Origin of the sequence: Streptomyces sp. NPDC005496, assembly GCF_042872045.1 — a bacterium.
Taxonomy (GTDB): Bacteria; Actinomycetota; Actinomycetes; order Streptomycetales; family Streptomycetaceae; genus Streptomyces.
This window is the reverse complement of the sequence record NZ_JBIAJQ010000005.1, coordinates 170,205-226,900: the sequence shown is the minus strand read 5'-3', so window position 1 is coordinate 226,900 and position 56,696 is coordinate 170,205. Positions and strand designations below refer to the sequence as shown.

The window sequence follows — 56,696 nt, the reverse complement described above, 5'->3', positions numbered from 1 at the left end:
AGAACGTCTTGCCCGCGCTGCTGATGCTGACCGTCCGCTCGCGCATCCCCGGGAACGACGCCAGCGGCAGATGCTCGGCCCCGTCGAAGACGAGGTGCTCGTACACCTCGTCCGTGACCACGAGCAGGTCCCGCTCCACGGCCAGCCGCGCGATCTCCGTGAGCTCCTCGCGGCTGAGCACCGTGCCGGTCGGATTGTGCGGTGTGTTGATCAGCAGCAGCCGGGTGCTGTCGGTGACCGCGTCCCGCAGTTCGTCGAGGTCGAGCCGGAACGCCCCCTCGTGCGGGCGCAGCGTCACCGGCACCCGGGTGCCGCCCGCCATCGCGATGCAGGCGGCGTACGAGTCGTAGTACGGCTCGAACGCGACCACCTCGTCGCCCGGCTCCAGCAGCGCCAGCAGGGTCGCGGCGATCGCCTCGGTCGCGCCGGCGGTGACCAGCACCTCGGTGTCCGGGTCGTACGACAGTCCGTAGCGGCGCCGCTGGTGCTCGGTGACCGCCGTCCGCAGCTCGGGCACGCCGGGACCCGGCGGGTACTGGTTCCCGCGCCCCTCGCGCAGCGCCCGCACGGCCGCCTCCCGGATCTCGCGCGGGCCGTCGGTGTCGGGGAAACCCTGGCCGAGGTTGATCGCGCCGGTGCTCAGGGCGAGGGCCGACATCTCCGCGAAGATCGTCGTACCGAACTCGGCGAGCCGGCGGTTCAGAAGAGGGCGTGCGCTGGAGGTCATGCCGGCCATCCTGCGCCGAAGCTCTGGAGTTCCTCAACTCTGCTTTGGCGGGCGTGGCGTGAGGGCATCCCCCTGCCACGCAGGAAGCAGCACCGGGAAGTACCACCGGAGAACGCCCCGGGAGAACACGGGGGCGCACGGTACGCATCAACGGACAAGGGGCCCACGGGGGGTCGCTTCGGGGGAAGTGGAAGGAGGGTGGCGCCATGTTCGCAGGCATCATCCTGGCTGTCGGTCTGGTCGCGCTGGTCGCGGTGTTCAAGGCCGCCGGACGGGGCCGGGGCAAGGCAGCGCGCCTGTCGAAGGGCCGCACCTCGCGCTCGCGCCGCACGAGTGGGAACGGGAGCTGGTGGGCGGGCGGTGGCGGCGCGGCCCAGTCGTGCGGATCGTCCGGCGGTGGCCACCACGGCCACTCCTGCGGCGGAGGCTCGTCGTGCAGCAGCGGCTCGTCCTGCGGAGGCGGGTCGTCGTGCGGCGGCGGAGGCGGATGCGGAGGAGGCAGCTGACACGGGGCAGCTGAGCTCCCTTCGGGGGAAGCGCGTCCGCGCACCGGAGTGCCCGTCGGGGGAGTGCCCCCGACGGGCACTCCGGCGTTCCGGCGGGCCCGTTCCCGTGACTTCGGCGGCGACGGCGGGTCCCGGTTCCGCGGCCGTGCGGAACGGCGGCGTCCGGGGGGCGCGCCCGCGCGCCGGGCGCACGCCGTGGTTGAACAGTTGAGCTGTGGAGCCCTCGGGGGGATGGAAACCCTACGAAGTTGGGTAAAAACGCAGTGGTGCCGCCACAGTTCATGATTCCCTCTAAATCACCAACGCGGCCCTCGGATTTGTCCCTCCTGACCGGACTGACCTGGCCGATCCCCCGGTACCGACGGGGTGCGCCGGGCCCCCCACCTCCCTTTGCGTAATAGCGGAGCCGACCCATGCTCACGACCCTGAACACCTCGTACACCGACACGCGTGCGGCCGACCTCGCCTGGACCCTGGGCCGCGAGCCGCTGCCGGCGCTCGCCACGCTCGACCTCGAACTGGCTGGCGCGAAGCTCCAGTTGCGGCTGCTCGGAGCCTCCCACCAGGTGATTCTGGAGGAGGACAGGGGCAGTTGTTCGGAGACCGTCGCGTGCATCGCCGGCAGCAGCACCCCGCTGCCGCTCGGCGTCGCCAAGCGCATCGGCGACTGGGAGTACGAGTTCGCGGCCCGCGTCGAGACGCTGTCGCACGGCTCCTTCGCCGGGCGCGCCCAGGAGTTGCTGGCCCTCGTGGCCGACCACCCCCACGGCCTCGCGGGCGTCTTCCCCGGCAGCCCGCACGCCTTCACCGCCATGCTCGCCCAGCGCCACGAGGGCCAGGTGCACTGGCGCACCTGGCACGCCTACCCGCAGGACGGTCAACTCGTCGCCACCCGGACGAGAGTGGGTGTACGAGTCCCGTCCCTCAGTCCGTCCGCCGTCTGACCGGCCGGACCCCCATTTCCCTCCGGCCCCGCGGGGCACGGCCGTCGCGGGCCCCGGCCCCGGCGGGCGGTCTCGCACAGACGGCCACGTTCCACACGTGTGGGTGACGAGGCGTGCCGCCGCCGTGACGTAGCGTTCGCAGCGTGATCGATCCGCACGCGCCCTCCCCCACACGCGGCTTCACGCGATCACGGGGAGCCCCGACGCCCGGCGCGCCGCCGCCGGGGGGCGAGCGGGGCCCGGCGCGGCTGCCCGTGCGGCCCGGCACCGGACGGTTCTTCGTCCTCGCCTGCGTCTTCGTCTGCGCCGCCTGCGGACTCGTGTACGAACTCGAACTCGTCGCCCTCGCCTCGTACCTGATCGGCGACTCCGTCACCCAGGCCTCCGTCGTGCTCTCCGTGATGGTCTTCGCGATGGGCATCGGCTCCCTCGCCGCCAAACGGCTCCGCTGCCGCGCCGCGGCAGGCTTCGGCGCCGTCGAGGCCGCCCTCGCCCTGGTCGGCGGATGCAGCGCGATGGCCCTGTACGCGATGTTCGCCTGGACCGGGGACTGGGGCGGCGCCTGGGCGAGCGGATCGCGCTGCCTCCTGGTGGCGTTCTCCCTGGCCATCGGCCTCCTCATCGGCGCCGAGGTCCCCCTCCTCATGGAGCTGATCCAGCGCATCCGGCGCCAGGACGCGGGCGGGGCCGTCGCGGACCTGTTCGCCGCGGACTACGTCGGCGCGCTCGTCGGCGGCCTGGCCTTCCCCTTCCTGCTGCTGCCGCTGCTCGGCCAGCTCACCGGCGCCCTGCTCACCGGCGCGGTCAACGTGGTCGCCGGCGGGACGCTCGTCCTCGGCCTGTTCCGGCAGGACCTCACCCGGCGCGCGCGATGGCTGCTGGTCACCGCCAACGTCGTCGTCCTCGGCCTGCTCGCCACGGCCGCCCTCCTCGTCGACGACTTCGAACGGGCCGCGCGCCAGGCCGTGTACGGCAGCGACGTGCGCGTCGCCCTGCAGACCGGCGTCCAGGAGGTCGTCCTCACCGGCGGCACCCACGGCCGGCCCCTCGACCTGTTCCTCGACGGACGCCTGCGGGTCAGCGGACGCGACGAGCACCTCTACCACGAGGCGCTCGTCCACCCCGCGCTGAACGGACCGCGGGCGCGCGTCCTCGTCCTCGGCGGCGGCGACGGGCTCGCCACCCGCGAGGTGCTGCGCCACTCCGGGGTGCGCCGCGTCGACGTGGTCGAACTCGACGCCGGAGTCGTGCGCCTGGCCCGCCACGACCCCGCCCTGTCCGCGCTCAACGGGCACGCCTTCGACGACCCGCGCGTCCACGTCACCGTCGGCGACGCCTTCGACTGGCTGCGCCGCGCCCGGGGCACGTACGACGTGGTGATCTCGGACCTCCCGGACCCGGGCATCACCCCGAGCACCAAGCTCTACTCGCAGGAGTTCTACGGCCTCGCCCGGCACGCCCTGGCCCCCGGCGGCCGGCTCGCCGTGCACGCGGGACCCGTCCTCTCCCGGCCCCGGATCTTCTGGACCGTCGACGCCACGGTGCGGTCCGCCGGGCTGCGCACCGCGCCGTACTGCGCCGGCGGGCGCGACTTTGGGTTCGCGGCCGGCCCCGACCGTACGACCGGCACCTCCCGCGCCCCGCGCGACTGGGGCTTCGTCCTCGCCGCCCGCAGCCGCCCGCCGCTGCGCGTTGACCCGCGCGAGGCCCCGCCGCACGACCTCACCGGCGCGGCGCTCGCCGCCGACGCGCGCGCCGCGGCCGCCACCCGCGTCACCGGCCTGCCGCCCTCCACGCTGATCCACCCGCGGTACGCCGACTGAGTCCCCGGGCGCACGGATACCGGGAGAATCCCGTGACGCAGGGGTGCGCTTCGAGCCATGCTGGGTAGGCTCGGCTGACATGGACCATGAGGTGTTCGTTCCCGTTCCGGCCGAGCGGCTGAGGGAGGCGCTCGCCGACCCCGCGCGGGTCGCCCGGGCGGTCCCGGGGCTCCATCAGGACGCGGGGACCGCGCCCGTCTCCGGGCGGCTGAAGGTACGCGTCGGGAGCCACAGCATCACGTACCGCGGAGCGCTGCGGGTCGCCGCCCGGGACGACGGTTCCTACGCCGTCGAGGGCGACGCGACCGAGTCCCGCGGCAGCGGCTCCGTCAAGCTCGCCCTCACCCTGCGGCTCACCGCCGCGGACGGCGGGACCACGGTCGCCTTCGGCGGCGGCGCCACGGCGGACGGGCGGGTCGAGGAACTCCCCGCCGACGCGGTGGCCTCGGTGGCCGCGCGGCTGCTGGACCGGTTCGCGGAGAACCTGGGAGCGGGAACCGCGCGGGCCACGGAGCCCGCCGAGGGCGCCGGTGAACCGGCGTCCGCGGGCGACGGCTCCTCCGCGACGGCGGACGGCGGGTCCGCCGGCACCGGGACCGGGACCGGGCCCGGAGCGGCACCCCGCGAGGACGCCTCGCCCGCCGCGCCGACGCCTGCCGCGCCCGCCGAGGACGACGGGACCGACGGGGCCGACGAAACCGGCGACTCGGCGGGGCCCGTCCCGCCGTCCGTCTTCGAGACCGACGTGCCGCCGCCCGCCCTCGACCCCCTCGCCGAGGAGGAACTCGACGCGGAGCAGGCGGAGCGGGAGTTCGTGGCCGAGGGCCTCGACGGACCGGACGCACCGCCCGCCGAGGCGGCGCACGCCCGCCGGACGATGATCGGGCGGAGCGCGGAGGAGGTCGACCACGCGCCGCCGCGCGGACGGTACGCGCCGGTGCCCGCGCCCGAGTCCGGGGCGGCCGGTGCCACCCTGCGCTGGGCGGCGCCCGCCGCGGCCTTCGCGCTGGCCTCGGCCATCGTCGTCAGCCGGGCCCTGCGCAGACGCCGCTGATCAGCCATCGTCGTCAGCCGGGCCCTATGCAGACACCGCTGAGGTGTCCCGGCGAGGCGGGCCCCCTCGGCGGCGTACGTGCTTCGCCTCCGGTGCCGGACGGGCTGATCGGCACGCCGCCGGGCCAGTAGGGTCATCACGTGAGTAACGAAGACATCACGCTGACCGCGGGCGACGCGGAGGTGACCGTACAGCCGGGAAACGGCGGACGGGTGGGCGGACTGCGGATCGGCGGCGTCGAACTGCTGCGGCAGGGACCCAAGTTCGGCTGCTTCCCGATGGTGCCCTGGTGCGGGCGCATCCGAGACGGACGCTTCCGCGACGGCGGCGTCCTGCGGCAGATGCCCCTCAACTCCCCGCCGCACGCCATCCACGGCACCGTCCGGGACGGCGCCTGGCGCACCGCGCGGGCCGGCGACGGCGAGGCCGTCATCACGTACGACCTCGTCGACCCCTGGCCGCACCCCGGCCGCGTCACCCAGATCGTGACCCTGACCGAGGACAGCCTCACGCTCGCCATGGCCGTGGAGGCGCACGAGTCCTCCTTCCCGGCGCAGATCGGCTGGCACCCCTGGTTCAACCGGAACCTCGGCACGGGTGAGGACGCACGGCTGGACTTCGCGCCCGCCTGGCAGGAGGAGCGCGGCGACGACCACCTGCCCACCGGGCGGCGCACCGAGCCGGGGCCCGGCCCCTGGGACGACTGCTTCGGGATGCCCGACGGCGTCGACGTCACGGTCACCTGGCCCGGGCACCTGGAGCTGAAGGTCACCAGCCCCGAGCAGTGGGTCGTCGTGTACGACGAGCAGGAGGCCGCCGTCTGCGTGGAGCCGCAGACCGGACCGCCCGACGGGCTCAACTCCCAGCCCAGGCTGGTCACCCCGATCGAACCCCTGGAAGCCGCCACCACCTGGACCTGGCGACGCCTCTGAGGCGGGCGCGGGCGGGGCCCGGCGGCGCCTCTAAGCTGGCTGGCATGAGTGACGTACGCGGCGCGCTGCTGCAGCAGATCAAGGACAAGGCCGTGGTGCACGGCAAGGTGACCCTCTCCTCGGGCCTGGAGGCCGACTACTACGTCGACCTGCGCCGCATCACCCTCGACGGGGAGGCCGCCCCGCTGGTCGGCCAGGTGCTCCTGGACCTCACCGCGGAGCTCGACTTCGACGCGGTGGGCGGCCTCACCATGGGCGCCGACCCCGTCGCCGCGTCCATGCTGCACGCCGCCGCCGCGCGCGGGCGTCGGCTCGACGCCTTCGTGGTGCGCAAGGCCGCCAAGGCGCACGGGCTGCAGCGCCGCGTCGAGGGCCCGGAGATCAAGGGCCGCCGGGTCCTCGTCGTCGAGGACACCTCCACCACCGGCGGCTCCCCGCTCACCGCCGTCGAGGCGGTCCGCGAGGCGGGCGCCGAGGTCGTCGGCGTCGCCACCATCGTCGACCGGGCGACGGGCGCCGCCGAGAAGATCCGGGAGGGTGCCGGGGTGCCGTACCTGTTCGCCTTCTCCAAGGACGAGCTGGGCCTCGACTGAGCCTCGTCCACCAGGTCGTGTCCGCAAAGTCCCGTCGTCCGCCCGGAGGGCGGGTTCCGGGACGTCTGGTGCGTGCTCTCGGGGTGCCGGGCGGAGTCCCTCGTACTGGGCGTACTCGGGGCTTCGCCCGGTGCGGCGAGAGTGCGTGCCAGGCGTCGCGGAACAGGCGGGACTTTGCGGACACGGCCCAGGGCCCGGCCCGGTTGTCCACAGGCCGGACGCCCTGGATGGACCATCGGGCCGAGTCTGGAAAGATGGGGCCGACGATGACGTCGCCCCCCTAGGTCAGGGCCGTAAGCACCACGCCACCCGCACATACAAGGAGCGGACAGATGCCCATCGCAACCCCCGAGGTCTACAACGAGATGCTCGACCGGGCGAAGGCAGGCAAGTTCGCCTACCCGGCCATCAACGTGACCTCGACCCAGACCCTGCACGCTGCGCTGCGCGGCTTCGCGGAGGCCGAGAGCGACGGCATCATCCAAATGTCCACCGGCGGCGCCGAGTTCCTGGGCGGCCAGTACAGCAAGGACATGGTCACCGGTGCCGTGGCCCTGGCCGAGTTCGCCCACATCGTCGCCGAGAAGTACCCGGTCACGGTCGCGCTGCACACGGACCACTGCCCCAAGGACAAGCTCGACGGGTACGTGCGCCCGCTGCTGGCGGTCTCCGAGGAGCGCGTCAAGGCCGGCCGCAACCCGCTGTTCCAGTCCCACATGTGGGACGGCTCGGCGGAGACCCTCGCCGACAACCTGGCCATCGGCCAGGAGCTGCTGGAGCGCGCCCGCGCCGCGAAGATCATCCTCGAGGTCGAGATCACCCCGACCGGCGGCGAGGAGGACGGCGTCACGCACGAGATCAACGACTCGCTGTACACGACGGTCGACGACGCCATCCGTACGGCCGAGGCCCTGGGTCTGGGCGAGAAGGGCCGCTACCTGCTGGCCGCCTCCTTCGGCAACGTGCACGGCGTCTACAAGCCGGGCAACGTCGTCCTGCGTCCGGAGCTCCTCAAGGAGCTGAACGAGGGCGTTGCCGCCAAGTACGGCAAGCCCTCCCCGTTCGACTTCGTCTTCCACGGCGGCTCGGGCTCCTCGGCCGAGGAGATCGCCACGGCCCTGGAGAACGGCGTCGTGAAGATGAACCTCGACACCGACACGCAGTACGCGTTCACCCGCCCCGTCGCGGACCACATGCTCCGCAACTACGACGGTGTCCTGAAGGTCGACGGCGAGGTCGGCAACAAGAAGACCTACGACCCCCGCACCTGGGGCAAGCTCGCCGAGGCCTCCATGGCCAAGCGGGTCACCGAGGCGTGCGCCAACCTCCGCTCCACCGGCACGAAGATCAAGTAGTCCCGGTCCTCTCCGGCGAAGGGCCCGCCCCCCGTGGGGCGGGCCCTTCGCCGTCACCAAGCCTGGCCGTACGGCGCCCGACGCGGGATGATCGGCTGCATGGCTGCCCCGCCGCAGGAGACCCCGGCCATCAGGATCGCCTCGCCCCAGGGCAGGTGGATCCTGCTGGCCACGGTGCTGGGGTCCGGCATGGCCCTGCTGGACTCGACCGTCGTCAACGTCGCCCTGCCCCGCGTCGGCCGCGACCTGGACGCCGATCTCGCCGCGCTCCAGTGGACGGTCAACGCGTACCTGCTCACCCTGGCGGGCCTGATCCTGCTCGGCGGTGCCCTGGGCGACCACTTCGGGCGGCGGAAGATCTTCGTGATCGGGGTGGTGTGGTTCGCGGCGGCCTCGCTGCTCTGCGGGCTGTCGCCGAGCGCGGGCGTCCTCGTCGCGGCGCGCGCCCTCCAGGGGGTCGGCGGGGCGCTGCTCACCCCCGGTTCGCTCGCGCTGATCCAGGCGTCCTTCCATCCGGACGACCGGGCGAAGGCGGTGGGGCTCTGGTCCGGCTTCGGCGGAGTCGGGGCGGCCGTGGGGCCGTTCCTGGGCGGCTGGCTGGTGGACGGGCCGGGCTGGCGCTGGGTCTTCCTCCTGAACGTCCCGCTGGCCCTGCTGTGCGTGCCCGTCGCGGTACGGCACGTCCCCGAGTCGGCCGACGGGCGAGCCCACGGGCACTTCGACGTGCTCGGCGCGGTGCTGGCCGCCGTGTCGCTGGCCCTGGTGACGTACGCGCTGACGGAGGCCCGCAACGGCACCGTCGTCGTGGTGGTCACGGCGGTCGCGGGGCTCGCGGCCGGGGTGGCGTTCGTGGTGGTGGAGCGGCGGCGGCCCGATCCGATGCTGCCGCTGGAGGTGTTCGCGTCCCGGCAGTTCACGGCGGTCAACCTCGTGACCCTCTGCGTGTACGCGGCCTTCGGCGGCTTCTTCTTCCTGACCGCGCTCCAGCTCCAGGTGGTGGCCGGCTACTCGGCCCTGGAAGCGGGTACGGCCCTGCTGCCGACGACCGTGCTGATGCTGCTGTTCTCGGCCCGTTCCGGTGACCTGGCCCAGCGGATCGGCCCGCGGCTGCCGCTGACGGTGGGGCCGCTGCTGTGCGCGGCCGGGATGCTGCTGATGCTGCGGGTGGGGCCGGACACCTCGTACGTGCCGGACGTCCTGCCGGCGGTGCTGGTCATGGGCGCGGGCATGGTGACCCTGGTCGCACCGCTCACGGCCACCGTGCTGGCCTCGCTGGACGCCGGCCGGGCGGGGCTGGCCAGCGGGATCAACAACGCGGCGGCCCGGGTGGCGGGCCTCGTCGCGGTGGCGACGCTGCCGTTGCTGGCGGGGATGGGGCCGGAGGCGTACCGGTCGGCGGAGCAGTTCGACGCCGCGTTCCGGCGGGCGATGCCGTGGTGTGCGGGGGTGCTCGTCGTGGGGGCGGTGGTGGCGTTCACGACCGTACGGCGGCCTCGGCCGGAGTGCCGGCGCCCGCAGTGCCGTACGCACGGCTGGCTTACGGCCCCTCCCCTGGAGTCGGCCCGCCCGTCCCCCGACCCTCCGGAACCCCCGCGCTGACCCCGGCCGACGGGGGTGGACCGGCGCCCACGGGTACCGCCCACGCAGGCCCAGTCACCCCACGCGGATCCGGCACCCGATGCCGCAGCTGGGTGGGGTGGGTCGGCGAGCCCGGCGCCTACGGGGTGCCGCTGCGCCCACCCGTGCCGCCCCTAGCGGCACGCATGCCCGCAGCTAGGGCCACCGGGCCCGCGCCCCCGCGCCACGGCCCCCACATACCGCAAGCCGCCATCGCACCGGAGGGGCCGTGCCGGTACATCAAATGGCCGTCGAGACGGGGACGTACCCGACCGAGGAACGCTGGTAACGGGGGCCAGCAACAACTACCGACGGCCGGATGTACCGGCACGGCCCCGACCCATCCACCGGCCCCACAGCGCGCGGCGCCCACCGCTCCCTCCGGCCCCGCCGCGCCCGGCGCCCACCGCCCCCTCCGCATGGCGCAGACTGGAGCCCATGAGCCTTCACGAGAACCTCCTCGGGGGACCGCCCCCGACCGAACTGCCCGACGACCCGGAGCCCCGCGAGCTCCTCGCGAACGGCACTCCCCCCGCCGACGTCGCCGCGAAGTACCCCACCTCCTCGCTCGCCTGGGCCCAGCTGGCCGACGACGCCTTCGAGCGCGCCAGCGTCGTCGAGTCGTACGCCTACGCCCGTACGGGCTACCACCGCGGCCTGGACTCCCTGCGCCGCAACGGCTGGAAGGGCCACGGCCCGGTCCCGTGGGAGCACGAGCCGAACCGCGGCTTCCTGCGCGCCCTGCACGCCCTCGCCCGCGCCGCGCAGGCGATCGGCGAGCAGGAGGAGTACGAGCGCTGCAGCCAGTTCCTGAAGGACTCCTCGCCCACGGCGGCCCAGACGCTGGGCTAGGCCCCGTCGCCCCGACCGCCGGCCGCGGTCGCCGGGCCCGCCTGGTGTGACCAGGCGGGCCTTGCGGTTTCGGGGGACCATTGCGGAGGATGCGCGGTGGGGACCGGGGCCCCCGTGCCGGTAACGGCAGGGGCGGACCGCTACCCGGAGTACGCAACAGGAGACAGCGATGTCCCAACAGGCTCATCAGACTCAGCCCGCAGAGGCTCAGGAGCCCGAGACCCCGCATCTCGACTTCCAGGGGACCACGCCTTACGAGGACTACGTGCAGGCGGACGTCCTGACCCACCTCCAGCACACCCTCTCGGACGACCCCGGCGAGATGGTCTTCCTGGTGACGACCCAGGTCATGGAGCTGTGGTTCACGGTCATCGTGCACGAGTGGGAGACCACGGCGCGCGCCCTGCGCGCGGACGACGTGAAGACGGCCGTCGCCGCGCTGAAGCGCTCGGTCCGCGAGCTGGAGGCGCTCAACGCGTCCTGGCGCCCGCTGGGCCAGCTGACCCCGGCGCAGTTCAACTCGTACCGCAGCGCCCTCGGCGAGGGATCCGGCTTCCAGTCCGCGATGTACCGCCGCATGGAGTTCCTGCTCGGCGACAAGTCCGCGTCGATGCTCGTCCCGCACCGCGGGGCACCGCGCGTGCACGCCGAGCTGGAGAAGGCGCTGCACGAGCCGAGCGTGTACGACGAGGTGCTGCGGCTGCTCGCGCGGCGCGGGTACGCGATCCCGGACGCGGTGCTGGAGCGCGACGTCGCGAAGAAGTACGAGCCGTCGCCGGAGGTGGAGGCCGTGTGGACGGAGCTCTACGCCGGGGACGAGAGCGGTGAACTCGCCCGCCTGGGCGAGGCGCTGACCGACGTGGCCGAGCTGGTGTGGCGCTGGCGCAACGACCACTTGGTGGCGACCCGCCGCGCGATGGGGGCCAAGACCGGCACCGGCGGCTCGGCGGGCGTGGCCTGGCTGGAGAAGCGGGCGCAGAAGAACGTGTTCCCCGAGCTGTGGACGGCGAGGTCCCATGTCTGAGGTGCGCACCAGGGCGAAGGAACTGGACGCGGCCGACCCGCTCGGCGCACTGCGCGAGCGCTTCGTGCTCGACGACACCGTGTACCTGGACGGCAACTCGCTGGGCGCGCTGCCCGTGGCGGTGCCGGGCCGGGTGGACGACGTGGTCCGCAGGCAGTGGGGCGAGCTGCGCATCCGGTCCTGGGAGGAGAGCGGCTGGTGGACCGCTCCGGAGCGGATCGGCGACCGCATCGCCCCGCTGGTGGGGGCCGCCGCCGGCCAGATCGTCGTCGGTGACTCGACCAGCGTCAACGTGTTCAAGGCGGTCGTCGGCGCGGTGCGCCTCGCGGGGGAGGGGCGCGACGAGATCCTGGTCGACGCCACGACGTTCCCGACGGACGGGTACATAGCGGCGTCGGCGGCGCGGATGACCGGGTGCACGCTGCGCGCGGTGGCCCCCGACGAGGTGACCGGGGCGCTGGGCCCGCGGACGGCGGCGGTGCTGCTGAACCACATCGACTACCGCACGGGCCGGCTGTACGACCTGCCCGGGCTGACGGCGGCGGTGCACGAGGCCGGGGCGTATGCGGTCTGGGACCTGTGCCACAGCGCGGGGGCTCTGCCGGTCGGACTGGACGAGCACGGGGTCGACCTGGCCGTCGGCTGCACGTACAAGTACCTGAACGGGGGCCCGGGTTCACCGGCGTACCTCTACGTGCGCGCGGAGCTCCAGGACCGTTTCGACTCGCCGCTGCCCGGCTGGAACTCGCATGCCGAACCCTTCGGCATGCGGGGGGAGTTCGAGCCCGCGCAGGGTGCGCTGCGCGGCCGGGTCGGCACGCCGGACATCCTCTCCATGCTCGCGCTGGAGGCGGCTCTGGAGGTGTGGGACGGCGTCGGAGTCGAGGCGGTGCGGGCCAAGTCGCTGGCGCTGACGGACTTCTTCCTGGAGTGCGTCGCGGCGTACGTGCCCGAGGGCCGCGTGGAGTCCCTGACCCCGGCGGCGCACGAGGAGCGGGGCAGCCAGGTGGCGCTGCGCTGCGCGGACGCCGGTGCGGTGATGAAGCGGCTCATCGAACGCGGAGTGGTGGGCGACTTCCGGCACCCGGACGTCCTCCGCTTCGGGTTCACCCCGCTGTACGTCGGCTTCGCGGACGTGGAACGGGCGGTACGGGTCCTGGCGGAGGTACTGGAGTAAGCCCCACGGCCCGTCGTGCGGGCGGAACCCACAGCCCGCCCGCACGACGCACCGGCCATCCACCGGGGCCCCACGCACCGGAACCCGCACCGCGCCGGACCCGGCACCACACACCGGACCGGGGCGCCACGCACCGGAACCCGCACCGCGCCGGACCCGGCACCACACACGGACCGAGGCGCCACGCACCGGAACCCGCACCGGAAAACGGCCCCTCCGCACGGAGCGGCGGCGGTCACCCGTCGGTCGTGTACACCCCGGCCGCCGCCGCAGCCACAGCGGCCCGTGCCGCCCGGTCCGCGGCGGCCGGGTCGGGAGCCGTGCCCGTGGTGAGCAGGGTGTAGTACAGCGGAGCGGACACGGCCCGCACGACCTGCGCCGGGTCGGTGCCGGCAGGCAACTCCCCGCGCTCGACGCCGCGTCGGACGCACGGCACCCACTCCGCGACGCGCACCTCGTAGAAACGGGCCAACGCCTCCGCCGTACGCGCGTCGCACGTGGCCGCCGCGATGACGGCGCGGAACAGCGCGCCCTGCCGGGGGTCGGCCAGCGTCCGCTGGACCAGCGCGGCGTTGGCGCGCAGGTCCTCCAGCACGGAGCCCAGGTCGGTACGGCTCAGGGACTGCTCGGCCATGTCGGCGAGGAGGTCCGCGACGAGGCCGGTGACGTTGCCCCAGCGGCGGTACACGGTCGTCTTGCCGACCTCGGCCCGCCGGGCCACATCCGCGAGGTCGAGGTGCGCGAAGCCCCGCTCGACCAGCATGTCCCCGGCCGCCCGCAGTACGGCGGCACGCACGCGCGCGGTGCGGCCCCCGGGTCGTACGGTGCCGGGCTCGGCGGACATGCGGCCTCCTGGGGATGCGGCGGAAGGGGTGGGGCGGACTGGAACATGCCGGACAGGGACAGGACAAGCCGGCCGAGAAGCACAGCGCACAGCGCACAGCGCACAGCGCATGTCGCACATCGCACGTCACGCGCCGCCCGGCCGGGATGCGGTGGTCCGAACCGGGGGAACCGGGGACTACCGCGCACCCACCACCAGCGTAACGAAACAGCAGAACCGTTTAACCCTCACCCAGCGTGACATCCACCTGTCCGCGCACGTCACCGGCCTGATACCGTCCCCGCCAACGGCCGAATCCCTCCTGGCCCCCTCCGAACCACCTCCGTCTTCCCGTCCAATTCCGTTTCGCCGCTGAGAGGTTGGAGCATGCCGGACGACGCCGTCCCCCGTGATGCCGAAGGCCGTGACGACATCGTCCGCGACGCCGCCGAAGAGGCGTCCGCCTTCTCGCATCCGGCCGTCGACCCGGACTCCACCGTGGCGTACGGCGACCACCCCGACCAGGTGATCGACTTCTACGCCCCGCGCGGCCCCGAGACGGCCGTGCCCGCGCCGGTCGTGGTGGTCCTGCACGGCGGGGCGTGGCGGGCGCCGTTCGACCGCCGGCACGTGACCCCGTTCGCCGACTTCCTGGCCCGGCGGGGCTTCGCCGTGGCCAATGTCGAGTACCGGCGCGGCAGCGCCATCCCCGCGCAGGGCGGCACCGGCCCCGTCGCGGGCCGCTGGCCGGACACCTTCGACGACGTCGCGGCGGCGCTCGACGCCCTGCCCGGCCTCGTCCGGGAGGCGCTGCCCCAGGCCGATCCGCGCCGTGTCGTCGTCACCGGTCACTCGGCGGGCGGGCACCTGGCGCTGTGGGCGTCCGCCCGCCACCTCCTGCCGGCCGACGCCCCCTGGTTCCTCGACCGTCCGGCCCCGCTGCGCGGCGTCGTGGCGCTCGCCCCGGTCGCCGACCTCGGTGTCGCCGAGAAGCTGGACGTCTGCTCGGGCGCGACGGTCCAACTCCTCGGCGGCGGCGCCAAGTTCGCCGAGCGCAGGGCGTACGCGGACCCGGCCCTGCTGTTGCCGACCGGCATCGCGACCACGCTCGTGCAGGGCCGCGGCGACATCGTGGTGCCGCAGGCCGTCGCGGAGTCGTACGCGGACGCGGCGGCCAAGGCCGGCGAGGTGGTCGGCCTGACCCTCCTGGAGGGCGTGGGCCACTTCCCTCTCATCGACCCCGCGGCGGACGCGTGCGCCGTGGTCGCCGAGGAGATCGCCCAACTGGCCTGGTGACGACGGGAGCGCCGCCCGGCACGGCTCCGTACCGGCGACCAGGCACCCGCACCCTCCGCCGCCTGGTCCTCCCCGTAGTACCTGAGAAGGATCCGGGAGGACCCCTCTCACTGGGGACGACCGGGGCCCGCGCTCGCCCTACGGTTCTGTATGTGACCGAGACGACCCGGACGAAGACGATGCCGATACCGGTGGGCGGTGCCGACGACGGGCGCAGCCCCGAGTTCAGGCTGGCCATGGGTGCCCTGCGGAGGCTGCGCGAGGACCTCTTCCACGACGCCTTCGCCTACCGGCCCCTGCCGCCGCTGCGCGGGGACGGTCCGCTGTCCCGCCGGCTCCCCGAGCGGGCCCGGCGGTACGCGGCCTGGACCCCGCACGCGCTGGTGACGGCGGCCGCGCTGCTGGTGCTGCTCATCTCCGCCACGTCCAGCGAGGGCGGCGGCGGTCTCACGGACCTGCTGACGGTGATCCTCTCGGTGACGCCGGTCCTGCTGACGCTGGTGAGGCCGGTCGGCGCCTTCTGGTTCTCCATGACGGCCTCGCCGGTCGTCGCCATGCTCGGCACCGCGTGGTCGGACTGGCCCTGGGCGCCCGCCACCTTCGCCACCCACCTGGTCGTCCTCACGGTCGTCGCCGCCCGGACCCGTCCGCGCACGGCGGCCTGGATGTGGGCGCTGACGGCGGCGTACGGCTTCCTGATCGAGACGCTCCTGGGCGGCGGGCACTACGCGAGCAACAGCGTGCCGTTCCTGTTCGTGTCGGCGCTCGCCCTGCTGGTCGTCACGGTGGGGCAGGTGCGCCGGCAGGCGGAGCGGGAGGTGACCGCCCAGCAGACGGTCACCGCCCACGAACGGTCCCGGCGCACGCTCCTCGAGGAGCGCACCAACATCGCCCGCGAGCTGCACGACGTGGTCGCGCACCACATGTCGGTGGTCGCCATCCAGGCCGAGGCCGCCCCGTACCGCGTCGAGAACCCGCCCCCGGAGCTGGAGAAGGCCTTCGCCACGATCCGGGAGAACGCGGTCGCGGCGCTGACCGAGCTGCGCCGCGTCCTCGGCGTCGTACGGGCCGAGGACTACGAGGCGCCGGACGCCCCGCAGCCGACGCTCGCCGACCTCGACGCGCTCCTGGCGAACGTGCGCGAGGCGGGCCTGCCCGTCGACAAGGCGGTCACCGGCGCGGTGCGCGAACTGCCGCAGGGCGTCGAGCTGTCGGCGTACCGGATCGTGCAGGAGGCGCTCAGCAACACCCTGCGGCACGCGCCGGGCGCGACGGCCCGTGTCGAGATCGGCTACGTGCTCGGCGGACTCGGTCTGCGCGTCGTGAACGGCCCGGCCCCCGGGCCGTCCTTCGAGAAGTCCACGCACGGCGCGGGCCACGGCATCACCGGGATGCGCGAGCGCGTCTCGATGCTGAACGGCGAGATGACGGCGGGCGGCACGGCCGACGGCGGCTACGAGATCTCGGTCTTCCTCCCGGTGGCCCTCGCCGAGGAGTCCGCATGACGGGCGACACGGCCGGCAGGGACGGCGACACGTTGAACGGCACCCACGGCACCCACGGCACCCAAGCCCCCGGCGCCCAAGGCACCCCCGGCACCATCCGCGTACTGATCGCCGACGACCAGGTGATGGTGCGTGAGGGGTTCTCCGTGCTGCTCGGCGCCATGCCGGACATCGAGGTGGTCGGCGAGGCGGTCAACGGACGCGACGCCGTGCGGCGGGTGCGCGAACTCTCCCCGGACGTCGTCCTGATGGACATCCGCATGCCGGAACTGAACGGCATCGAGGCGACGCGGGAGATCGTCGCCGCGGACGGGGCGGCGAAGGTGCTGGTGCTGACCACCTTCGACCTGGACGAGTACGTGTACCAGGCGCTGCGGGCGGGAGCCTCCGGGTTCCTGCTGAAGGACGCCTCGGCCCGCCAACTGGCCGACGGGGTAAGGGTGGTGGCCTCGGGTGAGGCGTTGCTCGCCCCCTCGGTGACCAGGCGCCTGATCACGGAGTTCTCCAAGCTCTCGGAGGCGCCCCGCTTCCCCGCCGGGGCCCAGGCGGCGTACGGGGAGCTGACCGAGCGGGAGACGGAGGTCCTGGTCCTGATCGCGCAGGGCCTCTCCAACGCGGAGATCGCGAGCCGCCTGGTCGTCGCCGAGTCCACCATCAAGACCCACGTCAGCCGGATCCTCGTCAAGCTGGGGTTGCGCGACCGCACGCAGGCGGCCGTGTTCGCGTACGAGGCACGGCTGGTGCGACCGGCCTGAGGCGCCGGACGGGTCCCCGGGCCGGGTCCGGAGGCGGACGCGGGGCGCGGCCCGCCACGGGCCGACACCCCTGGTCAGCCGGGGGTGCGGCGGGCTAGCGTCCGGACATGACTGCCTTCGACCCCTGGGACCCGGCGTTCGTCGCCGACCCCTACCCCGCGTATGCCGAGCTGCGTGCCCAGGGCCGCGTGCACTTCTACGAGCCGACCGGCCAGTGGCTGGTGCCGCACCACGCGGACGTCTCGGCGCTGCTGCGGGACCGGCGCCTGGGCCGCACGTACCAGCACCGGTTCACGCACGAGGACTTCGGGCGCACGGCACCGCCCCCGGAGCACGAGCCGTTCCACGTCCTGAACGACCACGGCATGCTCGACCTGGAGCCCCCGGACCACACCCGGATCCGGCGGCTGGTGTCGAAGGCGTTCACCCCGCGCACGGTCGAGCAGCTGCGGCCGTACGTGCACCGGCTGGCGTCCGAGCTGGTCGCGGGCCTGGTGGCGGCGGGCGGCGGCGATCTGCTGAGCGACGTCGCCGAACCGCTGCCGGTGGCGGTGATCGCCGAGATGCTGGGCATCCCGGAGTCGGACCGGGCACCGCTGCGGCCCTGGTCGGCGGACATCTGCGGGATGTACGAGCTGAAGCCGTCCCCGGAGACGGCGCGGCGGGCGGTGCGGGCGTCCGTCGAGTTCACGGAGTACCTCCAGGAGCTGATCGCGCTCCGCCGCAAGGAGCCGGGCGACGACCTGGTCTCGGGGCTAATCGCGGCGCACGACGAGGGCGACCGGCTGACCGAGCAGGAGATGATCTCCACCTGCGTGCTGCTGCTGAACGCGGGACACGAGGCGACGGTCAACGCGACGGTGAACGGCTGGTGGGCGCTGTTCCGGCACCCGGACCAGTTGGCGGCCCTGCGCGCCGACCGGTCGCTCGTCCCGACGGCGGTGGAGGAGCTGATGCGCTACGACACCCCGCTCCAGCTCTTCGAGCGGTGGGTCCTGGACGACATCGAGATCGACGGCACGACGGTCCCGCGGGGTTCGGAGATCGCGATGCTGTTCGGTTCCGCCAACCACGACCCGGCCGTGTTCACCGAGCCGGAGAAGCTGGATCTGGCGCGGAAGGACAACCCCCACATCTCGTTCAGCGCTGGCATCCACTACTGCATCGGGGCGCCACTGGCCCGGCTGGAACTGGGCGCCTCCCTGGACGCGCTGCTGGAGCAGGCACCCGGCCTGAGCCTGGCGTCCGAGCCGGAGCGCAAGCCGAACTTCGTGATCCGGGGGCTGGAGGGGCTGCGCGTCGAGGTCTGAGAGCCCGCCCCGTGGCGCCGCACCGATCCGGCGGCGGCACGGGCGGCCCCTCCAGAGCGGCTTACGACCCACCCTCAGCCGCGAGCCGCCCGCGCCCCCGCACCCTGAGCCGCGAGCCGCCCGCGCCCCCTCACGCTGAGCCGCTGACAGCCGCTCACGGATCTCCCCTCAGCTGCTCATGTCCCGTCGCCTCAGCGCCGCCAGGCCCGCCGCGGTGAGGGCCGCCGCGATCCCGGTCAGGACGAACACCGGCGGCCACGCCATCGAGCCGCCCGGCAGCTTCGGCAGGTGGCCGAAGGGGGAGAGGTCCATGACGGACCGCGGCACGTCCAGCGCGGGTCCGATCCAGCCGAGGAGGAGGGCCGCGCCCGCGACCGCCCAGGCGGCCGGGGCAAGGCGCGGCGAGACACCGTGGAGGAGGACGGCGAGTCCGCCGACGACCCAGACCGCGGGCAGCTGGACCAGGCAGGCGCCGAGGACGGGGCCGGGCCCGTGGCCGTATCCGGCGGCGAGCCCGAGACCGCCGACGGCCATGAGCAGGGCGGACCCGCCGAAAGCGACGGCCAGGTGCCCGGCGGCCCAGCGCAGCCGCCCGACCGCGCCCGCGAGGACCGGCTCGGCCCGACCCGAGGTCTCCTCGGCGTGCAGGCGCAGCACGGACTGCACGACGTAGAGGGCGCCGACCATGCCGAGCAGGCCGGCCAGGGTGCCGAGGAAGGCGTCCGTGATCCCGGACTCACCGCCCATCCGCTCGATGATCTCCCGGGTCCTCTCGTTGTCGCCCACGAGACCGGCGGCGCCCTTGGTCATCGCGCCGAAGGCGGCTCCGGCGGCCAGGTAGCCGAGGCTCCAGCCCAGTAGGCCGCCCCGCTGGAGGCGCCAGGCCAGCGCGGCCGCCGATCCCAGGCGCCCGGTGGCGGGTCCGGGCCGGGTCGGCAGGAAGCTCATGCCGAGGTCGCGGCGGCCGGCCAGGACGTAGGCGGCGGTCCCCTGGAGGGCGACGGCGGCGGCGAGGAGCGCGAGCACCCACCACCGTTCGCCGGCGAAGGGGCGCAGGTTCTCCAGCCAGCCGAGCGGGGAGAGCCAGGCCGGTACCGACGAGCCGACCGCCGTGGCGGAGTCGCCGGACGCCCGCAGCACGAACGCCGTCCCGAGCAGGGCACCCGTCAGCCCCTTGGCGAGCCGGGCGCTCTCGGTGAACTGGGCGAGGACCGCCGCCGCCGTCGCGAAGACCATCCCGACGCCGGCGACGCCGAGGCCGAGGGCGAGGGCTCCGGCGGCACCACGGCCGGCGAGTCCGGCCGTGACGAGCAGCGCGAGGGCCGCGTTCGCCACGAGCGCCACCAGCAGCGACGCGGTCAGCGGGGCGCGCCGTCCGACCATCGCCGAGGAGATCAGCTCCTGACGTCCGCTCTCCTCCTCGTCGCGGGTGTGCCGTACGACGACGAGCAGGCTCATGACGGCGGCGAGGACGCCCGCGAAACCGCCGATGCGCCAGGCCGTGAGCGCGCCGAGCGAGTCGCCGTACACGGGCCCGTACATGGCGCGCAGGGAGCCGTTCGCCCGCACCTGGGCCACCACCCCGGCGCGGTCGGCGGCGGTGGCGTACACGCTCTCCAGGGCGCCCGGCACGGAGAGCACGGTCGTAGCGACGACGAGGACCCACAGGGGGATCATCAGCCGGTCCCGGCGCAGCGCGAACCGCAGGAGGGCGCCCGTCCCGGCCAGCGGGCGTGACCCGCCGGGGCGGGGGACCGCACGGGCGCCGGTGGTCAGGGCGGTCACCGCGTCACCGCCCGCCGCGCGTCCCGCGCCGGTACGTCGTCCTGGTAGTGCCGCAGGAACAGCTCCTCCAGGGTGGGCGGGGAGGACTTCAGCGACCGTACGCCCGAGGCGGTGAGCGCCCGCAGGACGGCGTCCAGCCTGTCGGTGTCGACCTGGAGCCGCACCCGGCCCCAGACGCCGTCAGGGCGGGTCCCCGCGGGCTCCACGGCCAGGTGGTGGACGCCCGGCAGGTCCGCGAGGCCGTCGGGCGGGCCGGCGAGCTCGGCGGTGACGCTGGTACGGGTCAGGTGGCGCAGTTCGGCGAGGGTGCCGCTCTCCACGGTGACGCCCTTGCGGATGATGCTGACCCGGTCGCACAGCTCCTCCACCTCGCTGAGGATGTGCGACGACAGCAGGACGGTGCGGCCGCGGTCCCGCTCCTCCTCGACGCACCGCTGGAAGACCTCCTCCATCAGCGGGTCGAGGCCGGAGGTGGGCTCGTCCAGGATCAGCAGGTCGACGTCCGAGGCGAACGCGGCGACGAGGGCGACCTTCTGGCGGTTGCCCTTGGAGTACGTACGTCCCTTCCTGGTCGGGTCCAGTTCGAACCGCTCGATCAGCTCGGCGCGGCGCGCGGGGTCGAGGCCGCCGCGCAGCCGCCCGTACAGGTCGATGACCTCACCGCCGGACAGGTTGCGCCAGAGGGTGACGTCGCCGGGCACGTACGCGACCCGGCGGTGCAGTTCCACGGCGTCCGACCAGGGGTCCCGCTCAAGCACCCGTGCCGTGCCCGAGTCGGCGCGCAGCAGGCCGAGCAGGACGCGGATGGCGGTGGACTTCCCGGCGCCGTTCGGGCCGAGGAAGCCGTGGACCTCGCCGGCCGCGACCTCCAGGTCGAGGCCGTCCAGCGCGCGCGTCGTCCCGAACGACTTGTGGAGCCCGGAGACGCTGATTGCCTTCGTCATGCTTCTGAACGTACGCTTCTTTCAGAAATTTGTGAACTTAAGGAATTGCGGAAAGGCTGGATAGACTCGGGGGTGGTACACGAGCGGGGAAGACGACGGGAGATGGTCCAGGGATGACGGAATCGGGCGGAGCCGCACGCGTCGGTGAGGATCCCGGGCGCGACGAGGAGTCGGTCTCCGTGTTCGTCGAGGGCTTCGCGGCGCAGCTCGTCGAGGCGGGGATGCCGCGGATGCCGGCCCGGGTGTTCACCGCGTTGCTCGCCTCCGACTCCGGGGCGCTCACCTCGGTCCAGCTCGGTGAGGGGCTGCGGGTCAGTGCGGCCGCCGTGTCCGGGGCGGTGCGGTATCTCGCGCAGCAGCACCTGGTGTCCCGGGAGCGGGAGCCCGGGTCGCGGCGGGAGCGGTATCGCGTGCACAGCGACCAGTGGTACGAGGCGCTGACCAACCGGGACGCCGCGATCAAGCGGTGGCAGTCCGCTTTGCGGGACGGGGTGGAGCGGCTCGGGGCCGGTACGCCCGCGGGGCGGCGGCTGGCCGAGACTCTGGCGTTCTTCGAGTTCGTCGACGGGGAGTTGGCCGGGGTGATGGCGCGGTGGCGGGTTCATCGTGAGCGGCTCTTCGGCGACGCCTGACCCGACGCCTGCGGTCACCCGGCCCACCGGGTTGACTCACGCCGACGTGGCCGAACCGGCGTCCGGTCCCGCTCCGGCCCGCCGCTCTGGACCGCGCCCAGGGGGCGCCGACCTGCGGTCCGTTACGTCGGCCCGGTGCGCCTGCCTCCACCCGGTTCCGCCGGTCTCCGTACGCCGGTCCGGCAGCCTTTCCTCGCCCCCTCCGCCCCTACCCGTCCCGCCGCGGGGCTCCGCCCCGGACCCCGCTCCTCAAGCGCCGGAGGGGCTGAAAATCCCCCGTCGCGGAGAGGCCGACACCCTCGGGGCGCCGGCTTTCCGTCCCGACACGGGGCTCCGCCCCGGACCCCGCTCCTCGAACGCCGGAGGGGCTGGATTTTGCCCCGCTCCTCGAACGCCGGAGGGGCTGAAGTGTGCCCCGGGGTGATCTGTCAGTTCGGGAGGGTCAGGCCCCAGGCGGATTCTCGGACCGTCCAGGTTCGGGTGCGGACCGGGCCGGTGATCACCGAGTCCGCCCGGTAGCGGAAGTCCGCGCCCGAGACGGTCACGCGGCGGCCCACCGCCCGCAGGGGGGAGGCCTCCGCGCCCAGGGACAGGCGCCGCACCTCCACCTCGGCGCTGCCGCCCGCGCAGGGCGTCACCGAGACCGCCTCCACGGGCTGGTCGAGGTCGACGAGGGTCACGCCGTCGACCTCGATCCGCAGGCGACTGGGGCCGGGGCCGGTCACGGACGCCGGCCGGGAGGGGCGGGTGGCCAGCGTGCGGACCAGGGACTGGCAGGTCCGCAGCCAGGCATGGGCGGGGGAGTCGTCGGCGGCGGAGCCGACGGTCAGCGGCAGGGAGGGGATCCGCAGCCCGCCGACCACCACACCGTCGCTGTCGTCCACCAGCAGATCGAGGCGCCGCACGGCGCCCTCCAGCACGCAGCGGGCCGCCGCCACCGCGCCCGTCGGCACACCCAGGGCGCGGGCGAGCGAGAGCGCGCCGCCCACGGGCACCAGGGAGAGCGCGCACGCCGTGAGCTCGCGCTGCCGGTGGAGGAGGGAGACGGCACGCAGCAGCGCCCGGTCGTCGCCGATCACCACCGGCCGCCGGGAACCCCTTCGGGCCAGTGCCCGGGCGAATTCCTCGGGCCCGTCAGGGAGGCACACCTTGGTGGCCGCACCCGCGCTGAGCACGTCTTTCGCGATCCGTACCGACTCCCCGTCGCCGCGACGGGCGACCGGGTCGATGACCACCAGGAGCTGGTCGGAAGCCGCCACCTCGGTCATGCCTCGCTTCCTCGGGTAGCATCTTGGTGCAAGAGCCCCTTGCGCTATTGCGCCAGGGGCTTCGTCTATTCCGGGGCATCCGGTCCGACGGTCGCGGCCAAAGGTGGTCGCCGGCGCACGCAGCCGTACAGCAAAGACAGCAGCGTACGTCCCCGACCTTGGACATGCCCCGCCCGGAAGGGGTGTACGCCTGTGCCCGCACTTGTGCTGCTCGGTGCTCAGTGGGGTGACGAAGGCAAGGGAAAGGCCACCGACCTGCTCGGTGGTTCCGTGGACTACGTGGTGCGATACCAGGGCGGCAACAACGCCGGCCATACGGTAGTCGTGGGCGATCAGAAGTACGCCCTCCACCTCCTCCCTTCCGGAATCCTCACGCCTGAGTGCACGCCGGTGATCGGCAACGGAGTCGTCGTCGACCCCTCGGTCCTGTTCTCCGAGCTGAACGGGCTCAACGAGCGCGGCGTCGACACCTCCAAGCTCCTGATCAGCGGCAACGCGCACATCATCACGCCGTACAACGTCACGGTCGACAAGGTCACCGAGCGCTTCCTCGGCAAGCGCAAGATCGGTACCACCGGCCGCGGTATCGGCCCGACGTACGCGGACAAGATCAACCGCGTCGGCATCCGCATCCAGGACCTGTACGACGAGTCGATCCTGACGCAGAAGGTCGAAGCGGCCCTCGAGGTCAAGAACCAGCTGCTCACCAAGCTCTACAACCGGCGTGCCATCGAGGCCGGCCAGGTCGTCGAGGAGCTGCTCGGCTACGCGGACCGGCTCAAGCCGTACGTCGCGGACACCGTCCTGGTCCTGAACCAGGCCCTGGAGCAGGACAAGGTCGTGCTCTTCGAGGGCGGCCAGGGCACGCTCCTGGACATCGACCACGGCACGTACCCCTTCGTGACGTCCAGCAACCCGACCGCCGGTGGTGCCTGCACCGGCGCGGGTGTCGGGCCCACGAAGATCAGCCGGGTCATCGGCATCCTCAAGGCGTACACCACGCGCGTCGGTTCGGGCCCGTTCCCGACCGAGCTGTTCGACGAGGACGGCGAGGCGCTGCGCCGCATCGGCGGCGAGCGCGGTGTCACCACCGGCCGTGACCGGCGCTGCGGCTGGTTCGACGCGGTCATCGCCCGGTACGCGACGCGGGTGAACGGTCTGACGGACTTCTTCCTCACCAAGCTGGACGTGCTGACCGGCTGGGAGGAGATCCCGGTCTGCGTGGCGTACGAGATCGACGGCAAGCGCGTCGAGGAACTCCCGTACTCGCAGACGGACTTCCACCACGCGAAGCCCGTCTACGAGACCCTGCCCGGCTGGTCGGAGGACATCACGAAGGCCAAGTCCTTCGCCGACCTGCCCAAGAACGCCCAGGCGTATGTGAAGGCGCTGGAGGAGATGTCCGGCGCACCGATCTCCGCGATCGGCGTCGGCCCCGGCAGGGACGAGACGATCGAGATCAACTCGTTCATCTAGCCGGTCCCGGGACCACGGAAAGGGCGCCCCGCGGGGCGCCCTTTCTGCTGGGGCGAAGGGGACGAAGCGGGCATACGCTGAAGGTGTAGGAGTGCGTGCGTCCCAGCCAGGAGAAGGTGAGTGCGATGCGCGTCATGCTCAAAGCCACGATGGACACCGACAAGGCCAACGAGGCCCTGACGAGCGGCAAGATGCCGCAGCTCATCAAGGAGACGATGGAGCACCTGAGGCCCGAGGCCGCGTACTTCGGCCCCGAGGGCGGCCGCCGGACGTGCTACCTCGTCTTCGACATGTCGGACAGCTCCGAGCTGCCCCCCGTGGGCGAACCGTTCTTCACCCAGCTCAACGCCAAGGTCGAGGTCTTCCCCATCATGAACGCGGACGACCTCCAGAAGGGCCTCTCCCAGCTCCGCTGACCAGCGCCGGGAGCCCCCTCAGCTGAAGATGATCATCGATCCCTGGGCGAGGCTGCGCGTGGCGGCCGCGTGCAGGCCCAGCCAGACGTGCCGTTCACGGGCGAAGGGGCTCGCGTCGTAGGGGGCGGGCGCGGCCGGTTCCTCCAACTCCGTGGGCGCGTGCGGCGGTTCCGGTGCCACGGGCGGATTGCCCGGGTCGATGCCGATCGACGGTCCGACGAACTCCAGCTCCCGCAGCAGGCCGTGGGCCGAGCCGAGGGGCCCGCCGCCGGCCAGGAGCTCGTCGCTGGAGAGCGGGTACGCGAAGTCGACCGGGACATAGGCGCCCGCGTGGTCGTAGTGCCACACGAGGTGCGACTGCTGGGCGTTGGTCTCGAACATCTCCAGGAGCTGCTCGTAGTCGCCGCCCAGTTCGTCCACCGGGGTCACCGCGAGACCGCACATCTGCAGCAGGTACGCCCGCCGCAGGAAGTGCAGCGCGTCGTAGTCGAAGCCCGCGACCGGGGCGACCTCACCGGTCAGTCCGGGCATGTACGCGTAGACCGGGACCGGTGGGAGTCCGGCTTCGCCCAGCACCTTGTCGTAGAGCGCGAGCTCCTCGGCGAAGGGGTTGTCGGGGGTGTGGCACAACACGTCGACGAGCGGGACCAGCCACAGGTCACAGGCCAACAGACGACTCCTCTGGTTCGTTGCGCGGCAGCGGTACGACGATGGTCAGGGAAGCGTAATGCGCGCGGCGCCCGCCGGTGACTCCCGGTGCGCAACTCCGGCCCATATCCGTCCCCGGGGCGGCACCGAGGGCTGCCCGTCCACGGCCCCGCCCGGGGGCTGTGCCCCCACACCCCCGATCGCCCACCGGACCGGCCCTCAAACCCCGGCGGCCGGACGCCGCTACGACGGGCTGTACCTTCCGGAGCCGTCCAGGTCCCAGACCCAGGCCCCGCCGGTGAACGTGCCCGGGTGCCCGACCAGCTCGTCCACCGCCTGCCGCAGCGCGTCCTGGTGGACCTGCGGGCCGAGCACCAGCACCCCCGCCTTCCAGTACGCGAAGTCGTAACGCGCCTGCGCCCGCCAGTTCTCGCCGATCTCCGGGACGGCGCCCGTGTTGGCGATCTCGCGCAGCAGGTTGGACGTGTAGCGGGGCGCGGCGCCGTAGATGCCGACCCGCTCCTCGCCGAACGGGCCGTTGAAGTAGCCGCCGGGCAGCCGGAAACCGAGGTCCGCGGTCGTCTGCCAGTGCAGCGCGTCCGCGTTGACGGGGTCCGGCAGCGGCACCGGCACCAGGGACTCGCCCTGGCCGACGTACGGCTTCCAGGTCCCGTCCGCGACGAAGGCGGGGACGTCCGCCCGGTCCACGGACTTCAGCGGCGCCGGGACCAGGGGGAGCAGCGCGGCGGCGACGGCCACCATCCCCAGGTACTGGGTGACGAGGGCGCGGGTGCGGACGAGCCTGTCGAAGGCGAGCGCCACCAGCATGCCCAGGGCGGGCGCGCAGACCATCGCCACCCGTCCCTCGATGACCGACTCGAACAGCGGCTTGCCCGCCAGCGCCGCCCAGGGGCCGGGCAGCACCACGTCCGTCAGCGGGATGCGGAACTCGGGGCCGAGGGACAGTGCCGCGGCCGCGAGCACGGTGAACGCGAGCGCCTTGACGAGCGCCCGGTCCCACAGCCGTACGACGATCGCGAAGGCGAGCGCGGCCAGCGGCCAGCCGTAGAAGGCGTTCTGCTCGGTGGGGTTCAGGGACAGCGCGCCCGCGGTCTCCGCGTTCCCCGCCACCAGCGAGCGCTCCGCGAAGGACAGCAGCGCGAGCGGGCTGTTGCCCGCGTTGTCGCCGTGCAGCACGCTCTTGTAGCTCTGCGGTCCGGCGAACTGCCAGTACAGGGGGAAGGCGACCAGCGGCAGGCAGACGGCCGCCGCGATCCCGAGGCCGCGGAGCAGCGGGCGCCAGGACGCCTTGGCGACGTCCCGGCGGACGGCCGCGTAGGCGAGCGCGAACAGGGCCATCCCCATCGAGGCGAGCAGCAGCGGCTCCTCGCCCAGGAAGATCTGGTAGGCCGCCATCAGCCCGAGGACCACGCCGTCGCGGACCACCCGGGTGCCGGCGCACAGCCGGAGGGCGCGGTCGATGATCAGCGGGATCATCAGCAGGATCACGAAGTTCGGGTGCGCGTTGGCGTGGCTCACCATCGGGGGCGCGAAGGCGGCGAGCGCGGCGCCGAGGAAGGCCGCGCCCCGCTGCCGTACGACCCGCTTGACGATCAGCCAGTACCAGGCGGCGGCGGTGGCGGCGAGGCCCAGCGTCATCACCAGGTTGAGGGAGACGGCGGGGCCGAGGAGCAGGGTGACCGGGGTGAAGGGGACCGACAGGCCCAGCATGACCGTGTTGGCCATCAGGTTCACGCCGTCAGGGAAGCCCTGGAGGGTCGTGAACAGGGGGTTGTGCAGATGGCGGACGTTGTCGGCGGTGACCGCGAAGAACCACTCCCACTGGTTCTGGTCCTGGAGCGAGTCGACGAGGTAGCGGTCGTCGGGGTTCGTCCAGCGGCCGGAGTACAGGGCCACCGACATGAGGAGGAAGAGGGCCGCGGCCAGCACGTCCGCCGGGCCGATCAGGCGCAGTTTGAGGAGGGACAGTTCGGCGAGGACCCGGCCGTAGTCCAGGGGCCGTACCTTCGAGCCGGACTGGTGCGCCCAGCGCACCGGGACCTCGGCGACCGCCCAGCCGGAGCGGCGGAAGTGCTGGAGTATCTCGACGTCTATGCCCCAGCCGTTGAGCCGGGAGGCGGCGAACGCCTCGCGGGCGCGGTCGCCGTCGAAGAGCTTGAAGCCGCACTGGGTGTCGCGTATGCCGGGCACCGCGACCCTGCGTATCAGGAAGTTGCCGGCGCGGCCGAGGAACTCGCGCAGCCGGTGCTGGTGCGTCTCTATCGTCGCGCCGGCCGTCGCCCGGGAGCCGATCGCCGCGGCCCGGCCGTCGGCGAGCGCCTTGTCGAGGTGCTCCAGCTCCTCGATCGGGGCCGCCAGGTCGGCGTCGGTGACCAGCACGCGCCGGCCGCGCGAGGCGGCGACACCGAGGCGCAGCGCGTGGCCCTTGCCGCGGTTGCTGGGGCTCGCGACGAACCGGACCCGGGGGTCGCGGGCCGTCACCGCCGCGACGACGTCCGCGGTCGCGTCCGTGGAACCGTCGTCGACGACGATCAGCTCCCAGTCCCCGAACCGGCCGTCGTCCTCGCCGAGGTGGGCGACGATGGCGTCGAGCGTCGGGCCGAGCCGCCGCTCCTCGTTGTAGGCGGGCACGACGACCGTGAGTTCCACGTCCTTGGCCGGCCGGTCCTCGACGACGTCCGTGTACTGCGGCGCGCTCATCCGGCGGCCAGCCGTTCGACGAGGGCGAGGGAGTGCGCGTTGTACGCGGCGACGATCGCGTGCGCCTCCCCGGGCTCGCGCCGCGCCAGCGCGTCCACGAGATCGGTGTGCCCCGACCACAGGTGCCCTTTGAGGTCGGTCAACCGCCGCAGATGCTGCACCGTGCACACCCAGGACTGGACGCGCATGCGGTGCAGGAAGTCGGCGAGGTAGGGGTTGCCGAACAGTCCGCTCAGCTCGCGCCAGAAGCGCAGGTCGTAGCCGATGAGGACGTTCAGGTCGCCGGCGACGGCGGCGCGGGCGGCCTCCTCGCCCCGGCGGCGCACCCCGGCGAGCGCGGCGAGGGCGCGCGGCTTGTCGGCGTCCTTCATGGAGCCGCCGGCCAGGCTGCGGAAGATGCCGTCCGTGATCATGCTCCGGGCCTCGATCATGCCCCGGTAGTCGTCCAGGGAGTACTCGTGGACCCGGAAGCCGCGGTGCTGGACGGAGTCCAGGAGGCCCTGCGCCGACAGGTCGACGAGGGCCTCGCGGACCGGGGTCGCGGAGACGCCGTACTGCTCGGCGATCTCCTTCACCGTGAACTCCTGCCCCGCCTGGAGCCGGCCGGCCAGCACCTCGTCACGGAGGGCGTCCGCGATCTGCTGCCGCAGGGTGCTACGGGTTACGGCGCCGCCGCCGGTGCCGGGCATGGTGTCTGGCTCCCCCATCGCGTACGGGTACGTGGTCGTCGCTCATGTGTGTCTACGAGCACGTCACCTTACGCGGTGGGGTCGCTGAGCCAGGAGAGTCCGTGCGGACGTCCGCGTCCCGGCGTCCGGGGCGGCGTCCGCCGGTCGTCACACGGTGTGTTCGTCTGCCACGGACAGTGCCTCGTCCAGCGCGGCGAGGCCCTCCTTGGCCTCCGCCTCGCTGATGTTGCACGGCGGCACGACGTGCGTGCGGTTCATGTTGACGAAGGGCCACAGGCCGTGGGCCTTGGCCGCCGCCGCGAACGCCGCCATCGGCGCGTTGGCCTCGCCGCTCGCGTTGTAGGGGACCAGCGGCTCCCGGGTCTCCCGGTTCCGCACGAGTTCCAGGGCCCAGAACATGCCGGTGCCGCGCACCTCGCCGATGCTCGGGTGGCGCTCGGCCAGCTCGCGCAGCGCGGGCCCGATGACGCTCTCGCCGGTCCGGGCCGCCTGTCCGACGACGTCCTCCTCCTCCATCACGTTGATGGTGGCGACGGCGGCGGCGCAGGCCAGCGGGTGTCCGGAGTAGGTGAGGCCGCCGGGGTAGGGCCGCCGGGCGAAGGTCTCCGCGATGGCCCCCGAGATGGCGACGCCGCCCAGCGGCACGTATCCGGAGTTCACGCCCTTGGCGAAGGTCAGCAGGTCCGGCGTCACGTCGTAGTGGTCGGCGGCGAACCACCTGCCGGTGCGCCCGAACCCGGCCATGACCTCGTCCAGGACGAAGACGATGCCGTACCGGTCGCAGATCTCGCGGACGCCGGCGAGGTAGCCGGGCGGCGGGGTCATGATGCCCGCGGTGCCCGGGACGGTCTCCAGGACGACGGCCGCGACGGTCGCCGGGCCCTCGAAGGCGATCGTGTCCTCCAGGTGCTGGAGCGCGCGCTCGCACTCCTGCCGCTCGCTGTCGGAGTGGAAGGGGGAGCGGTAGAGGAACGGCGCCCAGAAGTGGACGACGCCCGCGGCGCCGATGTCGTTCGGCCAGCGGCGCGGGTCGCCGGTGAGGTTGATCGCGGTGGAGGTGGCGCCGTGGTACGAGCGGTAGGCCGACAGCACCTTGGGGCGGCCGGTGTGCAGCCGGGCCATGCGCGTGGCGTTCTCGACGGCCTCGGCCCCGCCGTTGGTGAAGAAGATCTTGTCCAGGTCGCCGGGGGTCCGCTCGGCTATGAGCCGCGCCGCCTCCGAGCGGGCCTCGACGGCGAAGGCGGGCGCGAAGGTGGACAGGGTCGCGGCCTGTTCCTGGATCGCGGCGACGACCTTGGGGTGCTGGTAGCCGATGTTGGTGAAGACGAGCCCGCTGGTGAAGTCCAGATACCGCTTGCCGTCGTAGTCCCAGAAGTACGACCCCTCCGCGCCGGCGACGGCGAGCGGGTCGATGAGCTCCTGCGCGGACCAGGAGTGGAAGACGTGCGCACGGTCCGCGGCCTTCACGGCGGCGCCGGCCTGGGGGTTGGGCTGAGGGGTCATGCCGCGAGGGTAGATGTCCCGGACACGGACGCGACATCGGCGTCCTGTCTGCGGACGGGGGCTTTCCGCGACAGGTTGTCGGCCCCCGCCGCGCCCCCTCGCCCGGCGGAGGGGCGCCGCCCGGCCCTGGTCCGCCGCCCTCCGCTGTTACGGAACCGTAGACGCCGCCTCGCCCCTGACCCCGTACCCGCGCATTATCCTCGGGCTGTTGCTCACGTACGGGGGAAGGCGGCGCGGCGATGGAGAAGCTGGGGGCTGGGGAGCCGCAGCGGATCGGGGGCTACCGGCTGCTCGCGCGGCTCGGGGCAGGCGGGATGGGCCAGGTGTATCTCGCCCGGTCGGGCCGGGGCCGCACGGTCGCCGTGAAGCTCGTACGCCAGGAGCTCGCGGAGCAGGAGGAGTTCCGGGCCCGCTTCCGGCAGGAGGTGCAGGCGGCCGGACGCGTCGGCGGGTACTGGACGGCGCCGGTGCTGGACGCGGACACCGAGGCGGCCATCCCGTGGGTGGCCACCGGCTATGTCGCGGGGCCCACGCTGCAGACCGTCGTGGGCCAGGACCACGGCCCGCTCCCCGAGCGGTCCGTGCGCATCCTCGCCGCCGGACTCGCACACGCCCTCCAGGACATCCACGCCGCCGGGCTGATCCACCGGGACCTCAAACCGTCGAACGTGCTGGTCACGATCGACGGGCCGCGGGTCATCGACTTCGGGATCGCCCGGGCCCTGGAGACCGTCACCGACGGCGGCCTCACCAGGACCGGCGCGCTCGTCGGGTCCCCCGGGTTCATGGCGCCGGAGCAGGTCCGCGGCGACCGGATCACCCCGGCGTGCGACGTCTTCTGCCTCGGGTCCGTCCTCGCGTACGCCGCGACGGGAGCCCAGCCCTTCGGCAGCACCGACAGCGGGGTGCACGCGCTGATGTTCCGCATCGCGCAGGAGGAGCCCGACCTCTCCGGTGTGCCGGAGGCCCTGTCGGAGCTCGTACGGGACTGCCTGCGCAAGGACCCCGCGGCCCGGCCGACCCTCGACCGGATCCTGGAGCGGACGGGGGCCGAGGACACCGTCTCCGACGGACGGGCCCGCGACCCGTGGCTGCCGGGTGCGTTGGTGGCCCAACTCGGCCGTCACGCCGTGCAGTTGCTCGACACGGAGAACCCGGACGAGCCCGGCGGCGCGGCGGGTCAGCCCCCGGCCGCCCTGCCCGCCCTGCCCGCGGGCACCGCGGGGGCGCCGGAAGGCTCCGGCGCGCGGGACCCCCGCGCCACCCCGGCCCCCGGCTCCGCCGACCCCGTCCAGCGCCCCGCGCCCGAGGTGCCCCCCGAGCACGCCGCCGTCCCCGAGGCGCCGGGCGGTCCCACCCCGCCCCCGCCGGGCGGTCCGGCCCCGCTGGACCATCTGCCGACGATGGTCTCCGGGCCCGGCATCGCGCCCCCGCCGTCCGCCCCGCCCGGGTACGGCTATCCCCAGCAGCACCCGCAGCCCTCCGCGTACGGGTATCCGCAGAACGGCTGGGGCGCCGGACCGCCCGCCGGGTACGCCCAGGGCTCCACCCCGCCGTACGGTCCGGGCGCGGCCCCCGCGTACGGGCCCGGCGCGACCCCGCCGTACGGTCCCGGAGCCGCGCCGCGGGCGCCGGAGCCCGAGCGCCGCAGCGGGCGTTCCACGGCGGCGCTCGTCGCGGTCGCCCTGGTGGTGGCGCTCGGCGCGGGGGGTTCCGTGTACGCGCTGATGAAGGGCGGCACCGACGACGACGGCAAGGCGCCGACGCCGACGACCGGCGCCCCGACGACTCCCGGCCCGGACCCCACGCGGTCGCCGGACCCCGTGTCGGAGTCGCCGACCACCAAGGCGCCGAAGGACGGCGGGATCCCGGAGAAGTACCTCGGCACCTGGAACGGCAGCATCGACAACGCCACGGGCCACAACACCCGGCGGCTGGTGATCCAGCAGGGCAAGGCGGGCGACACCGTCCTGTCGCTCACCGCGGACGGCCCGGCCGGCAGCGGCACCTACCACTGCGTGTTCCGGGCCGACCTGGCCGAGACCCCGACCGACGGCGGTCCCCTGAAGATCGGCCCGTCCGAGGTCGTCGTCGGCGAACCGGCGTCCTCGTGCTCGCCCGGCGGCAGCTCCGAGGTCACCCTCCTGCCGGACGGGCGGCTGCGCCGGGTGATCACCGACTCGGGCCAGGAACTGACGTACACGAAGGGCGGCTGACCCCGGCCGGCACACCCCTCGGGCGGTCACCTGTCCGGCGGGGCGAACCGGCGGCGAACTTCATCTGCCGTACCCCGGCCGTTCCCCGTCCGGGCCGTACCGTGTCCGCACCGCGCGGCTCGGGGTCCGCGCGGCCCGGGGGAGTGGCCAGGTGGAGTGGCTGAGCGCGGAGAACGTGGTGGCGGTGGCGACCGCCGTGGTGGGCATCGCCGCGTCGGCCGGGATGGTCTGGTACGAGCGCCGGGTGCCGCGGCGCAAACGGATCGGCTACCGCGTCCAGATGGACAACCCGATCGGCGACGACGTGCGTTCGGGGATCGTGAACGTACGGCTCGGGCTGTTCGACGAGACGCCGGGGATGGCCGACGCGACGCTCGTGCTGCTGCGGATCGAGAACGACGGCTCCCGGAGCATCGCCGACGACGACTACACCGGACGTGAAAGGCACGGGCTCACCGCGGTGTTCACCGGCCGCACCATCCGGGGCGTCTCGGTGACCCAGCCGCCGGGCACCGAGCACCTGATGGGCCACTTCAGCCCCGCCGCCGGCCTGAGCTACGAGGACGGCACCCTGCGCATCCCGCGCGTCCCGCTCAACCGGGGCGAGCACTTCAAGCTGCTGGTGCTGCTGTCGGGCGGCGACGTCGGATGCCCGATACGGCTCATCGGCGGCATCCGGGACGGCGTGGTGAGCCCCAACCGCAGTACGACGCCGGACGACAAGCCGCCGCTGTTCAGCCGTCCCGCCCGGCTGATCACCGTCCTGCTCACGGTGTGCGTGGTGACGCTCGCGGCGATCGTCGTCGTCCGGGACGACACCCCGCCCCCGATCGGCTGCGCGCGGGGCACCCTGACGGTGACCGGTTCGACCGCGTTCGCGCCGGTGATGCGTGAGCTGGCCGGCAAGTACGAGAAGGACTGCGCGGGTTCGCAGATCACGGTGGACGCGCACGGCAGCACGGCCGGGGTGCGGGAGCTGGAGGCCGCGGGTGCCGCGTCCGAGGGCGGCTCCCCGGCCGTGGTCGCCCTCTCCGACGGGCGCAAGCCGGGCGGACTTCCCCAACTGCGGGAGAGCCGCGTCGCGGTGTCCGTGTTCACGCTCGTCGTCCACGAGGACATCCCCATCAAGAGCCTGTCCCGCGCCGACGTGCGCCGGGTCTACCGCGGGGACATCAGGAACTGGAAGCAGCTCGGCGGCCCGGACCGGCCGGTCGTCCTGGTCAGCCGCGACGCCAACTCCGGTACCCGGCAGGTGTTCCAGCGGCGGGTGCTGGGGCGCGGCGAGATCGCCAACTCCTCGCTCGACTGCGTCCACAAGGACGACGCCTCGGCCCCGGTGGTGCGCTGCGAACTCGACTCCACCGAGCAGGTGTTGAGCACGGTCGCCCGGCAGCCCGGCGCGATCGGCTACAGCGAGCTGAACCTCGCCACCGGCTTCGACGGACTGCACCGGCTCGCCCTCGACGGCCACGACCCGTCCGTGGAGGAACTGGAGCACGGGATCGGCGACTACCCGTACCGCGAGATCGAGTACGCCTACATCTACGGCCGTCCGCCCGCCGACTCCCTGACCTCCAGTTTCCTGGACTACATCAGCCGCGGCGGCGGCCAGGACGTCATCCGCACGCACGGTCATCTGCCGTGCGGGACGCCGGTGGGGCTGCGGATCTGCGGCCAGGACTGACCCGGCCGGTCCGCGCCCTTGCCCGCCGCTTGTCGCGTACACGACTCTGGCAGGGTCCCGTTCCACTCGCCGCGCGCCAGTACCGGGAGGCACCATGCGGCCCAGCAGGAGATCGGTCCTGACCGCGACGGCGGCCGGCGCGGGGGCGACGGCGCTGGGGGCGCCGGAGACCGCGGCCGGCACCGGGTACGGCGCCCGCCCGCCCGCGACCGCCCAGCCGCCCTCCCGCGAACTGCGCGCGCTGCTGCGGGAGATCGACCGCGACCGCGTCGAGGCGACGGTCCGCACCCTGGTCTCCTTCGGCACCCGGCACACCCTCTCCGTGCAGGACGACCCGGTGCGCGGCATCGGCGCCGCCCGCGACTGGCTGCTGGCCGAACTGCGGTCGTACGCGGCCGTGTCGGGCGGCCGGATGACCGTGGAACTCCAGTCGTACGTCCAGGAGCCGGCGAGCCGCATCCCGACGGCCACCCGCATCACGAACGTGGTGGCGACGCTGCGCGGCTCGGTCACGCCGGAGCGGATCTACGTCGTGTCGGGGCACTACGACTCCCGCGTCACCGACGTCATGGACGCCACCTCGGACGCTCCCGGCGCCGACGACGACGCCTCGGGGGTCGCGGTCGTCCTCGAACTGGCCCGGGTGATGGCACGGCGCCGGCCGGCCGCGACGATCGTCTTCGCGGCGGTCGCCGGGGAGGAGCAGGGCCTGTACGGCGCCACGCACATGGCGGAGCGGTTCAGGTCGGCCGGCGCGGACGTGCAGGGCATGTTCACCGACGACATCGTCGGCAGCTCCACGGCGGACGACGGCACCCGTGACCCGTACACGGTCCGGCTGTTCGCGGAGGGCGTCCCGAGCTCGGAGACCCCGGAACAGGCCGCGGTCCGCCGCTCGGTGGGCGGCGAGAACGACTCACCGGCCCGGCAGCTGGCCCGCTTCGTGCGGGACACGGCCGACAACGACGCGACCGGCATGCACGTCCGCGTCGTCCACCGGCGCGACCGCTACCGCCGGGGCGGCGACCACATCCCCTTCCTGGAGCGCGCGTACCCGGCCGCCCGCTTCACGGAGCCGGCCGAGGACTTCGCCCACCAGCACCAGGACGTGCGCGTCGGCGAGGACGGCACGCGGTACGGGGACCTGCCGGAGTTCTGCGACTTCGGGTTCGTCGCCCGGGTCGCGAAGGTGAACGCGGCGGCGCTGTGGACCCTCGCCCAGGCCCCGGGCACCCCGCGCGGGGGCCGGATCGCGACCGCCGCCCTCACCAACACGACCACGCTGTCCTGGACCCGGGGCACGGAGCCCGACCTCGCGGGCTACGAGATCGTCTGGCGCGAGACCACGGCGCCCGAGTGGACCCACGTGATCGAGGTGGGCGACGTGACCTCGCACGAGGTCGGCCTGTCCAAGGACAACGTCTTCTTCGGCGTCCGCGCGGTGAACCGGGCCGGCCTCAGGAGCCCGGTGGCCTTCCCGGACCCGGCGCCGTAGCCGACGGCAACCGGGCGGGCAGGGCGTCCCCGCGGCTCCGGGCGGCACCGAGCCGGGCGGGCAGGGCGTCACCGCGGCTCCGGCGGGCGCTGGCGGGGCATGTTCGGGCGGGCGCCCGGCGGCAGCGGGAACCGGCTCGGCGGCGTCCCGTCCACCCGGGGCGCCCCCGCCACGGACGTCTGCATCCCCAGCGGCGCCGAACCCGTCCGGAACTCCACCATCCAGTCCGCCGTCTCCGCCCGCACCAGCTCGGTCACGTCCTCGCAGAACCGGCGCAGCACCCCGAGGCACCGGTCGGCGGCGTCCCCGGCCGTCCCCTCGGCCGGGCCCAGCACCTCGCGCACGCTCTCGGACGCCCAGTCGAACTGGAGCACCTGGAGCCTGCGCTGCACGGCCTGCGCGGTGGCCACGTCCCTTATCCACCCCGAGGTCACCCCGAAGAACCGGTCGCCGGCCACGCACGCCACCGCGAGCAGCAGCGCCAGGCACCCCCAGGAGGCGACCCCGGCCACCACCCCGGTGAGGTCGAGCAGCGGCAGCGCCGCACCGGTGACGGCCCCCGCCGCCGCGCCGGACCGCAGCGCCCGCGCCCCGCGCCGCTTCCACACGCGGTCCGCGAGATACCAGGACGCCGTGTCCAGCGCGCCCTGCTCCACCCAGCGGTACAGCTCGTGCAGGCGCTCGGCGGGCTCTCCCCAGTCGCCCAGCGGAAACGGCCGTCCGGTGAAGTCGCCCGGCCGGGGACCCGCGGCGCCCTCGCCACGGTCGTCCCGGGGCGGCCCCTCGGGCTGCATCTCCGGCTGGCTCACCCGGCACTCCCTACTCATGACGTTGCGTGACGGCTGCTCGACGCCTGTGACGGCTGGTGCTGGAGCGCCGCCCCCTTTCCTACCGCCCAATGGGTGGCGATGGCCCGGGTTTCAGCGCTTTTCCGCCCGGAAGTGGGCCTTGATCAGGTATAGGCTTCCGGGTCGCCTCACTCGAAAGAGTGCTTGGGCGGCCGACCCCCCGACCACGTAGGCTCGTGCTGGACGGGAAACCCCCGCCCATACAGCCGTACGAAACCAGGAGCTGATCGTGATTCCCGGTGGTGGCCAGCCCAATATGCAGCAGCTGCTCCAGCAGGCCCAGAAGATGCAGCAGGACCTCGCGACCGCGCAGGAGGAACTGGCGCGCACCGAGGTCGAAGGCCAGGCGGGCGGCGGTCTGGTGAAGGCGACGGTGACGGGCTCCGGCGAGCTCAAGGCCCTGAAGATCGACCCGAAGGCGGTGGACCCCGAGGACACCGACACCCTCGCGGACCTGGTCGTCGCGGCCGTCCAGGCGGCCAACGAGAACGCGCAGACGCTCCAGCAGCAGAAGCTCGGCCCGCTCGCCCAGGGTCTCGGTGGCGGCGGCAGCGGCATCCCCGGTCTGCCCTTCTGACGCGGGGCGGGGCCGGAGCCGCCGGTTCGGGGCCCGGCCCGCCTTTCGGAGACCGGCGGCGGCCAACTACCGTACGTACCAGGACACTGATGCGTACCGACGAAGCACAGGAGAGGCAGTCCGTTGTACGAAGGCGTGGTCCAGGACCTCATCGACGAGCTCGGGCGGCTGCCCGGCGTCGGTCCCAAGAGCGCGCAGCGGATCGCCTTCCACATCCTCCAGGCCGAGCCGACGGACGTCCGCCGGCTCGCGCAGTGCCTCATGGAGGTCAAGGCCAAGGTCCGCTTCTGCGCCACCTGCGGCAACGTCGCGCAGGAGGAGCTGTGCAACATCTGCCGCGACCCGCGCCGCGACCTGACGGTCATCTGCGTGGTCGAGGAGCCGAAGGACGTCGTCGCGATCGAGCGCACGCGTGAGTTCCGGGGCAAGTACCACGTCCTCGGCGGCGCGATCAGCCCGATCGAGGGCGTCGGCCCGGACGACCTGCGGATAAGGGAGCTGCTGGCCAGGCTGGCCGACGGCACGGTCACCGAGCTGATCCTGGCCACGGACCCGAACCTGGAGGGCGAGGCCACGGCCACGTATCTCGCCCGCATGATCAAGCCCATGGGCCTCAAGGTCACCCGCCTGGCCAGCGGCCTCCCGGTGGGTGGCGACCTGGAATACGCGGACGAGGTCACGCTCGGCCGCGCCTTCGAGGGGAGACGACTCCTAGATGTCTGACGCCACGCTGCACGCGACGACACCCGATCCCGGCGACTTCGCGGTCCAGATCGCGGACCAGATCGAGAGCTTCCTCGTCGCCGTGACCGAGGTCGCCAAGGGCGACGAGCCGGACTCGGCCGTGCCCTTCCTGCTGCTCGAGGTCTCCCAGCTGCTGCTGGCCGGCGGCCGCCTCGGCGCCCACGAGGACATCCTCCCCGACGAGCGCTACGAGCCGGACATGGGCCCGGAGCCGGACGTGGACGACCTGCGCCTGCGCCTCGCCGCCATGCTCGACCCGGTCGACGTCTACTCCGAGGTCTTCGACCCGTACGAGCCCCGCAAGGCCCCGGTCCCGGCGCGCATCTCCGACGACCTGGCCGACGTGATGGCCGACCTGCGGCACGGCATGGCCCACTACCGCGCCGGCCGCACCACCGAGGCGCTCTGGTGGTGGCAGTTCTCCTACTTCTCCAACTGGGGCTCCACCGCGTCGGCGACGCTGCGCGCGCTGCAGTCGCTGGTCGCCCACGTGCGGCTGAACCAGCCCCTGCAGGAGCTGGACGGGCTCGACACCGACCAGGACCTCAGCGAGGACGCGCTCGCCGAGGAGGCGGGCCGGGTCATGGCCGAGGAGATCGCGGGACCGCTGGGGCTGCGCGAGGTCAAGTGACGTCCCGGGCCGGGCGCCTACCAGGCGCTCACGGCCCGCACCGGCCGCTCTGTGACACGGCGCACTTTCCGAGTGACCCGCCCGGCTTCGGGCAGGTGCCGTCCTGGAGCGGCCGGGACCCCGGTCCGGTGATCATGTGGTGAGCGGGACATCTCACCATGCGATACCGGGGAGGGGAATTCCGGCCGCTCGATAGACTGAGCCGACCGCAGTTGTGCGGTGCAGAGACGGATTGAGCGAGGAGCGCACGTGGGCCTTGTCGTGCAGAAGTACGGAGGCTCCTCCGTAGCCGATGCCGAGGGCATCAAGCGCGTCGCCAAGCGGATCGTGGAAGCGAAGAAGAACGGCCACCAGGTGGTCGTCGTCGTTTCCGCGATGGGCGACACGACGGACGAGCTGATCGATCTCGCCGAGCAGGTATCTCCGATGCCCAGCGGACGAGAGTTCGACATGCTGCTGACCGCCGGAGAGCGGATCTCCATGGCCCTGCTGGCGATGGCGATCAAAAACCTGGGCCACAGCGCCCAGTCGTTCACGGGCAGCCAGGCGGGTGTCATCACCGACTCGGTCCACAACAAAGCGCGGATCATCGACGTCACGCCGGGCCGCATCAGGACGGCGCTCGACGAGGGCAACATCGCCATCGTCGCCGGCTTCCAGGGCGTCTCGCAGGACAAGAAGGACATCACCACCCTCGGCCGAGGCGGCTCGGACACGACCGCCGTCGCGCTCGCCGCGGCGCTGGACGCCGAGGTCTGCGAGATCTACACCGACGTGGACGGCGTCTTCACCGCCGATCCGCGGGTGGTGAAGAAGGCGAGGAAGATCGACTGGATCTCCTTCGAGGACATGCTGGAGCTCGCCGCCTCCGGCTCCAAGGTGCTGCTCCACCGCTGCGTGGAGTACGCCCGCCGCTACAACATCCCGATCCACGTGCGCTCGTCCTTCTCCGGACTGCAGGGCACCTGGGTCAGCAACGAGCCGAAGCAAGGGGACCAGAAGGTGGAGCAGGCCATCATCTCCGGTGTCGCTCACGACACCTCCGAGGCCAAGGTCACGGTCGTCGGCGTCCCGGACAAGCCCGGCGAGGCCGCCTCGATCTTCCGCGCGATCGCCGACGCCGAGATCAACATCGACATGGTCGTGCAGAACGTGTCCGCCGCCTCCACCGGTCTGACGGACATCTCGTTCACCCTTCCCAAGACCGAGGGCCGCAAGGCCATCGACGCGCTGGAGAAGGCCAAGCAGAAGATCGGCTTCGACTCGCTGCGCTACGACGACCAGATCGGCAAGATCTCGCTGGTCGGCGCCGGTATGAAGACGAACCCGGGCGTCACGGCCGGCTTCTTCGAGGCGCTCAGCGACGCCGGGGTGAACATCGAGCTGATCTCCACCTCCGAGATCCGCATCTCCGTGGTCACCCGCGCCGACGACGTGAACGAGGCCGTGCGCGCCGTGCACACCGCGTTCGGTCTCGACTCCGACAGCGACGAGGCCGTCGTCTACGGAGGCACGGGCCGCTGATGTCCCCGTCAGGGTCGCGGAGCGGGCGGCCGACGCTCGCGGTCGTGGGTGCGACCGGCTCCGTCGGAACCGTCATGCTCCAGATCCTGTCCCAGCACGCGGACATCTGGGGCGAGATCCGCCTGATCGCCTCCCCGCGCTCGGCCGGCCGCAAGCTGGCCGTGCGCGGCGAGGAGGTCGAGGTCGTCGCGCTCACCGAGGACGCCTTCGACGGCGTCGACGTCGCCATGTTCGACGTGCCCGACGAGGTGTCGGCCCGGTGGGCGCCTCTCGCCGCGGCCAAGGGCGTGATCGTGGTCGACAACTCCGGTGCCTTCCGGATGGACCCCGACGTGCCCCTCGTGGTGCCCGAGGTCAATCCGCACACGGTGCGGATGCGGCCCCGCGGGATCATCGCCAGCCCGAACTGCACGACCCTCTCCATGATCGTCGCCCTGGGCGCGCTGCACGCCGAGTTCGGCCTGCGCGAGCTGGTCGTCTCCAGCTACCAGGCGGTGAGCGGCGCCGGGCGGTCCGGGGTGGACACGCTCCGCCAGCAGCTCGCGCTGGTCGCGGGCACGGACCTCGGGACCAAGCCGGGCGACGTGCGGCGGGCCGTCGGGGACAACACCGGGCCGTTCCCCGAGCCGGTGGCCCTGAACGTGGTGCCGTGGGCCGGGACGCTCGCGGACGACGGCTGGTCCTCCGAGGAGATGAAGGTCCGCAACGAGTCCCGCAAGATCCTCGGCCTGCCGGCGCTGAGGGTCGCCGTGACGTGCGTACGCGTCCCCGTCGTGACCACGCACTCGCTGACCGTCCACGCCCGCTTCGAGGGCGAGGTCACCGTCGACAAGGCCCGCGAGATCCTCGCCACCGCCCCCGGGGTCGTCCTCTTCGACAACCCGGCCGCCGGGGAGTTTCCCACCCCCGCCGACGTTGTGGGCACCGACCCGACCTGGGTCGGACGGGTGCGCCGTGCGCTCGACGATCCCACCGCGCTCGAACTGTTCGTCTGCGGCGACAACCTGCGCAAGGGCGCCGCGCTGAACACCGCGCAGATCGCCGAGCTCGTGGCGGCGGAGATCTCCGGCGCGTAGGTTCTGCGCCCCGGAGGGCCCCCGGCCGGAAAACCCGGGGGTCCTCGGCGGATTCGTTTGTAGGATCTCTGGAGGTTGTGCCGGAACTGTGTCCCGGTAAATGGTCCGGACCACTTGAATCGCACGGCCTCGGCGTCCGAAGATTCTTCTCCCCGTCCTCCGCAACCGCGCGGAGGGCGGGGAGCGTCTTTGCGGACGCACTTCGGGGGCGTCCGAACTTCACGGCAAACGGGGCACAAGGGAAGAGCTGGTACGCATGAGGGCATTTGACTCCACGTCAAACGGGGTGCCTGACGCAAATGCGATGCCTGACGCGTACAACCCTGACGGGGGCAGACGTGTCCAACTGGCGTGGCAGAGGTACTCGATTTCACCGCGGTACAGACGAGGGGCACCGCCCTGCGTCCACCCCGCCGACCCCGCAGCCCCGGCGCGCCCGGCGGCATGCCGGTGATCGCCCCCATGCCCGCAGCGCGGCCGGCCCGCATACCGAACCAGCGCGACGGCGCTGAGGACAGCACGGCGGCGGGCACCACCGTCGACCATCTGACCGAGACCTATCGCGCGCACTACCGCTCGCTGCTGGGTCTGGCGGCGCTCCTGCTCGACGACACCGCGTCCTGCGAGGACGTCGTTCAGGAGGCCTTCATCCGGGTGCACTCGGCGCGCAAGCGCGTCCGGGACCCCGAGAAGACGCTCGCCTACCTGCGCCAGACCGTCGTGAACCTCTCGCGGTCCGCGCTGCGCAGGCGCATCCTCGGTCTGAAGCTGCTCTCCAAGCCGATGCCGGACATGGCGAGCGCCGAGGAGGGTGCGTACGACCAGCTGGAGCGGGACGCCCTGATCAAGGCGATGAAGGGCCTCCAGCGGAGGCAGCGCGAGGTGCTGGTGCTGCGCTACTTCGCGGACATGACCGAGGCCCAGGTCGCCGACACGCTGGGGATATCGCTGGGGTCCGTCAAGGCGTACGGCTCCCGCGGCATCGCGGCGCTGCGCGTCGCCATGGAGGCACCGGCATGAGCAGGCACGACGAACGGCGCCCCGAGCACGACCACGACCACTCGCACGCTGGGAACGGAACTGTGAACTACGGCCCCGAAGAACAGGGCCCCGAAGGGCTCGGCTCCGACGAGCTGGCGCTGCGCAGGCTGCTGCACAGCGCCGTGGAGGAGATCGAACCGACCGACGGCACCCTGGACCACCTGCGCCGGGCGGTGCCGGCCCGGCGCGCCCGCAAGCGCCAGGCCGTGGTGGGCATGGCGGCCGCCGCACTCTTCATCGGCACCGCCGTCCCGGCCCTGGTGCACGTCTCGAACTCCAACGGCTCGAACGCCAACCCGTCCGTCGTGGGCAACTCCCAGGAGACGCAGGGGGGCGTCGGCCAGAGCAAGGGACAGGACAGCGGCAGCGGCGGCTCGGGCGGCTCCGCGGGCACCTCCAAGGACAAAAACAAGCAGGGCAAGGGCAAGCAGGACAAGGGCAAGGCGGGCGCGGGTGCCACGAGCGGCGCCGACCCGAGCGCCCCGGTCGTGGGCGACGCGCCCTGCACCGCCGCCCAGCTCGGCGCCAACGGATCGGCGGGCTCCCCGGACTCCACCGGCGTGGTCTACGGCTCGTTCTCCGTCTCCAACGTCTCCGGTGTTCCCTGCACCGTCACCGGGCCCGGCACCGTGGGCGCCTCCGCGCTCGGCGCCGCGGACCCGGGCAAGGTCACGGCGGTGCGGCACGTCGCGGGCGACGCGGCCTCCGGACTGCCCGACCCCTCCCAGGAACAGGCCGCCCTGCTGCTCAAGCCGGGCACCTCGTACGTGGTGAAGTTCGCCTGGGTGCCCTCGCAGACGTGTCCGCCCGCCGGCGGCGGCGACCCCTCGCCGGACCCGACGCCCTCGGGCGGCACGGGCGACAGCGGCGGCGGCACCTCCACCGACTCCGGCGTCTCAACACAGCTGGTCAGGGAGGACACCGTGGACGGCAGCGTCGCGGTCGGGTATACCGCGTCGGGCGGGGCCCCGTCGGCCTCCACCGTGGTGGCCAACGCCTGCTCGGGGACGGTCTACTGGACCGGGCTGCTGGCCGGTTCCTGAGCGCTCCGGGGGGCGGACTCCTCGTCCGGGACCAGGCCCAGCTCCGCGTCCCGGGCGAACTCCGCCTCCCGGCGCAGCAGCCGGAACCACATGAAGACGACGAAGCCGGCGAAGACGAACCACTCACCGGTGTAGCCGAGGTTCTGGAACGCCTTCAGGTCCAGGCCCGTGCCCTGGGGGGCCGTCGCGGGCACCGCCCGCATCCCGCCGTCCGCCCGGTCGAGGGTGATCCACGCGTCGTACACGTCGTACGGCACGAGGTTCACCAGGGACGCGGTGCTGATGGCGCCGGTCTGGCCGGCGGGCAGGCCGCCCGCGGCGCTCACCCCGTTCGACCCGGGGCTCTCGGACGCCTGGAGGGCACCGGTCACGGTGACCTCGCCGGCGGGCGCGGCGGGCGCCTTGGCCGGGTCCGCCTCGCCGGGCAGCCAGCCCCGCACCACGGGCAGCGCCTTGCCGCCGTCGGTCCGCAGCAGCGTCAGCACGTAGTAGCCGCGCCTGCCGTCCAGTTCGCGGCCCGGCACGAGCAGCTGCCTGCCGTAGCGGCCGGTGGCGGTGGCGGTGGCGCCGGAGGTGCTGCGGTCCACGGGCAGCAGCTCGTCCAGCGGGCGTGCGGCCTGCTTCTCGGCGGACGCGGCCTGCTCGGTCGCCGTCCGGTGGTCCTGCACCCGGTCCTCGAACCGGCCCAGCTGCCATGACCCCATGAAGACGCAGAAGGGGATGGCCAACAGCACGAAGACGTTGATCCCCCACCAGCGGGGCGTCAGCAGAAACCGGTACACGCCGTCCACGGTACGGGGCCGCCGGGCGGAGCAGGGCCGCGGGGTCGCTCCGCCGGGCCCTCCCGACCGGGTGCCGTGAGGGGTCGCCGAGGACTCCCGGCGCCCGTCAGGGCCGGACCGGCGCGGAGTTTTCCACAGGCTGAGGACCTCCTCGGCGCGATGTCGGCCGGGCCAGGCACTATGGGGCCATGACTGAGAGCAACGGGACCACGCAGGAGCACGGGAGCGCGCAGACCGGCGCGGCGATGCCCGACTGGGAGAAGCGTTTCCGGGCGCCGCGGGTGTCCCTGCCGGACTGGGCGGAGGACGCCCCGCACCGCGCGCTGTTCGTCTCGAACGCGACGGGGACGTACGAGCTGTACGCGTGGGACCGCGGCACGGGTGAGCAGCGCCAGGTCACCGACCGGCCGAACGGCACGACGGACGGCGTGCTCTCCCCGGACGGCGAGTGGATCTGGTGGTTCGACGACAAGGACGGCGACGAGTTCGGCGTCTGGCGGCGCCAGCCCTTCGGCGGCGGCCCCGACGAGCCCGCGGTGCCGGGACTGGAGCCGTCCTACCCCTCGGGTCTGGCGATCGGCAGGGACGGGCGTACGGCGGTCGTGGGCCGCTCCACGGACGAGGACGGCTCGACGATCCACCTCGCCAGGACCGGCGAGGACCCCGTCGAGATCTACCGGCACCGCGAGTCCGCCGGCGTCGGCGACCTCTCGCACGACGGCTCCCTGATCGCCGTCGAGCACACCGAGCACGGTGACGCGATGCACTCGGCGCTGCGGGTGCTGCGTCCCGACGGCTCGCAGGTCGCCGAGCTCGACGACACCGAGGGCGGCACGGTCGAGCTGGGTCTGGAGGTGCTCGGCTTCGCCCCGGTGGACGGGGACACGCGGCTGCTCATCGGGCACCAGCGGCGCGGACGCTGGGAGCCCCTGGTGTGGGACGTGTCGACCGGCGAGCAGACGGACCTGGCGCTGGACCTGCCCGGTGACGTGGGCGCCGAGTGGTACCCGGACGGCTCCGCGCTCCTCGTCTCGCACAGCTTCGAGGCCCGCAGCGAGCTGTGGAGGTACGAGACGGCGACCGGCGAGCTGACCCGGGTGCCCACGCCTCCCGGCACGGTGTCCGGCGCGACCGCCCGTCCCGACGGCACCGTGGAGTACCTGTGGTCGTCCGCGGCCGAGCCCTCGGCGGTGCGCTCGACCACGGGGGACGTCGTCCTGGACCCGCCCGGCATGAGGTCCCCGGGCTCCGTGCCGGTGGAGGACGTCTGGGTGGACGGCCCCGGCGGCCGCATCCACGCCCTGGTCCAGAAGCCGGCCGGGGTGAGCGGCCCGCTGCCCACGGTCTTCGACATCCACGGTGGCCCGACCTGGCACGACAGCGACTCCTTCGCGGCGGGCCCGGCGGCCTGGGTGGACCACGGGTACGCGGTGGTGCGCGTCAACTACCGCGGTTCCACGGGTTACGGGCGCGAGTGGACGGACGCCCTCAAGCACCGCGTCGGCCTGATCGAGCTGGAGGACATCGCCGCCGTCCGCGAATGGGCGGTCACCTCCGGCCTCGCGGACCCCTCCCGGCTCGTGCTCACGGGCGGTTCCTGGGGCGGCTACCTGACCCTGCTCGGCCTGGGTACGCAGCCGGACGCCTGGGCCCTCGGCATCGCCGCCGTCCCGGTCGCCGACTACGTGACGGCGTACCACGACGAGATGGAGGCGCTGAAGGCCATGGACCGCACGCTGCTCGGCGGCACCCCCGAGGAGGTCCCGGAGCGCTTCGAGGCGTCGTCCCCGCTGACCTACGTCGACGCGGTCAAGGTCCCCGTCTACATCTCCGCCGGGGTCAACGACCCGCGCTGCCCCATCCGCCAGGTCGACAACTACGTCGCCCGGCTCGCCGCCCGCGACGCCGTCCACGAGGTCTACCGCTACGACGCGGGCCACGGGTCACTGGTCGTGGACGAGCGCATCAAGCAGGTACGCCTGGAACTGGACTTCGCGGCACGGCATCTGGGGGGTTAGGGGGCCGGTGGGGCGGACCCCGACGGGACGTACGTTCCCCGGGGCGGACCCCGACGGGACGTACGTTCCCCGGGGCGGACCTCCACGGGGACATACGTTCCCCGGGGGCGGCGGGGGTTTCGGTCCCCGGGGGCCGGGCCGGTTCCGGGCATGGCTCCGGGCGCGAGCTCGTGGACGAGGGCGAACTCGGCGACGTGCACCGCTCGGAGTCCCGCGTCGGCGCGGGAAGGGCCTCCGCCCGCCACAGGGCTCGGTCCTGCGAGGCCAGCCTGCCCCACGCGGGTAGGGCCCTGGACCGACCGGCATTCGGGCTGGGGCCGCGGCACCACCCCTCCCTCCCCACCTCCGGTCAGGACCCCGTCCGGTCCCCGGGGCGGCGGCCCAGGAGTTCCGCCAGCCCGCGCCGGGTCGCCGCCAGCACCACCCGGTCCTCGGGGCGCAGCACATAGGTGGACGGCAGGTCCCAGACCAGCCCCGAGGAGCGCTCCCCGCCGGAGGAGGTGCCGGGTGCCGCCGCCAGGTCGGCGTGGCGCCCGCCCGGCGCCGCCGTGTCCAGCGCGAGGACCCGCCAGGCGCCCGCCCGGAACGCCTCGCCGACGGTCCGCCCGGCGAGCTGCGGATGCCCGCCCACGCTCAGGGCGGCGAACAGCAGCACCCGCCGCTCGACGGGGATCGCCCCGAGGATCTGCCGCCCCATCATGGCCCCGGCGAACGCGGGCGCCGCGAGATGGGAGACGCTGCGGCTGCGGGTGAGCGCCTGGGGGTGCGCGGCACGCAGGGTGCGGTACACGGCGGTCGCGAAGTCGTCGTCGTACAGCCGCAGCACGACGCGCAGGTCGGGGCGGAGTGAGCGGGCGTACAGGGCCGCTTCGAGGTTCGTCGTGTCGGCGCTGCTCAACGCGAGCAGCGCGTGCGCCCGATGGATCTTGGCGGCCTCCAGGACACCCTCCTGGGTGACGTCACCGAGCACCACCGGCACCCGTAGCCGCCGCGCGGTCGCGAGCCCGCGCGCCTCCGGGTCGGACTCGACGCACACCACGGGGATGTGCAGCTCCCGCAGCCGGGTCAGCACGCGGGTGCCGATCTTGCCGAGCCCGAGCAGCACCACGTGCCCGGACAGTCCCCGCGGGGGCCGGCGCACGGCGGACGCGCTGCGGAAGGTGCCGAGCGCCTCCAGGACCGCGGCGAGCAGCACCGGCAGGAGCAGCAGGCCGACGAGCCCGGACAGCAGCTGGAGCAACTGGCGGCCGAGGTTCTCCCCGAGCGCGGGGTCGTTGATCGCGAAGAGGTCGAGCAGGGTCAGGTAGGTGGCGTGCAGCGGCTCCTCGCCGGTGACGGCCATCGACGCCACCGCCAGTGCGACCACGCAGGCGACCAGGCCCACGAAGGACCAGCGCAGCCGGCGCGAGAGCAGCGAGGCGAACGGTACGACGCTGCGGCCGCCGGACAGCGGGGGACCGGAGTACGACACCGTCTCCAGCACGACGGTCCCGCGCCCGGTGGCCGCGTTCACCGCCTCCTGGTCGGGCAGCAGCCGGGGGCCCTGGTCACCGCTGCTCTCGGAACCGTCGGCGCCGGCCGGGTCGTGGGCGGTGGCGGACAGCAGCGCCAGCGTGCACAGGCCCGGATCGGCGACCTGGCCCGGCGCCGGTGGCTGGCGCTCGACGGCGCGCAGCAGCAGCCCGTCCGTCTGGACGACCTTGCTGGTGCCGGCCACGGCCGTCGCGGCGAGGGCGGGGGCGGCCGTGTCGGCGTCGGACAGGACGGTGGTGGAGGCGTCGAAGCCGTCGAACCCCTCGGGGCTGCCCTCGACACCGGCCGCGGCGAGGGCCGACGCCTGGTCGAGGAGCGCCTCGATGTGCTGACCCAGGCGCCGGTTGTAGAGGCGCAGGACCAGCCGCAGGCGCGGGTTGAGCCGGCGGGCGGTGAGCGCGGCCCGGATGTTCGTCTCGTCGTCGTCGTACACCAGCGCCAGCGCGGCGGCCCGCTCCACACCCGCCTCGGCGAGCACGGCCTCGGTGGCCTCGGCGGCCTCCAACACCCGCTCACCGCCCACGCGTTCGGCGCCACGCACCGCTCCGGCATCGCGATGGCCACCCGTACGGGCCGCGCCGCCGTCCCGGTTCGCGGGCGTACGCGCCGACCCGGCACCGGCGTTCCGGTTCGGTGGCGTACGTCCCGTCCCGCCGCCGGGGTCGCGGTTGGCGGCCGTACGGCCGTTGCCCGCGTCGCCGTTGCCCGCCGCGCGTGTGACGACGGCGGAGACCCGGTCGAACAGGGCGGTGGCCCGGGTCCGGCCCACGACCGGAGGCTGCCCGCGATGGGCGGCGGGCGGCACGACGAGGGTCACCTGCTCGCCGTAGACACCGCGCAGTTCGGCGGCCAGCCGGTGCGCGAGACCGTCGTCGCCGCACACCACCATGGGCGCGGCGGCTTCGGGCGACTCGCTCTGACTCGGAAGGCTCCCCACGGAGGAGAAGACTGCCGCACCGGCACCACCGGTTCCACACCGCCCGCCCGTCGCCGGGCCCAAATACCGCTGAACAGCCGGGAGTCAGCGGCGGGCGCGAGTCCGGGCACGCTTGCGGGTCTCACCGGGCGGGCTGACGAACTGCAGCTCCAGCGCGACCGGCGGGACGGCGATGCCGGGGCCGCCGGCGGTCGCCCAGTCGATCAGCTCCTCGGTGCAGTCGTCGCCCATCGCGAAGCCGACCCAGGTGGCACGGCCGCCCCGCCGGCGGCCGGCGGTGGAGGGCTGTACGACGACGACGTTGGCCTGGTCGCAGGGCCCGAGACAGTCCGTCGTCCGCACGGCGAACCCTCCGCCCGACGCCTCGGCACCGGCGCGCAGCCGCTCCAGCTGCCATTCGTGGTCGATGCCGGGGTACTTGCGCGGGTCGCCGCAGCAGCACCCGCGGCAGACGACCAGGGTGCAGGGCCGAGCCCCGGCGGCCCCGACGAGCACCGAACCGGCCCTGCGACGCGGGACGTTGACTGCCACGGTGAAAGACCCTTCGCGAAAAAACGTGAACGGCGCCCGAACCCGGACGACCGCATCGGTCGTATTGCCGACGGAGACGAACAGGCCCACCGACCACAAGGCCCGCGAACCCCAGTACGGACGCCACGACCGCCACCGTACGAGACCACAAGCCCAACGGGCCAACGGGCCCGCCCCCACCGTGGCAGAGTGGCGCGAGCCATGGGGCGGACGGGTACGGGGGTGGCGGGCATGCCTGAACTGGGCAAGGGCGCGAACACGGCGGTGGGCTCGGGGACCATCACGGTCGCACTGGACGCGGTGGGGGACCAGGTCGACCTCAGCGCACTGCTGGTCGGTGGTGACGGCAAGGTCAGGTCGGACGACGACATGGTCTTCTACAACCAGCCCGCCGCCGAGGACGGGGCCGTACGCCATATGGCAGCCGACGCGAGAGACCCTGAGCGCATCGAACTGGACCCGGCGGTGCTGCCCGCCGACGTGGACCGGGTGGTGCTGGTCGCCAGCTGCGATCCCGACGACGTGACCCGCACCTTCCGCGAGGTGAAGGAGGTGACGGTACGGGCGACGCAGGAAGGCACCGAGCCGGTCGTCTTCCGCCCGCCGGCTCTCACGGACGGCGAACGCGCGGTGCTGCTCATGGAGTTGTACCGCCGCGGTCCCGGCTGGAAGCTACGTGCGATCGGCCAGGGGTACGCGAATGGACTGGCGGGCCTCGCCACCGACTTCGGCGTCCGGGTGGAAGAACCCGAGGCCCCGGACGACGAGGCACCGGACGGCGAGGTATCGAGCACCGACGGACCGGACACCGAACGGGCGACGGGCGAGCCGCCAACGGGCCCCGCGACCACCGTGCGGCCCGGCGCCATGCCCACCGCTACGCGCGCGAACCTGGTGAAGCCGCCCCTCGGCGCCATCAGCCTCGACAAGGGCGGCCGGGCCGCGATCGGACTGGACAAGCAGGACCGCGAACTGGTCGTCACCGCGACGCTGGAATGGGACGGCGGCAGCGAGCAGCGCCGGAAGAGGGGCGCGGACCTCGACCTGTACGCCCTGTTCGTGCCGTCCGCGCAGGCACTTCGGGGCGACCGGACGCCCGGCACGCTGGTCAAGGCGGGGCATGTCGCACAGGGCGAACCGCTGCGACCGGGCGCGCACCCAGGGACGTCCGCGGCGACTGCGGGTACGGCGAAGAAGGGCAAGGACGCCGACGTCGTCTACTACAAGCGGCTCGGATCCCTGAAGAAGAGTCCCTTCATCCGGCTGGACGGCGACTCGCGCGTCCCCGGCCGCGAGACCCTGCGCATCGTCCGCCCCGACGAGCACGGTTACGTCCTCCTGTGCGCGTACTCCGCGCTCAGCAACGGGTTCGGCTCCTTCCGCAGCTTCGGAGCGAAGGTCGTCGTCACGGACGGCCGGGGTTCCACCGTCACCGTGCCCCTCTTCGAGAACACCAGGACCCGTTACTGGGTCGCCCTCGCGCTGGTCGACTTCACGGCGGACGAGGGGGCGGCCATCCACCACGTCGAGGCGTACAGCGCCCGCATGACCGAGCGCCGCCCGGTCCTCCACCCGGACGGCACCATCGAGATGAACGGCGGCCCGGTGGAGTTCAAACGGCGCTGACGACTGGCTCGTCGGCCGCCGGACGGACTTCAGGACCGGGCGCCGAGGTGTGACGCCCGGCCCCGGCAACTCCACTCGCCGGCGCACCCGTTGATGCCCTGGTTGGCTGAACCGGCGGCTGCCGTGGCCTGATCCCGTGCGGCAACGGCAGCAACCCTCTGCGGCCTTGATCGGGCGTCTACGCTGCGAGCGGGGCCCGCAACCGCACCCGCATCCACACCCGTACCGGGTGAGCACGCATGGCGTCGACGCGCACCAGGAGTCTGACCCGGGTCGAGGCCGAGCGGCGGGGTGCGCTGCTGGCGGTCGAGCGGTACGACGTGGAGGTGGACCTCACCGGGCTGGCCGAGGGCCCGGAGGTGCGGTGCGTGTCCACCGTGACGTTCACATGCCGCGAACCCGGAGCGCGGACGTTCGTGGACTGCGCCGCGCAGGTGCTCGGCGCCACCCTGAACGGCGCCCCGCTCACCCCCTCGGAGGACGGCCGGATCCCCCTGCCCGGCCTAGCGGAGCGCAACGTGCTCCGGGTCGAGAGCGTCCAGTCGGACACCGCCACGGGGGAGGGCGTGCACCGCGCGGTCGACCCCGCGGACGGCGAGGTCTACGTCTGGACGAGCTTCGAACCGGACGAGGCCCGCTTCGTCTGGGCGTGCTTCGACCAGCCCGACCTGAAGGCCCCGCACGCGTTCACGGTGACCGCGCCGTCGGCGTGGACGGTCACCAGCAACTCCGGGGACCCCCGCGTCGAGGAACTCGGCCCCACCCGCCGCTGGCACTTCCCGGACACCCCGCCACTGTCGCCGTACAACACGGTCGTCGACGCGGGCCCCTTCCACGAGATCCGCCGCGAGGCCGGCGGCCACGATCTGGGTCTGTTCGCCCGCCGTTCGCTCGCCGCGGTCCTCGACCGGGACGCCGACGACATCTTCACCCTCACCGCGCAGGGCCTCGGCTTCTACGCCGAGGCGTTCGGGATGCCGTTCCCGCAGCGGAAGTACGACCAGGTCTTCGTGCCGGAGTTCGGCGGGGCGATGGAGAACTACGGCTGCGTCACCTGGTCGGACGACTTCCTGCGCCGTGCCGCGCCCACCCCGGCGGAACGCGAACTGCTCGCGAAGGTCCTGCTCCACGAACTGGCGCACATGTGGTTCGGCAACATCGTCACGATGCGCTGGTGGGACGACCTGTGGCTGAACGAGGCGTTCGCCGAGTTCGCCTGCAACTGGGCCGCCGAGCGCGCGACTTCGCACACCGACGCCTGGGCGGGACACCTCGCGGTCGGCAAGCTCAGGGCGTACCTCGCCGACCAGGGACCGACCTCGCACCCGATCCGCCAGCCCATCCACGACGTCGCCCAGGCCGCCTCCATCTTCGACGCCATCACCTACCCCAAGGGCGCCTCCGTGCTGCGGCAGCTCATGGCGTACGTGGGCGAGGCGGCCTTCGTCACCGGCATGACCGCCTACTTCGCCCGGCACGCCTGGGGCACGACCACGCTCCAGGACCTGATCGCCGCGCTGTCCGAGGCGAGCGGCCGCGACCTGGACACCTGGCGGACGGGCTGGCTGGAGACGGCCGGCACCGACCGGCTGTCGCTGGAGCGGGACGGCGACGCGTTCGTGCTCGTGGCGGACGGACCGGCCGGCCGTCCCCGCCCGCACGTCCTGAACGTGGGCGTCTACGCCCGCCACGACGGCGCACTGGAACGCCGGGCGCTGATCGAGGTGGAGGTCGCGGACACGCGTACGCCGCTCGACCTGCCGCCGGGCTCGGACCCGGACCTCGTCCTCCTCAACGACGATGACCTCACCTTCGCCACGACGAGGCCCGACCCCGCCACGCGCGCCGCCCTGCTGTCGTCCGCCGCCGAGCTGCCGACCGCCGTCTCGCGCGGCGTCGCGACGGCCACGGTGTGGGACATGCTGGTGACCGGCGAGATCACCGCCGTCGAGGCGGGCCGCTGCGTCACGGCGGTCCTGGGCGCCGAGACCTCCGACGCGGTCATCGAGCCCTACCTCGCCCTCGCCGCCGACATCGCGGACCTGTGGGCCCCGGAACACCGGCGCCCCGAACTCACCGCGCTGGTGGCCGCGGCCTGCCGGCGCCTCGCCGGGCACCCCGGCCGCCGCCAGGTCGCACTGCGCGGACTGGCCCGCACCGCGACGACGCCCGACGACCTGTCCTGGCTGCGGGCGCAGGCCGGGGACGACGTGGACCTGCGGTGGCGCCTGCTGACCCGAAGGGCCGAACTCGCCGCCCCGGACGAGGACTTCGACGACGCCTGGGCCGCCGAGATCTCGGGACTCCTGGACCGGGACCCCGACCCCGACGCCTGGATCCGCGCCCTGACGGTACGGGCGGCCCGCCCCGACGCGGCCGCCAAGGCGGAGGTCTGGCAACGGCTGGTCGAGGACCGCACGGTCCCCTTCGCCGCCGTGGGCCCGGTGGCGACGGCCTTCTGGCGCCCAGGCCAGGACGCCCTCCTCGCCCCCTACGCCCGCCGCTACCTGGACCTGGTGCCCGGCTTCGCGCGCGGCGGCATGATCCCGGCGATGGTGTTCACGAACCGCCTGTTCCCGCTGTACGCCGTCGACGAGCCCTTCCTCAAGGCGGCCCGCACGGCGGCCGAGGACGCACCCCCGGTGGTCCGCACGACGCTCCTGGACCGAGCGGACACTCTGACCCGCATGCTCAACTCCCGCACCACGGACGGGCCCCGCCCGACTGACAGCCGCCGGACGTGAACTCGAGCGCCCTGGAAGGAAGTTGAACCGAGCCGGAGGAGCATCCCAACGGCTCGGTTTCAGCGGAGAGAGAGGGCGTGATGCGACGAGGTACTCGGTAGCGACTGAGTACGCGCGCTCTGGGCGGCGGGACCGGGAGTCGCGAGGCTGGGACTCATGGAGCAACGCATACCGAACCTCGCCCGCCGCCTGGGCCCGGGCCTCTGCCTCGCCGTGCTGAGCGCGGCACTCTGGGCGGCCTGGCTGGGCTGGGACCAGCACCGCGACGTCCACCCCGACGGCTCGACGACCGGCCCGTACGAGGCATGGCAGGTGATCGGCCTGGTCCTGACCCTGCTGGCGCCGGTCTGCTGGGCGGCCTCCCGGCGCCACGCCACGGAGGCGGTGGTGGGCACCACGGTGGGACTGACCGCGGCGGCCTACTACGACTGGTCCGACGACGCCAGCGGCCTCTTCGTCATCGGCGTGGCCCTGGTCATGCTCGGCACCCTGGGCGCGACGGCGGCGGTCTCGGCGGTGACATCGGCCCTGACCCGGAGAGGCGGCCCGGCGACGGCGAGGTAGGCGGACCCGCGGACCACTGCCGGCGGCTTGGCCCAGGTGGAGGCCGTTCTCAAGGCCAACCGGGGACCGCCGTGACCGCTGTGACCGCTGTGACCGAGGAGCTCTACCGGAAGCAGATCCGGCCCGTGATCCAGACCGATGCTGTGGTCATGGACGGCAGCTTCAAGCGGGATCCAGAGGGGTAATCACGCAGAAACACAAGAAGACCACCTAGGAACGTTCCTAGGTGGTCCACCTGCTGTTTCGGCTGTCGGGGTGGCGGGATTTGAACCCACGACCTCTTCGTCCCGAACGAAGCGCGCTGCCAAGCTGCGCTACACCCCGATCGTCGCCGTTTGTCGCGGCGACGTCGTTTACTTTAGCCCACCGGTGGCTAGAGACGAAATCCGGTTTTCGCGCGGCGGCGGACCGGGTCCGGGCGGAGGTGGTCCAGGGCGACGAGGAGGAGGGCGAGGGCGTAGAAGGCCAGGCCGAGGAGCAGGGCGTTGCTGAGAACGCCCAGGTGGCCGTGGCGGTCCACGTCCAGGAACGGGTACAGGTACCGGCCCGAGGACGTCGAGGGGATCATCGCGCTGCGGGCGACGGAGAAGAGCAGGTAGGCCACGGGATACAGCAGCCACGCGGCCGCCTGGCTCACCCGCACCGGCGCCGGGCTGGTCAGCAGCAGCCAGTCGATCACCGCGGCGATCGGCGTCACCGTGTGTAGTAGATGGTTCGCGACCGCGTGCCAGCCGGTGGGCGGGCCGCCCGTCATCGAGAACGGGCTGGAGGCGTTGGCCAGGATCACGTGGTACACGAGCCCGGTGATCACGATGTAGAGCAGGACGCCACCCGTCAGCATCGGATGCAGGGGGCGCCGAGCCGACCACGCGCGCCGAGCCGAGACGAGGAGCACGACGGCCAGCAGCACGTTGCTCTGGATCGTGAAGTAGCTGAGGACGCGGACGGGGCTGCTGCCCAGTCTCAGCTCCAGGGCCACGCCCGCCGACGCCGCCAGCACCACCAGGAGGCGGAAGACGGCTGTCGCGCGGCGGCGTACGGGCGCCACCACCGCGGTCGCGGGGACGATGAAGGGGGCCGGCGCAGGGATACCGGGAATCGCGGGGAGGTCCGGTATGTCCTTGGGTATCGGGGCGGTCATGGCCTCACGCTAAGCGCGAGTGACGAAACGGGCGACACGGGACAAGCTGAGCGGGTTACGCCGCCCGGGGGAGCGTGAACCACTCAGGTCGATCCCGACCCCCTGCCGACTCCGTACCAGCTCTTTCCCGGCTCCGTCCAGGTCCCGGAGGCGGGTCCGGGGGCGCGCTCGGAGGCGGGTTCGTTGAGCCTCCGGGACCTGCCTCTTGAGCCTCTGGGACCCGCCTCCTGAGCCTCCGGGACCCGCGCCCTGAGCCTCCGGGACTTACCCCCCCTCGGACCCTCCGGGCCGGCACCCCAAGCCCTCGTCCGCCCCCGACCCGGGCGGCGCCGCCCCAAGCGGCGCCCCATCCACCTACGCCCGCGGCACCAGCGTCAGCAGTGAGGCCTCCGGGGGGCACGCGAAGCGGACCGGCGTGTAGCGGCTCGCTCCGCAGCCGGCCGAGACGTGCAGGTATGACGTCTGGCCCTCCGCGTGGTGCCGCGACAGGCCCTTGACCCGGTCCGTGTCCAGGTCGCAGTTGGTGACGAAGGCGCCGTAGAAGGGGAGGCAGATCTGGCCGCCGTGGGTGTGGCCCGCCAGGATGAGGGGATAGCCGTCCGACGTGAAGGCGTCGAGGCTGCGCAGGTACGGCGCGTGCACCACGCCCATCGAGAAGTCGGCCGACTCCGAGGGGCCACCCGCCACCCGCGCGTAGCGGTCCCGCTTGATGTGGGGGTCGTCGAGGCCGGTCAGCTCGACCGAGGCACCCTCGATCTTCAGCGTCCCGCGGGTGTTCGTCAGGTTCAGCCAGCCCGCCGAGTCGAAGCCGTCCCGCAGGTCCTCCCAGGGGAGGTGGATCGCGTCGACCACCGGCGCGTTGCCGTTCAGTCCGTGGCGTCCCTGGGCCTTCTCGAACAAGTACTTGGCGGGGTTGCGGAGTCGGGGGCCGTAGTAGTCGTTCGACCCGAAGACGTACGCCCCGGGGAACTCCATGAGGGGGCCCAGCGCGTCCAGCACCTCCGGGATGCCCTCCGGATCGGAGAGGTTGTCCCCGGTGTTGATGACGAAATCGGGCCGCAGCCCCGCGAGCGAGCGAAGCCAGCGCTGCTTCTTGCGCTGCCCGCTCACCATGTGGATGTCGGAGACCTGGAGCACACGCAGGGGGCGCATACCCGGTGGCAGGACCGGGACCGTCACTCGTCGGAGACGGAAGGAGCGGGCCTCGAAGCCCGCCGCGTACAAGAGACCGGCGGCGCCCACCGCCGTGATTCCCAGGGGTACTCCATATCGCGCGCGCATAAGTCCATCGTGTCAGACCTCCGGAGGACCGACGCACGCCTGTGGACGACCGCCGCGACCCTCGCCCCCCGACCGTCGGCACCCTCAGTCCCGTACCGCCGCGGCCCCCGCGCCCGCACCGCCGGCACCCCCGCATCCGTGCCCGCCGCGGCCCCCGCACCGCCCACCCCCGCACCGCCCACCACCAACTCCCCGCACCGCCAACCGCGCCGCGACCGGACGGGTCCCGTGAAATCAACGGGCGTTCGAGTCGGCACACCTGCGACAATCGACGACATGACCACG

Annotated in this window: 48 protein-coding genes and 1 tRNA gene (2 of these 49 cut by a window edge); 33 read left to right on the top strand and 16 right to left on the bottom strand. The window is 73.2% G+C overall.

From position 1 onward, the window contains the following. On the bottom strand, positions 1-736 hold the 5' portion of the coding sequence (locus ACFYQQ_RS17040; RefSeq protein WP_355794377.1) for a pyridoxal phosphate-dependent aminotransferase. Its footprint begins 458 nt before the window's first position; the window shows 736 of its 1,194 coding nt (coding positions 1-736); the start codon lies at positions 734-736; the stop codon falls past the left edge of the window. Between the two features lie 197 nt (positions 737-933). Here ACFYQQ_RS17040 and ACFYQQ_RS17035 point away from each other — a divergent pair, with 197 nt between their 5' ends. From ACFYQQ_RS17035 to kynU, 11 genes are all read left to right on the top strand, one after another. Further along, positions 934-1,233 (top strand): hypothetical protein, encoded by a 300-nt coding sequence (locus tag ACFYQQ_RS17035; RefSeq protein ID WP_356163780.1) that lies wholly within the window; start codon positions 934-936, stop codon positions 1,231-1,233. A 413-nt stretch (positions 1,234-1,646) separates the two neighbouring features. Then, entirely contained in the window at positions 1,647-2,177 is a 531-nt protein-coding gene (locus ACFYQQ_RS17030; protein WP_356163781.1) for a DUF2617 family protein, read from the top strand. A 143-nt stretch (positions 2,178-2,320) separates the two neighbouring features. Continuing rightward, on the top strand, positions 2,321-4,000 hold the full coding sequence (locus ACFYQQ_RS17025) for a polyamine aminopropyltransferase (RefSeq protein WP_388904812.1): 1,680 nt from the start codon (positions 2,321-2,323) through the stop codon (positions 3,998-4,000). 79 nt (positions 4,001-4,079) lie between these two features. Beyond that, positions 4,080-5,054, top strand: a complete 975-nt coding sequence (locus ACFYQQ_RS17020; protein ID WP_356238035.1) for an SRPBCC domain-containing protein — start codon at positions 4,080-4,082, stop codon at positions 5,052-5,054. 140 nt (positions 5,055-5,194) lie between these two features. Beyond that, the gene (locus ACFYQQ_RS17015) at positions 5,195-5,986 is read left to right on the top strand and encodes an aldose 1-epimerase (protein WP_356163783.1); all 792 of its coding nucleotides are present in this window, start codon (positions 5,195-5,197) and stop codon (positions 5,984-5,986) included. Between the two features lie 44 nt (positions 5,987-6,030). Then, complete coding sequence (pyrE, locus tag ACFYQQ_RS17010) at positions 6,031-6,579, top strand: orotate phosphoribosyltransferase (protein ID WP_355790993.1); 549 nt, start codon at positions 6,031-6,033, stop codon at positions 6,577-6,579. 332 nt (positions 6,580-6,911) lie between these two features. Beyond that, positions 6,912-7,934, top strand: coding sequence for a class II fructose-bisphosphate aldolase (gene fbaA / locus ACFYQQ_RS17005; RefSeq protein WP_355790996.1), 1,023 nt, complete (start codon positions 6,912-6,914; stop codon positions 7,932-7,934). Positions 7,935-8,033: 99 nt separating this feature from the next. Next, the gene (locus tag ACFYQQ_RS17000; RefSeq protein WP_355790999.1) at positions 8,034-9,533 is read left to right on the top strand and encodes an MFS transporter; all 1,500 of its coding nucleotides are present in this window, start codon (positions 8,034-8,036) and stop codon (positions 9,531-9,533) included. Positions 9,534-9,989: 456 nt separating this feature from the next. Beyond that, positions 9,990-10,403 carry a DUF3151 domain-containing protein gene (locus ACFYQQ_RS16995; RefSeq protein ID WP_355793884.1) on the top strand — a complete coding sequence of 138 codons (414 nt, stop codon included), beginning with the start codon at positions 9,990-9,992 and terminating at the stop codon, positions 10,401-10,403. 169 nt (positions 10,404-10,572) lie between these two features. Next, entirely contained in the window at positions 10,573-11,427 is an 855-nt protein-coding gene (locus tag ACFYQQ_RS16990; RefSeq protein WP_355793885.1) for a tryptophan 2,3-dioxygenase family protein, read from the top strand. Next, complete coding sequence (gene kynU / locus ACFYQQ_RS16985) at positions 11,420-12,604, top strand: kynureninase (protein ID WP_356163784.1); 1,185 nt, start codon at positions 11,420-11,422, stop codon at positions 12,602-12,604. The genes ACFYQQ_RS16990 and kynU overlap by 8 nt, the downstream gene beginning before the upstream one ends. A gap of 235 nt (positions 12,605-12,839) precedes the next feature. Here the strand turns inward: kynU and ACFYQQ_RS16980 are convergent, their stop codons facing one another. After that, on the bottom strand, positions 12,840-13,448 hold the full coding sequence (locus tag ACFYQQ_RS16980) for a TetR/AcrR family transcriptional regulator (protein WP_356163785.1): 609 nt from the start codon (positions 13,446-13,448) through the stop codon (positions 12,840-12,842). Between the two features lie 366 nt (positions 13,449-13,814). Here ACFYQQ_RS16980 and ACFYQQ_RS16975 point away from each other — a divergent pair, with 366 nt between their 5' ends. The 4 genes from ACFYQQ_RS16975 to ACFYQQ_RS16960 all read left to right on the top strand — a co-directional run bounded on the left by ACFYQQ_RS16975 (position 13,815) and on the right by ACFYQQ_RS16960 (position 18,293). After that, entirely contained in the window at positions 13,815-14,723 is a 909-nt protein-coding gene (locus ACFYQQ_RS16975; protein WP_355793054.1) for an alpha/beta hydrolase, read from the top strand. 152 nt (positions 14,724-14,875) lie between these two features. Continuing rightward, entirely contained in the window at positions 14,876-16,228 is a 1,353-nt protein-coding gene (locus tag ACFYQQ_RS16970) for a histidine kinase (protein WP_355793052.1), read from the top strand. Continuing rightward, the gene (locus ACFYQQ_RS16965; protein WP_388904811.1) at positions 16,225-16,983 is read left to right on the top strand and encodes a response regulator; all 759 of its coding nucleotides are present in this window, start codon (positions 16,225-16,227) and stop codon (positions 16,981-16,983) included. The genes ACFYQQ_RS16970 and ACFYQQ_RS16965 overlap by 4 nt, the downstream gene beginning before the upstream one ends. A 107-nt stretch (positions 16,984-17,090) precedes the next feature. Further along, complete coding sequence (locus ACFYQQ_RS16960; protein ID WP_355787996.1) at positions 17,091-18,293, top strand: cytochrome P450; 1,203 nt, start codon at positions 17,091-17,093, stop codon at positions 18,291-18,293. Positions 18,294-18,461: 168 nt separating this feature from the next. On the opposite strand, the gene ACFYQQ_RS16955 is transcribed toward ACFYQQ_RS16960, so the two are convergent. Both ACFYQQ_RS16955 and ACFYQQ_RS16950 read right to left on the bottom strand, forming a co-directional pair. Further along, positions 18,462-20,078 carry an ABC transporter permease gene (locus ACFYQQ_RS16955; RefSeq protein ID WP_355787999.1) on the bottom strand — a complete coding sequence of 539 codons (1,617 nt, stop codon included), beginning with the start codon at positions 20,076-20,078 and terminating at the stop codon, positions 18,462-18,464. Next, positions 20,075-21,022 (bottom strand): ABC transporter ATP-binding protein, encoded by a 948-nt coding sequence (locus tag ACFYQQ_RS16950; RefSeq protein WP_355788002.1) that lies wholly within the window; start codon positions 21,020-21,022, stop codon positions 20,075-20,077. Before ACFYQQ_RS16950 ends, ACFYQQ_RS16955 begins: the two co-directional genes overlap by 4 nt. A 113-nt stretch (positions 21,023-21,135) precedes the next feature. Between ACFYQQ_RS16950 and ACFYQQ_RS16945 the strand changes: the two genes are divergently transcribed. After that, positions 21,136-21,654 (top strand): MarR family transcriptional regulator, encoded by a 519-nt coding sequence (locus tag ACFYQQ_RS16945; protein ID WP_355788006.1) that lies wholly within the window; start codon positions 21,136-21,138, stop codon positions 21,652-21,654. Positions 21,655-22,082: 428 nt separating this feature from the next. Here the strand turns inward: ACFYQQ_RS16945 and ACFYQQ_RS16940 are convergent, their stop codons facing one another. After that, complete coding sequence (locus ACFYQQ_RS16940) at positions 22,083-22,922, bottom strand: diacylglycerol kinase family protein (protein WP_355788009.1); 840 nt, start codon at positions 22,920-22,922, stop codon at positions 22,083-22,085. A gap of 192 nt (positions 22,923-23,114) precedes the next feature. Here ACFYQQ_RS16940 and ACFYQQ_RS16935 point away from each other — a divergent pair, with 192 nt between their 5' ends. After that, the gene (locus ACFYQQ_RS16935; protein WP_355793428.1) at positions 23,115-24,398 is read left to right on the top strand and encodes an adenylosuccinate synthase; all 1,284 of its coding nucleotides are present in this window, start codon (positions 23,115-23,117) and stop codon (positions 24,396-24,398) included. 125 nt (positions 24,399-24,523) lie between these two features. After that, the gene (locus ACFYQQ_RS16930; RefSeq protein WP_355793432.1) at positions 24,524-24,814 is read left to right on the top strand and encodes a hypothetical protein; all 291 of its coding nucleotides are present in this window, start codon (positions 24,524-24,526) and stop codon (positions 24,812-24,814) included. Between the two features lie 18 nt (positions 24,815-24,832). On the opposite strand, the gene ACFYQQ_RS16925 is transcribed toward ACFYQQ_RS16930, so the two are convergent. From ACFYQQ_RS16925 to ACFYQQ_RS16910, 4 genes are all read right to left on the bottom strand, one after another. Beyond that, positions 24,833-25,483, bottom strand: coding sequence for a hypothetical protein (locus ACFYQQ_RS16925; protein WP_355793430.1), 651 nt, complete (start codon positions 25,481-25,483; stop codon positions 24,833-24,835). 222 nt (positions 25,484-25,705) lie between these two features. Then, positions 25,706-28,183 (bottom strand): glycosyltransferase, encoded by a 2,478-nt coding sequence (locus ACFYQQ_RS16920; protein ID WP_388904810.1) that lies wholly within the window; start codon positions 28,181-28,183, stop codon positions 25,706-25,708. After that, a complete protein-coding gene (locus ACFYQQ_RS16915; RefSeq protein ID WP_355788578.1) occupies positions 28,180-28,872 on the bottom strand; it encodes a GntR family transcriptional regulator in 693 nt (230 codons plus the stop codon). The genes ACFYQQ_RS16920 and ACFYQQ_RS16915 overlap by 4 nt, the downstream gene beginning before the upstream one ends. A 147-nt stretch (positions 28,873-29,019) precedes the next feature. Next, entirely contained in the window at positions 29,020-30,375 is a 1,356-nt protein-coding gene (locus ACFYQQ_RS16910; protein ID WP_355788574.1) for an aspartate aminotransferase family protein, read from the bottom strand. A gap of 239 nt (positions 30,376-30,614) precedes the next feature. Here ACFYQQ_RS16910 and ACFYQQ_RS16905 point away from each other — a divergent pair, with 239 nt between their 5' ends. The 3 genes from ACFYQQ_RS16905 (at position 30,615) to ACFYQQ_RS16895 (ending at position 35,770) form a co-directional block, all read left to right on the top strand. Further along, a complete protein-coding gene (locus ACFYQQ_RS16905; RefSeq protein ID WP_388904809.1) occupies positions 30,615-32,591 on the top strand; it encodes a protein kinase in 1,977 nt (658 codons plus the stop codon). A gap of 151 nt (positions 32,592-32,742) precedes the next feature. Next, positions 32,743-34,275 carry a substrate-binding domain-containing protein gene (locus ACFYQQ_RS16900; protein WP_388904808.1) on the top strand — a complete coding sequence of 511 codons (1,533 nt, stop codon included), beginning with the start codon at positions 32,743-32,745 and terminating at the stop codon, positions 34,273-34,275. Positions 34,276-34,369: 94 nt separating this feature from the next. Continuing rightward, a complete protein-coding gene (locus ACFYQQ_RS16895) occupies positions 34,370-35,770 on the top strand; it encodes a M20/M25/M40 family metallo-hydrolase (protein ID WP_356238028.1) in 1,401 nt (466 codons plus the stop codon). A 68-nt stretch (positions 35,771-35,838) separates the two neighbouring features. On the opposite strand, the gene ACFYQQ_RS16890 is transcribed toward ACFYQQ_RS16895, so the two are convergent. Beyond that, positions 35,839-36,579: an SLATT domain-containing protein gene (locus ACFYQQ_RS16890; protein ID WP_355784010.1), complete on the bottom strand. Its 741-nt coding sequence runs from the start codon at positions 36,577-36,579 to the stop codon at positions 35,839-35,841. 268 nt (positions 36,580-36,847) lie between these two features. Here ACFYQQ_RS16890 and ACFYQQ_RS16885 point away from each other — a divergent pair, with 268 nt between their 5' ends. From ACFYQQ_RS16885 to ACFYQQ_RS16855, 7 genes are all read left to right on the top strand, one after another. Next, the gene (locus ACFYQQ_RS16885) at positions 36,848-37,195 is read left to right on the top strand and encodes a YbaB/EbfC family nucleoid-associated protein (RefSeq protein WP_355784007.1); all 348 of its coding nucleotides are present in this window, start codon (positions 36,848-36,850) and stop codon (positions 37,193-37,195) included. A gap of 123 nt (positions 37,196-37,318) precedes the next feature. Continuing rightward, positions 37,319-37,918 carry a recombination mediator RecR gene (gene recR, locus ACFYQQ_RS16880; protein WP_351419838.1) on the top strand — a complete coding sequence of 200 codons (600 nt, stop codon included), beginning with the start codon at positions 37,319-37,321 and terminating at the stop codon, positions 37,916-37,918. After that, entirely contained in the window at positions 37,911-38,570 is a 660-nt protein-coding gene (locus ACFYQQ_RS16875; RefSeq protein ID WP_355784003.1) for a DUF5063 domain-containing protein, read from the top strand. Before recR ends, ACFYQQ_RS16875 begins: the two co-directional genes overlap by 8 nt. A 249-nt stretch (positions 38,571-38,819) precedes the next feature. Then, positions 38,820-40,094, top strand: a complete 1,275-nt coding sequence (locus tag ACFYQQ_RS16870) for an aspartate kinase (RefSeq protein WP_355784000.1) — start codon at positions 38,820-38,822, stop codon at positions 40,092-40,094. Then, on the top strand, positions 40,094-41,170 hold the full coding sequence (locus tag ACFYQQ_RS16865) for an aspartate-semialdehyde dehydrogenase (protein WP_355783997.1): 1,077 nt from the start codon (positions 40,094-40,096) through the stop codon (positions 41,168-41,170). The genes ACFYQQ_RS16870 and ACFYQQ_RS16865 overlap by 1 nt, the downstream gene beginning before the upstream one ends. A gap of 444 nt (positions 41,171-41,614) precedes the next feature. Beyond that, entirely contained in the window at positions 41,615-42,190 is a 576-nt protein-coding gene (locus ACFYQQ_RS16860; RefSeq protein ID WP_355784016.1) for a SigE family RNA polymerase sigma factor, read from the top strand. Continuing rightward, complete coding sequence (locus tag ACFYQQ_RS16855) at positions 42,187-43,254, top strand: hypothetical protein (RefSeq protein WP_355783994.1); 1,068 nt, start codon at positions 42,187-42,189, stop codon at positions 43,252-43,254. Before ACFYQQ_RS16860 ends, ACFYQQ_RS16855 begins: the two co-directional genes overlap by 4 nt. On the opposite strand, the gene ACFYQQ_RS16850 is transcribed toward ACFYQQ_RS16855, so the two are convergent. Further along, positions 43,224-44,036, bottom strand: coding sequence for an SURF1 family protein (locus ACFYQQ_RS16850; protein ID WP_356163796.1), 813 nt, complete (start codon positions 44,034-44,036; stop codon positions 43,224-43,226). The genes ACFYQQ_RS16855 and ACFYQQ_RS16850 overlap by 31 nt on opposite strands. Before the next feature lie 188 nt (positions 44,037-44,224). Between ACFYQQ_RS16850 and ACFYQQ_RS16845 the strand changes: the two genes are divergently transcribed. Beyond that, positions 44,225-46,054, top strand: coding sequence for a prolyl oligopeptidase family serine peptidase (locus ACFYQQ_RS16845; protein WP_355781801.1), 1,830 nt, complete (start codon positions 44,225-44,227; stop codon positions 46,052-46,054). Between the two features lie 349 nt (positions 46,055-46,403). Here ACFYQQ_RS16845 and ACFYQQ_RS16840 read toward each other — a convergent pair whose 3' ends face one another. Then, on the bottom strand, positions 46,404-48,476 hold the full coding sequence (locus ACFYQQ_RS16840; protein ID WP_355781805.1) for an NAD-binding protein: 2,073 nt from the start codon (positions 48,474-48,476) through the stop codon (positions 46,404-46,406). A 132-nt stretch (positions 48,477-48,608) separates the two neighbouring features. Next, positions 48,609-49,055 (bottom strand): (2Fe-2S) ferredoxin domain-containing protein, encoded by a 447-nt coding sequence (locus ACFYQQ_RS16835; protein WP_355781799.1) that lies wholly within the window; start codon positions 49,053-49,055, stop codon positions 48,609-48,611. A 231-nt stretch (positions 49,056-49,286) separates the two neighbouring features. Here ACFYQQ_RS16835 and ACFYQQ_RS16830 point away from each other — a divergent pair, with 231 nt between their 5' ends. The 3 genes from ACFYQQ_RS16830 (at position 49,287) to ACFYQQ_RS16820 (ending at position 53,989) form a co-directional block, all read left to right on the top strand. Next, positions 49,287-50,681 carry a TerD family protein gene (locus tag ACFYQQ_RS16830; protein WP_355781797.1) on the top strand — a complete coding sequence of 465 codons (1,395 nt, stop codon included), beginning with the start codon at positions 49,287-49,289 and terminating at the stop codon, positions 50,679-50,681. Between the two features lie 239 nt (positions 50,682-50,920). Continuing rightward, positions 50,921-53,425 carry an aminopeptidase N gene (gene pepN, locus ACFYQQ_RS16825; protein WP_355781795.1) on the top strand — a complete coding sequence of 835 codons (2,505 nt, stop codon included), beginning with the start codon at positions 50,921-50,923 and terminating at the stop codon, positions 53,423-53,425. Between the two features lie 156 nt (positions 53,426-53,581). Beyond that, positions 53,582-53,989 carry a hypothetical protein gene (locus ACFYQQ_RS16820; RefSeq protein ID WP_355781792.1) on the top strand — a complete coding sequence of 136 codons (408 nt, stop codon included), beginning with the start codon at positions 53,582-53,584 and terminating at the stop codon, positions 53,987-53,989. 250 nt (positions 53,990-54,239) lie between these two features. Here the strand turns inward: ACFYQQ_RS16820 and ACFYQQ_RS16815 are convergent. The 3 genes from ACFYQQ_RS16815 to ACFYQQ_RS16805 form a co-directional block, all read right to left on the bottom strand. Continuing rightward, a tRNA-Pro gene (locus ACFYQQ_RS16815) sits at positions 54,240-54,313 on the bottom strand. A 49-nt stretch (positions 54,314-54,362) separates the two neighbouring features. Then, positions 54,363-55,130 (bottom strand): Pr6Pr family membrane protein, encoded by a 768-nt coding sequence (locus ACFYQQ_RS16810; RefSeq protein WP_355781789.1) that lies wholly within the window; start codon positions 55,128-55,130, stop codon positions 54,363-54,365. Positions 55,131-55,484: 354 nt separating this feature from the next. Continuing rightward, on the bottom strand, positions 55,485-56,411 hold the full coding sequence (locus ACFYQQ_RS16805) for a metallophosphoesterase (RefSeq protein WP_355794703.1): 927 nt from the start codon (positions 56,409-56,411) through the stop codon (positions 55,485-55,487). 276 nt (positions 56,412-56,687) lie between these two features. On the opposite strand from ACFYQQ_RS16805, the gene ACFYQQ_RS16800 reads away from it, so the two are divergent. Beyond that, a protein-coding gene (locus tag ACFYQQ_RS16800) for a GatB/YqeY domain-containing protein (RefSeq protein WP_355794705.1) crosses the window boundary here: on the top strand, positions 56,688-56,696 show its 5' portion. Its footprint extends 456 nt past the window's final position; 9 of the gene's 465 nt are visible here — the first part of the coding sequence; it begins with the start codon at positions 56,688-56,690; the stop codon falls past the right edge of the window.

What these genes read in the sequence shown, in the direction of transcription:
- ACFYQQ_RS17030 (WP_356163781.1), top strand. Translation starts at nt 1,647, where the DNA reads ATGCTCACGACCCTGAACACCTCGTACACCGACACGCGTGCGGCCGAC.
- ACFYQQ_RS16865 (WP_355783997.1), top strand. Translation starts at nt 40,094, where the DNA reads ATGTCCCCGTCAGGGTCGCGGAGCGGGCGGCCGACGCTCGCGGTCGTG.
- ACFYQQ_RS16940 (WP_355788009.1), bottom strand. Translation starts at nt 22,922, where the DNA reads ATGACCGAGGTGGCGGCTTCCGACCAGCTCCTGGTGGTCATCGACCCG.
- pepN (WP_355781795.1), top strand. Translation starts at nt 50,921, where the DNA reads ATGGCGTCGACGCGCACCAGGAGTCTGACCCGGGTCGAGGCCGAGCGG.
- ACFYQQ_RS16860 (WP_355784016.1), top strand. Translation starts at nt 41,615, where the DNA reads ATGCCGGTGATCGCCCCCATGCCCGCAGCGCGGCCGGCCCGCATACCG.
- ACFYQQ_RS16945 (WP_355788006.1), top strand. Translation starts at nt 21,136, where the DNA reads ATGACGGAATCGGGCGGAGCCGCACGCGTCGGTGAGGATCCCGGGCGC.
- ACFYQQ_RS16975 (WP_355793054.1), top strand. Translation starts at nt 13,815, where the DNA reads ATGCCGGACGACGCCGTCCCCCGTGATGCCGAAGGCCGTGACGACATC.
- ACFYQQ_RS17000 (WP_355790999.1), top strand. Translation starts at nt 8,034, where the DNA reads ATGGCTGCCCCGCCGCAGGAGACCCCGGCCATCAGGATCGCCTCGCCC.
- kynU (WP_356163784.1), top strand. Translation starts at nt 11,420, where the DNA reads ATGTCTGAGGTGCGCACCAGGGCGAAGGAACTGGACGCGGCCGACCCG.
- ACFYQQ_RS17035 (WP_356163780.1), top strand. Translation starts at nt 934, where the DNA reads ATGTTCGCAGGCATCATCCTGGCTGTCGGTCTGGTCGCGCTGGTCGCG.
- ACFYQQ_RS16915 (WP_355788578.1), bottom strand. Translation starts at nt 28,872, where the DNA reads ATGCCCGGCACCGGCGGCGGCGCCGTAACCCGTAGCACCCTGCGGCAG.
- ACFYQQ_RS16920 (WP_388904810.1), bottom strand. Translation starts at nt 28,183, where the DNA reads ATGAGCGCGCCGCAGTACACGGACGTCGTCGAGGACCGGCCGGCCAAG.
- ACFYQQ_RS16840 (WP_355781805.1), bottom strand. Translation starts at nt 48,476, where the DNA reads ATGGTGGTGTGCGGCGACGACGGTCTCGCGCACCGGCTGGCCGCCGAA.
- ACFYQQ_RS16820 (WP_355781792.1), top strand. Translation starts at nt 53,582, where the DNA reads ATGGAGCAACGCATACCGAACCTCGCCCGCCGCCTGGGCCCGGGCCTC.
- ACFYQQ_RS16830 (WP_355781797.1), top strand. Translation starts at nt 49,287, where the DNA reads ATGCCTGAACTGGGCAAGGGCGCGAACACGGCGGTGGGCTCGGGGACC.
- ACFYQQ_RS16990 (WP_355793885.1), top strand. Translation starts at nt 10,573, where the DNA reads ATGTCCCAACAGGCTCATCAGACTCAGCCCGCAGAGGCTCAGGAGCCC.
- ACFYQQ_RS16960 (WP_355787996.1), top strand. Translation starts at nt 17,091, where the DNA reads ATGACTGCCTTCGACCCCTGGGACCCGGCGTTCGTCGCCGACCCCTAC.
- ACFYQQ_RS16965 (WP_388904811.1), top strand. Translation starts at nt 16,225, where the DNA reads ATGACGGGCGACACGGCCGGCAGGGACGGCGACACGTTGAACGGCACC.
- ACFYQQ_RS16930 (WP_355793432.1), top strand. Translation starts at nt 24,524, where the DNA reads ATGCGCGTCATGCTCAAAGCCACGATGGACACCGACAAGGCCAACGAG.
- ACFYQQ_RS16810 (WP_355781789.1), bottom strand. Translation starts at nt 55,130, where the DNA reads ATGACCGCCCCGATACCCAAGGACATACCGGACCTCCCCGCGATTCCC.
- ACFYQQ_RS16910 (WP_355788574.1), bottom strand. Translation starts at nt 30,375, where the DNA reads ATGACCCCTCAGCCCAACCCCCAGGCCGGCGCCGCCGTGAAGGCCGCG.
- ACFYQQ_RS16845 (WP_355781801.1), top strand. Translation starts at nt 44,225, where the DNA reads ATGACTGAGAGCAACGGGACCACGCAGGAGCACGGGAGCGCGCAGACC.
- ACFYQQ_RS16855 (WP_355783994.1), top strand. Translation starts at nt 42,187, where the DNA reads ATGAGCAGGCACGACGAACGGCGCCCCGAGCACGACCACGACCACTCG.
- pyrE (WP_355790993.1), top strand. Translation starts at nt 6,031, where the DNA reads ATGAGTGACGTACGCGGCGCGCTGCTGCAGCAGATCAAGGACAAGGCC.
- ACFYQQ_RS16875 (WP_355784003.1), top strand. Translation starts at nt 37,911, where the DNA reads ATGTCTGACGCCACGCTGCACGCGACGACACCCGATCCCGGCGACTTC.
- ACFYQQ_RS16905 (WP_388904809.1), top strand. Translation starts at nt 30,615, where the DNA reads ATGGAGAAGCTGGGGGCTGGGGAGCCGCAGCGGATCGGGGGCTACCGG.
- ACFYQQ_RS16895 (WP_356238028.1), top strand. Translation starts at nt 34,370, where the DNA reads ATGCGGCCCAGCAGGAGATCGGTCCTGACCGCGACGGCGGCCGGCGCG.
- ACFYQQ_RS17020 (WP_356238035.1), top strand. Translation starts at nt 4,080, where the DNA reads ATGGACCATGAGGTGTTCGTTCCCGTTCCGGCCGAGCGGCTGAGGGAG.
- ACFYQQ_RS16980 (WP_356163785.1), bottom strand. Translation starts at nt 13,448, where the DNA reads ATGTCCGCCGAGCCCGGCACCGTACGACCCGGGGGCCGCACCGCGCGC.
- ACFYQQ_RS16995 (WP_355793884.1), top strand. Translation starts at nt 9,990, where the DNA reads ATGAGCCTTCACGAGAACCTCCTCGGGGGACCGCCCCCGACCGAACTG.
- fbaA (WP_355790996.1), top strand. Translation starts at nt 6,912, where the DNA reads ATGCCCATCGCAACCCCCGAGGTCTACAACGAGATGCTCGACCGGGCG.
- ACFYQQ_RS16950 (WP_355788002.1), bottom strand. Translation starts at nt 21,022, where the DNA reads ATGACGAAGGCAATCAGCGTCTCCGGGCTCCACAAGTCGTTCGGGACG.
- ACFYQQ_RS16805 (WP_355794703.1), bottom strand. Translation starts at nt 56,411, where the DNA reads ATGCGCGCGCGATATGGAGTACCCCTGGGAATCACGGCGGTGGGCGCC.